This window comes from Sulfolobales archaeon (genome assembly GCA_038897115.1).
Taxonomy (GTDB): domain Archaea; phylum Thermoproteota; class Thermoprotei_A; order Sulfolobales; family AG1; genus AG1.
The window spans coordinates 1-52,924 of record JAWAXC010000006.1; the positions used below are offsets into that span (position 1 = coordinate 1).

Sequence of the window (52,924 nt, forward strand, 5' to 3'; positions counted from 1 at the left end):
AGCTTCGCAATACATATTGCTGAAGATAAAGAAAAGGTGTTTAAAGAGATGAGGAGGATCCTTAAGAACATGGGTAGCTTTAGAATAGCTGTTGCAACAACTAACAGTATTAGAGGTAAGATCTTCTCATATCTTTTAAGAGTGAAGCCTTTAGATGAAAATACCTATATAAATCTGATTAGATTTTTAGGCCTAGAGATACTTAAAGTTGAAAGATACGGTATATTCATATCAATATATGGGATAAAGCCTAGATAACATAGTTGACTCATTTCCGTGATTGGGGTTAGCCCTCGGTGTGGGATCACTAGCTTCACCCATGTTAAATGGATCCCTTAATGGTGAGTGGGCTTCGGACCCCTCAGCAACATGTGTGGGCTTGTGGGTCTCTTGAGAAGCACTGTGTTTTAGAGCATGGTCTAGCTTCTCCCCAAGCATCTCTTTATAGGCTTCCTCTATCTCTCTAAGTTCTTCTCTACCAAATCTACTAACCTAGCCCTTATGAACAACTGTTCTTCTCAGCGTCTTCGACTCTCTGTCAAGAGCTCTGAATAACTAGAAATAATTAAAGCATTTAAATATGTTATTAGGTCAGAAACAGCCTTTCCACTCTAACCTCCTCTTCCACTCTAGATGGTGAGGCTATTAATTGTAAAAAGTTATAAGGTGTTGAGAAATACTGGTAATAGTGATGAGGCCTGTGCACTCAGAGGGGTGAAGATTGTTCTCTCCATGCTGATCCCCCTATCTATCAATGTCTAGATATAGATTATGTGAAAATGTTTTTATTTTTTATCCTTGCATCTATGGGGTGTTTATGGAGACATTTTAAAAGTTTTTCTGCATTATTATTTAGGGGATATATTGGAGCATAGACCTGGTGAGCAGCTAGATCCTATGATCTCTCCTCGCTTTGCACAGATAGTAACATTTGCAAGGCTCCCATACAATAGATCCCTTGATGATGTATCTCCTCTCGGACTATTCCTAGGAATCCCATTTGATGGTGGAACAACTTTTTATAGTGGTGCTAGGCTTGCTCCTACATGTATAAGGCTTGAGTCCCGCTTACTAAGACCATATAATAGGGTGCTTGATGTATATCCATTCAGAGTTCTTAGGGCAATAGATTATGGTGATATCGATGTCATCCCAACTAATATAGAGAGAACCCTAGATGTGATTGAGGATTTGGTGAGGGAGATAAGCTCTAGGAATATAGTTCCATTTATAGCAGGTGGAGATCATAGTATAACGCTCGGCGTTCTCAGAGGGATTTCGAGACATAAACCTATATTGATTCATATGGATAGTCACTTAGATTATTGGCCCGCCTATTGGGGTGGGGAGAGATATACCCATGGAACATGGGTTAGAAGAGCTATTGAGGAGGGTTTGGTGAGCAGAGTGATACAGATAGGTATAAGGGGTCCACAGTTCAGTAAGGAGGATCTTGAATATCCAAAAGAATCTACTGTTCCTATAGACATAATATTTATGGAGGATATTGCATCTAATGGAATAGAGTGGTTATTAGGAAAGGTATTAAAGCTAGAGGGTAAAGTATATATATCACTCGATATAGACGTTGTCGACCCCGCATACGCCCCAGGAACAGGAACAAGGGAGGTTGGGGGCTTTACATCTAGGGAGATAATTGAGATCCTGAGATCTCTCTCGAAAAGCAACATAGATCTAATCGGTTTTGATGTAGTTGAGGTATGCCCACCATTAGATCACTCTGGGATCACATGTTTATTGGCGGCAAACCTCATATATGAAGCTATGTCTGTGAAGGCATACCATATTATTAGAGATAATATGAGGGTGAAGAGAGTAGCCGGTATGGTTGAGAAGGTATAGCTATGTAGTAGTTCAGAGTATGGAAAGTATGGAAGAAAATGATTATACCACTGGATATTCCTGCTGGGATCTTTTTCTCTTGAGGGTTCTAAGTCTGTCATAGTATTTATATATCTTTTTGGATATTATCTCAAGCGCTCTTCTCGCAGCTATTAGAGGATCCTTGTCTATCTCCTCCACAGAATATTGATCATCGTTTGTTTTGATATACACATTAACTATATATGCACCCCCCTCACCGGCTTTAGACAATCTTTTAACCACTACCTTCATATCAAGGATCTTTGTTAATCTCGAGATCTTAGCTGTATAGCTGCTTATTAGTCTATTAAGTGACTCCCTATACCTCTCATCCTCAAGATCAGAGATCCTTGCTTCAATCGGTATAGCCTCCCTTACCCTTACAACAGATTTAATTATATCAAAACTTGTGACGATCCCAACCAGGTTTTCGCCATCCATTACCGGGAAGCCAGAGTATCTCTTCTTGATAATAAGCTCTGCAACCTTTCTAATAGGATCCTCCCTATCAACTGTTATCACAGGTGTTGATGCTATATCCCTCACAGGAGCTGCTAGGATCTCCTCCTCTGTTTTATAGTAGCCTACCCTTCTAGGGCCTATTTGGAAGTGAACATAGTAGATCTTCTCAGCAAGATCCCTCATACTTATGATCCCATATAGCTTCCCACCATCTACCACTGGGAGCTTTGTTACACCATTTTTCAACATGATTATTCTTGCCCTAGCAACGGATTCATTGGAATCAACGGTTATAACGGGACTACTCATTATACTCTGTACCTTTCCACCAGGCAGCTGGTTATAGCTCATCATATATTTTATTATATCCTCTCTCATAACCAGCCCAGCTAGATATCCACCTCTATCAACTACAGGAACACCTCTGACCCTAAGCATATATATCTTCCCAATCGCCTCTCCAACATCGTCATCCACATACACGGAATATGGGGGATACATGATGCTAGATACCCTGGCTTTAGGCCCCACTCTTCTCTCAAGAAGCTCCCTATAGCTTAAAACCCCTATTAGCTTTCCCTCGCCACTAACAACAGGGAGAATCCATAGGCCCTCTGATGACATAATAGATATAGCCTTCCCAATTAGATCATCTTTCTTAAGCGTTGGAATATCCCTCCTCATGATCTCAGATATCTTCAACGATATTCCACTCCATTATATGGAGTTCTTAGAAGCTAAAATGTAGAATATTTAGTGAGAAGAGCTTATATTGCAAGATCTATGTCGGGTTGAAGCTAGAATTATAGGTGTCTAAGATGAATATGCATTGGTGAGCCCTCTTTAAGGTAGCTCTTTTCATAGATTTAGATAACACACTCGTAACAAATCCTCTAGGAAGATATGTGATGCCTAAGATCTATGGGCTTGTTGCAGATATTATGGGAATAAGATTTGAAGAAGTTGCTGAGATCTTTAAGAACAAGCATTTAGAAAGAATCAGAGTAGGGAGCCCTAGAGCTTATGATTGGGATGATATACTATATGAGGTTATAGGGAGTCGTAATAGGATTTCTACAAACTTCCTGGAAGAGCTTAGAAGGGTCTGCCATAAAGCTGTGATCCTGGATGAAGCCCCAGAGATCCTTAAGAGGTTAAGGGAAAAGGGGTTCTATCTAGTGCTATCTACAAATGGGCTATGGAAGTACCAGGAATGTGTTTTAAGGGAAACAGGGCTAATAGATCTTTTTGATGAAATTATAACGCCAGATAAAAAGGGTTGTATAAAAAGTTCAAGAGAATTCTATGATATAGCTATTGAGCCTTTAGAGAAGATATCTATAGGGGATAACATAGTATTCGATGTATATTATCCCAAGCTCTATAAGCTTAAAGCTATATATGTTAAGAGATCTGATTATGTGAACGAGGTCTATGGACAGGCTCTCGGCATAAGAATTGATCAAATAGTCCCTGACGCCATAATCTCTTCCCTATCACAACTGCCTAAGGCTCTTGAAGCAATCTTATCAAAGGGGAGTTAAACTCGGTGGATATGAGTTTTGGTAGGGATATAAAAGGTATGGTTAAAGATATTTTAGTTACATCTAGTCATAGGCCTTCTAGAAGGGTTAGATCCTTTATAAATGATCTCGTGAGAACTATAGCTAGGGCTAAGAAGATTAATAGGGGTAAAAAGAGCCTAGATGATCTTGCAGGGATCATGTTTCTGGAGGGCTATAGAACATTAATAGTGGTTAACACATGGAAGGCGAATCCAGGTAGAATGGATATTTATAAGAGAATAGATAAAAGCTTAGTTAGAATAGGCTATATCGTAATTAGATCTATAAAGTTAAGTAGAGAGCAAAGGCTATCCACATGCTCTATCAGATCCCCTAAGATAGTATCTGATAAATGTTCATCCACTATGTGTGAGACCGTTAAAGAGATCTTAAAGGAGGTGCTGGAGATAGGGGATAAGCTAGAAGGTGGGGAGACAGAGGATGGGATGATCCATATAGAAGGTGGGGATGGTATGATATATATATGGTTTTCTAAGAATGGAAAGAGGTGTGGGCCAAGAATTGGGATCCGATCAGCGGTTAGAACATATAAAGAGGGTTCATAAGGCTTTGATAGAGATAGCTGGGCAAGGGAAGATGTTGAGAGCAGTATGCGAGGCTATATCGCTTGAAATAAGATCTCCTCCTAATCCAGATAGAGTATATGCTAGGTCATCCTGTTCGGACAACTTACTTGTAATCGAGATATATGCTCAAGATATCTCGAGTCTGAGGGCCGCACTTAACTCTTATCTATATTTATTACACGCGTCAATGAGATCTTTGGAGTTGCTGTCCAACCGCTAATATCTCGGGATAAACACTATCCTCTAGGTTGGGACATGCTATAGATGCTGGTTTTCAAGATATTCTTGTAGATATATATTCAATCAGATCTGTGATCATCACATTAGCGGTTCTCCACGCCGGCCCGGCCGGTCCTATAAGCGTTATCCTATCTCCCTCAAGATCTATGGTTAAACCATTATAATTACCGGTAATATGTGCTAAAGGATCATCGGGTCCGAGGATCTCTGGGGAAACCCTCAGCTCCTTTCTATATATATCTGCATATGCCACATATTTCACAGCGCCTCCCTCCCTCCGAGCTTTTCTAACATCATCTTCCGAGATCTCGGTGAGAGATCTTCTTCTAACCTCGTTGAGATCTGTGTTTAGACCTGCCTCATTGGCTAATATAGCTAGCTTTGCTGCTGCATCTACACCTTCAACATCTATCCTGGGATCGGGTTCAGCAAGTTTCTCCTCTATCGCCCTTCCTATGGCCTCCCTATATCCCAGACCCTTTTCAACAAGGCTTAATATATAGTTGGTTGTAGCATTTAATACACCCCTTATAACCCTTATCTCCCTCCCCCTAACACCCCTTATAACATCTATTGCAGGGGTGCCAGCCATAACTGTAGCCCTATAGCCTATATATACGTTTTTCTTCTTTGCATTATTGATTAGCTCAGAGTATTTCAGTGCAAGACCTGTTTTATCAGCTGTTACAACATTTATCCCCCTTTCTATAAGCCCTTTATATATGGAGATGTTAGGCTCTCCACTATCATATGATGGGGGAATAGCTATTAGAACGATATCTGGCATCAACCCATCTATGATCCTCCAGAAATCACCTAGAGGCCTTAGAAAACCTCTATCTCTGGCCTCATATCTCATAGCATATTCCAGAACCCTCTCCCTCCAATCCCCTCCAAACTCTATATACCCCTTAGATGTAGCTATAAGAGCTAGGGTTATTTTATACCCAGTATATTTAGCGATATATTCAGCCCTTCTAGAGAGAGCCTTGGCAAGCTCTCTACCAACATTCCCGAAACCCAGTAGAGCTGTTCTAACCTCCTTCATAGCACATCGATTGATAATATCGAAAGAGAAAATATATAGAGATAACTGCTAGTGAGAAAGCTAGCCAGCACTATAGCTCTGAGAATCACTCTTTTATCGCTGGTTACCATCGTTATCTTGAGGCTTTTTTAAACCTCTAGAAGGAGCGAGCTTCTAGTTCTAAACTCCCCTCCGCTTAGAGGACGAGGCTTTCAGCTGTAAATCTTATAAAAAGTTAAAATACCCTATCTAAGATCTATTGCATCTCTATCATGATCAGGGGGATAGATTTTCACTAGAATAGCTATCGGATATGCTGGGGATGCTAGCACAGCTTCCCCTATATCTAGTGCTGGTAAGATCTCCTCTAATTCCCGCGGCATTACAGTAGACTCTCTAACGATCTTTCTATCTATATCTGATTTAATGCTATGAATAATTTTTGTATTTGTGTTTTTAAGAGAATCTTCTCCTAAACTGCTTGGGGACTGAGATATAATTGCTATCCCTAGGTTCCACTTTCTAGTCTCTGAGAGCATATTCCTTATCACAGATGCTCCCTCACTTCTCTTAAATATATGGTGGGCCTCATCTACTATTACAAGTTTTTTCTCACTCATGAAATCTCTATTCTCTTTTGAAAGAATCTCTAGTATCTTTAATACTGATAGGGATGTGAGGGCTTTTATCGTTTCTCTATCTATAGTCGAAAGATCCATTATGGTGAAGCTTGATGCAAAGATCTCATTTATATCTATTCTCCCCTCATTCTCAAATGATTCTTCGAGAAACGGCTGTATCTTCCTTAGAAGAGAGAACTTTGTTTCGGAGATCCATCTAGCATCTTCTCTATAGACTTCTATATAGCTAGCTATCTTCTCAAATATATTACCCTTAATATTTGTAGCATCCTTTATAGATCTTATTACTGTTGAGAGTAGATGACTCTGAGCTGGTGATAGTTCTAAAACGCTTTCAAGGATTTCGAGGAGAAGTGAGGATCTGGTAGCTAGTTTCTCGAGCATAGAGGCTACTAGGGAAGTATTAACAGCTATATATTTATACTCGCTATATCCTCCAATGAGATCTCTATACTCGCCATGCCAGTCAAGTATTATAACTCTAACACCCTTCCTTCTAGATCTAATGGCTAGGGATGCTGCAGTAGTCGATTTACCAGATCCTGTTGAGCCGAATATCGCTATATGTCTTACAATACTCTCAACCGGTATATATATCCTCTGCTTAACCCGAGACCTCGTGGTTTCCCCAATGGGGATGCCATCAGCTATGTGTTGAACCCTCGGTAGAGGGAGATCTTCTGTGTGGAGCGAAAATTCATCGGTGAAGAAGCTGTTTAGGGAGAGCAGCTCTCCACCATATTTTCTGTGGATCATGAGGGTGTTTATAAGCTCCTTTTGAGATAGCTCTCGGGTTCTAATGATTCTATTCGAGATAGCCTCCAGCATAGAGGATGCAAGCCTACATATCAATCCTGATTCCGGCTTTCTATCTAAGCATATAACTACTGTGCCTCCTAAGTACTTAGTAATCCTGGTTATAATATATATTTGTGATGATCTAGAGATCTTTTCCCTTATCATCTGAACCATATTCCTAATAGCCTTTTCAGCAGACTCCTGGAGATCCTCTTTAGCCTTCTTACCATCAAGCCTTACTAATACTTCGAAACCAGATACATATAGATCTTCCCCCTCTAAAGAGATTCTATAGACGCCTCTCTCAACTGCTGTGTCGGAGATCCTATTTTTAAAGATTCTATGAAGCATCTTCACCAGCTCTCCTTAGATACTCAGAGATCATATGATCTACGTTCGTAAGCTCCCTCGAGAGATCTTCTATAACAGATATCCTCGCTATCAAACTCCTGGCGCTCTCCACAGCACATTTGATCCTCCTAATATGAACTCTACTTAATCCAAAGAACTTCGAAACCTGACTATATATGATCGGATCGTTTAGCGCTACTTTTGCAGCGATATATGCAGCGGCAACCTTCCCCCTAGTTGTTCTAGAATATAGACTTGGATAGTCCCTCAGTATGTCGAGAACCTTTCTAAGGACAGGGCTTCTATCGAGTAGACTTTCTACAAGATTATCCTTAACATGTGTGAAAAGCCTGTAAAATCCAGATCTATTTGCAATGCCTATTATAACATCATCCCTTACAACCACACCTTTTCTAAGCCTTCTAGCCCCGATAACCCTTTTATAGGTTTTATATATATGTCCAATATTTATTGATGCCTTGGTTATCCTGGATCTTCTATCCTCTCCCTCAGCTATATCTCTAGCTTTTCTAAGCCTTTTAATAGCCTCGGTTTCACTCTCATATATAACCTCAAGTACAGATCCGCAGCTACTGCATACCATATAGCCTCGGTGTATATCATATACCACTTCTCTAGATCCGCAGTATATGCATGATGACACATAGATCCCTATAGATCCTAGTGTAGGTAATACTACATCTCCCTTTTCATCAGATCCTTATCCACCCCGGCTCTCCCAGGGGGATGGGTGAAAATATATGGACATCTGATCTAAAAGATCTTGATTTACTTGAGATAAAGATCTAGTAATCTAGGATTCAGCTCTACAGCGCATTGGAACTCATCTGGAATTACATATATAAATGGAATCACATCCTTTATCGAGCTAAGCCCAGAAAGCACCATTGAAAGCCTGTAAAGCCCTATACCAACACCCCCAGTTGGTGGGAGCCCATATTCAAGGCTTCTAACATAGTCTTTATCCATTGGGTGGGCCTCTAAATCTGCTCTACCAGATCTCTTTCTAAGCTCCTCTTCTTCCTTGAAGAAGTAATATTGAAGAACAGGGTTGTTGAGCTCTGAGTATCCATTGCCTATCTCTAAACCCTTAATAAATAGCTCGAATCTCTCGCTATATCTAGGATCGCCTCTATATGGTCTAGCTAGTGGGGAGATATCTCTTGGATATAGTGTGACGAAGGTTGGGTTCTCTATCTTAGGCTGTGCAACTTTTTCAAATATCTTCTCTAAGATCTTCCCCTTTCTAGGATCTGTTGTCTCGAGACCAAGGGATCTTGCGATCTCCAGTATCTCATCCTCACCCCTACCCTTAATATTTATCTTCCCATACTGCTCTATAGCGTCTTCAAGCGAGATCCTCCTCCAAGGCCTTCTAAAGTCGAGGATATATGTCTCTTTATCTCCCTTCACCTCAACCACATAGTCTCCATAAACACTTCTAACAGACTCCGATATGAGCTCCTCAACAAGTGCCATGATATCATTCCAATCAGCAAAAGCCTGGTAGATCTCTAGCTGTACAAACTCAGGATAGTGGGTTGCATCTATATCCTCATTTCTAAAACATACAGAGATCTCATAGACTCTGAAGAGCCCTGCAACAACCAACCTTTTTAGATATGTCTCAGGTGCTATGCTTAAATATGCCTCCCTTTTAAGAGCCTCTATTCTAGTTACGAAGGGTTTTGCGAGTGCTCCTCCATATATGGGTTGGAGCTTTGGTGTATGAACCTCTATAAAGCCCTTATCATTCAAGATCTTCCTCATATTATATTCTAGCCTATATAGATTAATTATACTCTGTCTAACCCTAGAGTTAAGCATTATATCTAAATACCTCTCCCTATACCTCTGCTCAGGATCTTTGATACCGAATTCGTGAAAGGGTATTGGTCTCCATGAGATAGAGAGTATCTCTATACTCTCGGCCAGCACAGAGACCTCTCCTGCCTTAGTTCTTATAACCCTGCCCTTTACACCGATTATATCGCCCTTATCTATGAGCTCTAATAACTCGAGATCTTCTTTCCTAATCACATCACTTCGAACAACCACTTGGATCTTGCCTGTATTGTCATAAAGATCTATGAATGTTATTTTACCATGCCTCCTTATATGCCAGATCCTGCCAGCAACAGAGACTATATCGCTACTCTCCTCACCAGGCTTTAACCAGCTATATTTAACAGCTATCTCAGAAGCAAAAGCAGATACCTCATATCTATATGACACGAGGTAGGGGTCTCTCCCCAGCTCCCTGAGCCTCTTTATCTTTTCCTCAACCTCCTCAGCCCACATTCGCAACATCCTAAGATATCCTAGCAATAGCGTTAAATAAATGACCTAGCCTTATCACCATATTATAGCTTGTCCAGCTGCTCATAGATCTGTCTTACTATTGCTTCACCAAAGCCTCTTAGGCTGAGAAGCCTCTTGGGATCTATTCTTCTAAGATCATCTATACTTCTTATACCATGATTATATAGTATCCTCGCCCTAACCCTCCCAATCCCTCTAAGCTTTATCAAGGGTATTAACTCCTCCTTAACCCCATTCTCTATCCTTATTGAGAGCTTCTCAAGTACCCTTGAGTGGTGCTTTACCTTGGGTATAACTGCTGATATTGCGGAGAGCGCATATGAGATCCATGTTGCGGTCTCAACAACCACTCTTAGATCTCCTGGCATTATACCTAGCTTCTCAACTATTTGGTCTTCGCTCTCCTCATCTATCCACGCCTTTAGAATCTTTGCGTATTTATAGGCTATTAACCACTCATCCTCGAAAAGATCTTCTTTATGGGGTGGAGGTATATAGCCTTGGTCTAATGCCTTTAATGCTTCCTCCTCATAGTCTCTATACCCTCCTCTTCTGCTTACGCTTCTAAGAAAATCAGGTGTGTATGAGATTATATGGAGATACCATAGATCATCTGCTATGTCTTCTCTAGTAGCTAGAAGATCTAGAGCTCTTTTAGCAGAGAGCGGATCTAGATATTGCTTCGCCACCATCAACCCTAGCTGTGTTGGGATCAAAATCTCCTCCTTGATCCTTATCATGCCCCAGCTATCAAGATCACCAAGGATCCTCTTAACAGTATTGTCTGCTAGCCTCCCCCCTCTATATCCATAGAATGTGAGGGAGAAGATATCCATCAGCTCTTCTCTATTCCTTGCATAGCCAGATGCTATTAAGGATAGTATATGTATCCTTAGGCTTCTCTCGCTAGAGAGGGAGGAATAGATCTCCTCTGGAGATCCATATATGTATCTCTCTGCCTCCCTCCTACTTCTATCAGCTATAATCACCTCCCCATATGGATCGTATTGCGGTCTCCCAGCCCTTCCAGCCATCTGCTTATACTCCATTATAGATATATCCTCATATTCTCCATCAGAGTATCTCCTCGTATATACAATAACTCTTCTCGCAGGGAGATTAACGCCGGCAGCGAGTGTTGGTGTTGCCACTACAACCTTTAGAATCTTCTCTCTAAAACCCCTCTCAACAACAGATCTAGATCCTAGCGAAAGCCCTGCATGGTGATAGGCAACTCCCTTCAATATTAAAGGAGCCAGCGATTCATATTCGATCTTAGCAGATGCTCTTTCCCTCAACTCCTCTACAAGCTTTAAAGCCTTGCTATTATCCTTAGCAATATATTGGCCTAATAAGCCGAGCCTCTCCGCAATACTTCTAGCCATAGCCTCAGCTTCTCTTCTAGAGTGTCTGAAGATCAGGAGCTGTTGATCCTCGAGATAGGCTTTAGAGACCATATAGCTTATTAGATCTCCCTTTACATTCTCAACCCTTTTATCCTCATAATATATGGTTCCAGTAGATCTATCGTAGAAGCCTTGGATCAGGGGTACAGGTCTCCAGCTGCAGTTAATTAGCTCACCTTTTATCCATCCAGAGAGATCTTCTGGGTTGCCTATGGTAGCGCTTAACCCTATTATCTGGATACCCAGCCTCATAGCCCTTGCAATGATCATCTCGATCACAGGCCCCCTTTCTGGATCCCCAATCTCGTGGATTTCATCTATAACTAAAACCCTAACCCTAGATAGCCATTTAGGCCTATGCCTTAGTATAGAATCGAGCCTCTCATAGGTGGTTATAATTATGTCATAGGATCCCAACTCATCACCGGATCTATCATAATCGCCAGTACTAATTCCAACCCTTAGACCTAAAACCTCCTCCCAATCCTTAAACTCTAGATATTTCTCATTTGCAAGAGCCTTTAGAGGACACGTATATATTCCGATCCCACCTAATAGGTATGAGTTTACAAGGGCTATCTCTGCTATTAGCGTTTTTCCACTTGCAGTTGGTGCAGAAACAACTAGGTTTTTCCCTTGGAGAAGCCCCCTTCTAATGGCTTCAGCCTGTGGGGGTGTTAAGCTTTTATACCCTCTTTTAATGAGTCTAGATTTGATCTTCTCTGGAAGATCTACAAGCTCGATCGGTACAGGATTATCTGGACAGCCTCTTATAATACTCACCTATCTAGAGATCTCCTCATAAGCTCCTTTAAAATATCCCTTCTAACCCTACACTCCTCCGATATAATCTTGAATAGCGTAGCTATGGGAAACCGATCTTCTGTATCCTCTAGCTTTCCAAGTATATCATGTGCTTCAAGTACTATCTTCTCCATCTCCTCTATACTTTCCACAGCTGTAAGTATCTCTCTTAGTTCGCTTGAATCTCTAACCTTCTTATATATTTCAGCCACATCTCCCAAGATCCTCATACTTTCACTAGTGATTTCCTTGAGCTCAGCTGGGCTTAGCATCTTCTCAATTAAACTTGCTTCATAATATGTTAGAGATACATACTCCGCATGTTTAGCACATAGATCTGCGATATATCTTAATAGCAACTTCCAATTTGGAGGTGATATATGTGATGCTCTATAATATAGATCTGCGAGTATTCTTTCAAGGCTTTGTAGCGCATCGAGCATGATGGCTATATTATGCTCAATCCCACCAAATCTAGCTATTTCCTCCATGCTCTACATCTAAATATGTATTAAGATATACGGGGGTTAAAAACTATCCACCTAAGAGTATAGTTTGAGGTATCTAATTAGCAGGGCTAAGATACTCGGTTTCTCATTTGGTGTTTAAAATATAAGCTTAGAAATAGAGTTGATATGGTTGGTGAGAATATGAAGAGGTATGAGCTCCCCCCACTCCCATACTCATATAATGCCCTCGAGCCATACATAATTGAAGAGATCATGAGGCTCCACCACACAAGGCATCACCAGTCATATGTTAACGGTGCAAATGCAGCTCTCGAGAAAATTGAGAAGCATATGAAGGGAGAGATCCAGGTAGATATAAGGGCGGTGCTGAGAGACTTCAGCTTTAACTATGGTGGGCATATAATGCACACAATATTCTGGCCAAACATGGCTCCCCCAGGGAAGGGTGGTGGGAAGCCTGGGGGTGTTACAGCAGATCTTATAAACAAGACATTTGGGAGCTTTGAGAAGTTCAAAGATCTATTCTCAGCAGCTGCTAAAAACGTCGAGGGTGTTGGGTGGGCTGTACTTGCGCTAGATCCTCTAACAGAGGAGCTCAGGATCTACCAGGTGGAGAAGCATAACCTACTAATCACATCTGGAGCCATACCAGTTCTAGTGCTAGATGTGTGGGAGCATGCATATTATCTTCAATATAAAAATGACAGGGGTTCCTATGTGGATAACTGGTGGAATGTAGTCAACTGGGATGATGTAGAGAGAAGAGTTAGATCAGCTCAGAATCATGGAAAAGCCTCACTGGGTCTATAGATTTTTTATAGCCAGCTGCTATCTCTGATCTCACAATCATTTCACCTTACAACTATAAGCCCTTCTCTAGGGTAGGGAGGAGATCAGATATAAGGGAGTATCCCGAGAAACGTCTTAGCAAGTGAGGATTATGAATATTATTAATCCATCAACCTCTGAAGTTGTTCTTCAGCTAATTCAAGATCTATATATTTTTCTAGTGATTAGTTTCTATGTGAGGGAAGGTAGTGGGTTTGGGATTAGATTGTATTAGATTGTATTGTATCGTTGTTAGGGTTAAAGGTAGAGGTTGCTATATTGCTGGAAATGTAGGTGTTGAATAATGTCTATAGATGGGGGGAAGGACATTGGATAGGCAGCATCACTCTATAAATATTTGTGAGGGCTATTATCTAGAACTTATAGATGGTAGTATATGGGCTGTGAAAGGTTGTTGTCATGATGGCGAGAGGATTGCTGCAGTTCCTAGGCTTGTTGGGGGGAAGAAATATAAAGGATATGGCGAGGCCATGGACATCGCTGCTAGGATATATAGATCCTATTTCGTAAGGCCTCCTTTTACAGCAAGGGAGATCCCCATGATCCCTCTGAGGGATGTTAAAAGGGTCATATCACCTTCTAAAATACCTATGTGTAGTAGTTATACAGATCTACATGGGATTGCTAGGGAGATTATCAGGATCCTCGATTCAGCAACTGGTAAGTCATGGTTAATAACTGGGAGCCTCCTATATTGTGCTCCAGATGATATGTCTGATATAGATGTTATCACATATGATGCAGATCAAAAAGATCTTCGAGTTATTTTTAAGCTAATAGAACAGGGGATCTTTAGGAAACCCTCATACTATGAAGCGCTTAAAGAAGCCTTAGAATCAATTGAAGGTGTTGATATCCAGCTAAGGATCTCTAAGATCCTTAATGGTATAAATACTCTATATTATAATGGTAAAAGGGTGACTATCCAGCTTGTCAGATGTGATCCTATTAAAATGTCTAAAATCTGCTCTGAGAAGATCTCTAGCACCAGCTATGCCGCTATATTAAGGGTAAAGGATCGTTATGATGGCTATAGCTCACCCTATCTCTATTCCCTAGAGGTTATGAAGGTCTTCAGAGGACCCCTTTCAATGGGTGAGGAGCTATATGCATACTCACATAGAGTAAGATATGCATCACTAGCTAGAGGTGATGAAATTGCGTGCAGCGGGGTCGTCGAGATCGGTGTTGATGGGACTAAATATATAAATTTAGATCTTGGCCTATGCTCTAAAGAATATCTAGATCTTATGTAAGATGTTTGTTATAATATGGGATATAATTAAAGAGTTTTGAAGAATTTACCGAGGATTTATATATATGCTTTATGGATAAGCTTATATAGAAGCCATACAACTATGATTTGGTGGCTATAGTGGCAGCCTATGGGATCCCGGTTCTCATATTAAAGGAGGGGACACAGAGAACAGTTGGTAGACAGGCTCTGAGGAGCAATATTCTAGCGGCTAGAGCACTTGGAGAGGTTCTGAAGACTAGCTTAGGGCCTAGGGGTCTTGATAAGATGCTTGTTGATAGCTTTGGAGATGTTACAGTAACCAACGATGGTGCGACCATTGTAAAGGAGATGGAGATACAGCATCCAGCAGCTAAGCTCCTGGTTGAAACTGCAAAGGCTGTTGATGCAGAGGTTGGAGATGGAACCACCTCTGTAGTTGTTCTTGCTAGTGCCCTTCTTGAGAAGGCTGAAAGGCTTCTAGATCAGAATATACATCCTACAATAATAATTGAGGGGTATAAGAAGGCTCTAGATCATGCGCTTAGGATTTTAGATGAAATAGCTATTAAGGTTCCTATAAGCGATATAGAGACTCCAGAGGGGTTTGCAAAGTCTAAGGAAGAGCTTAAGAAGGTTCTCAACTCTATTCTGGCTAGTAAATATATAGCTACACCAGATGTTATAGATAAGCTGATTGACATGACTGTAGAGGCAGCATTGATCGCTACTGAGAAGAGGGGCGAGAGATATGAGGTGGTTTTAGATAATGTTAAAATAGAGAAGAAGAAGGGAGGATCGCTCTTAGATTCAAGGCTCATAAGAGGTGTTGTGCTGGACAAAGAGGTTGTTCATCCCGGGATGCCTAAGAGGGTTACCAATGCTAGGATAGCCCTTCTAGATGCTCCTCTAGAGATAGAGAAGCCAGAGATCACAGCTAAGATCAGCATAACCTCTCCAGAGCAGATAAAGGCATTCCTAGATGAAGAGGCTAAGATGTTGAAGGATATGGTGGATAAGATAGCTGCTGTGGGAGCTAATGTTGTGATCTGTCAGAAGGGTATAGATGATGTTGCACAGCACTTCCTAGCTAAGAAGGGTATTCTAGCTGTTAGGAGGGTTAAGAGGAGTGATATGGAGAAGCTCGAGAGAGCAACTGGTGGGAGGATAGTGACTAGTATAAGGGATCTTACAGAGAAGGATCTAGGATATGCCGAGCTCGTAGAAGAGAGAAAGGTTGGTAACGACAAGATGGTATTTGTAGAGGGGGCTAAGAACCCGAAGGCTGTAACAATACTGCTTAGAGGAGCAAATGACATGATATTAGATGAGACAGAGAGAAGCCTGAACGATGGTCTACATGCTGTGAGAAATATCATTAGAGAGCCAAAGATCGTGGCTGGAGGCGGTGCGGTTGAGGTGGAGCTTGCCCTGAGACTTAGGAAAGTTGCTGAGAGTGTTAGTGGGAAAGAGCAGCTTGCATTCCAGGCATTTGCAGATGCTGTAGAAGAGATCGCGGCAATACTAGCAAGTACTGCGGGTATGGATGTGCTTGATACAATAATGAACCTCAGAAAAGCCCATGCAGAAGGAAAGATACTAGCAGGAATAGATGTGCTAAATGCAAAGATCCTAGATGATATGACAAAAATAAACGTAATAGACCCAGTGCTTGTTAAGAAGCAGGTGTTAAAAGCAGCTGTTGAGGCAGCAACATCCCTCCTAAAGATAGATGATGTGATAGGAGCTGCTCCAAAGAAGGAGGAGAAGAAGGGAGAGGAGAAGAAAGGTAAAGGAGAAGAAGAGACAAAGACCCCCGAGCTAGACTAAAATAGGTATTTATATCCCTACCAATGAGATTCGATCATTATTAGATCATTGGTTTTATTTTTAGCCTTTTTATATCCTAACCTCTCTGTTTTTAAAGCATGCCTTAGATCTATATCTCCGCCTCAGTAAGCGGTATAAGCTCTTCCTCACCATTGGGATATCTTCTTCGAATAACCATAGGTAGCACCTTTCTCCGTATCTCCTCCTTAGCTATCTCAATAGGATCTCTGATTCCGAGCTCCTCGATATCTATAAGGGGTGGGGCTCCTAATGAGAGTTGGAGAGCTCTAGCAGCTACTGCTCTAGCATATTCATATCTAGTGAGCTTTTTACCTCTAGCCCTATATACTGGGATCATTGTTATAAACTGCTCTGCAGAGCCCAATTAATCCATCCAGAGATTCACTATTTCTTAGAAGCCCTATAATTTTTAATAGCAGATCGAGATTTCAGGTTTATATGAGGAATTAATATTAAGCTTCTCTTCTAGATACTTTGCGAATTTCCTAGCATTATCACCACTTCTATATGCATCTACAATCACATATCTAGGTCTAGCTCTATCTATATATGTTATTAGATCCTCGAAATCTGAGTGTCCACTATATGAGAAGATATATGTATTCCTATCTATCATCCTATATAGCTCCCTCTCCCACCCGCTTAGATATACCACAGTATGTCTATACCCATTATTACTAAATATATTGTTGGGCTTCTTAGAGGACGTATGTGTGAAATATATATACCAGCCCTGCTTAACGATCTCCTCGGCTTCTTTAGTGCCCTCTAAAAATAGATCACCGATTTTAACACCATATTTCTCAGCCACCTTCGATATCCTATACACCTTATTCCCAGCTATATATGGAGCAGCGATCCCGTATCTCCTTAGTATCTCCATAACCTCTTGCTGCTTACCATAGTAAGCTTTTATAATGATCGGACCTCTAGATAGCAGCTCACTCACAAAGTCCGCTAATAGCTCATCAATGATATCCTTATAAGGCCTAACATACTCTGGAGAGCCATATGTTGCTTCTGTAACCACTATATCGCTCTCACGAATCTCGGTTCCCGATATAGGATCCTTAAAGTCACCGGTATATACAGCGGAGAAGCCTGTCTCGGAAACAAAATACGCCTGGATCGAGCCTATTATATGCTTACTCCTAAGGATTTCAAGTGTACCATCTTCCAAGCGGATCTCATCTCCATATTCAGCCTTATACATCTTGTTACTTGGTATATCTATACCTAGGATACTCATTATCTCTAAGGTTGCTGGGTGTGCGATGATCTTGGGACTGCTCTTTATCGACTCCCCAATATCGAGCATATGATCTGAATGAGCATGTGTCACAACCCTTATCCTATGCGCCTCATGCCCATCTATAGATAAGCTCTTACCCAGAAGCACAGCCCCCCTGCAGGTTATAGTTGCACCAACTATCTCCAAGATCTCTAACCCCAGGTTATATCAGCTCTACACATCCTCCCACATCGAATATGGGCTTGCACCCCCTTGTGAGTAAATATCTTACTTAAACATATCTTTAAAATATAATCATAGTGAGTATTCACCAAGGATCCTGACCCAGATAAGGTTGGATTTCGGAGGCTTAAAAGTTCAACCTCATCATAAGGGGTTTATGATCGCTTTAACGTATTACAACACTTACAAGCTTAATCCCATAGGGATAAAAGGATTAATGCTTATGATCATCTGAGCTAATGCTCTCCTAAGCCCTAGTTGCGGGTATCTTTCTCTCAATTGCTTTACATCTCTATCACGTATTTAAAGGAGGGTTTTCTCTCTTATTATTGGTTGGTTATGTGAAGCAGATTGGGAGAGAACTACTAAGAGGCGGATCACTACCCGATGTCCCCGAAGCTATATATAGGTGGGCTTGCCCTAACTGTGGATTATCATCACCCACCAATCGTCTAGCAGCAGGGATTCCATGTGAAAGATGTATTGATGCCTCATACATTAGAAGACTTCCTATAACAAGTTCTATTGAGGAGCTCCATAGATGGGTTTATAGTGTTTTAAAGGAGAAGGGTAGGCTCGAGAAAAGATCTGTGATAAGCTATGAATCACTCATTAAGGTTGAGGATAGCGTTGATAAGTTTTCAGAGCTATTTAGAAAATGCATCGGCAGGGATCCCTGGAGTCTTCAGAAGATGTGGGCTAAGAGAGTTATAACTGGTTCTAGCTTCGCCTTAATAGCCCCCACAGGTGTTGGAAAAACAACCTTTGGGATCATAATGGCGATCTTCTTAGCTCTAGAGAGAAACTGGAGATCAGTAATTATTGTTCCTACAATACCACTAGCAGATCAGCTATATAAGAGAGCCAATGAGTATCTGGATAAGGCTTCTCTAGGAAAGGCTGTTAGGGTTGAGGTTTACCATAGCAGGATCCCGCAGCAAGAGCGTAAGGAGGTTATTGAGAGACTCTCTAGAGGAGAATTCGATATATTGATCACAACATCGGCATTCTTTAGAAATGAGGATAACACATCCCTGATAAAGGGGAAGATAAACTTCTTCTTCGTAGATGATGTAGACTCCATACTTAGAGGCGGGAAGATATTGGATCATGTTCTATATACCATGGGTATAGAGAGGGATGTAGTTGAGAAGGCCCTAACTATAGTGGATCTCAAGGCTAAGGCTGCTTTTAAAGAGGATAGTGGGGAGATTCTAGCAAAGATCTCAGATCTTAAAAAGGATATAGAGAAATCCAGGAGAAAAGATCTAGTACTGGTTATAAGCAGCGCTACAGGTAGAGCACGGGGAAGGAGGATAAAGATCCTTAGAGAGATATTTGGCTTTGAGATAGGGGCTAGATATGATGTAATTAGAAACGTAGCAGATCTATACTATGTGGCCGGAGATAAGGAAGATCTCGTAGATATAGCGTCTAAACTAGTTAAAAAGCTAGGATCTGGTGGGATTATATATGTACCTAAGGATCTAGGTATAGAATATGCTGAGAAAATATCAGAGATACTCTCGAAAAGAACGGGTTTACGCGTTGCACCTCTAACGAGTAGGAATGTGAAGACAATAGATGGATTTGCAAATAGAGAGATCGATGTTGTGGTTGGTGTATCAACATATTACGGTGTTGCAGTAAGAGGAATCGATCTTCCTGACGTGATTAGATATGCTATATTCCTCGAAGCACCTAGACATAGAATAGCTCTTGATATAAAAGAGATAGAGATCCAGGATATACCGAGGATCCTAGAGTTAGCAATCGACATTATAGAGGATAGTAATAAGAAGGAAGAGCTCACAACAACGCTTAACAAAGTGTTAAAGATTCTGAGGAGAAGCTCTCCAACATATCTCAAGGAAGCATTTGAGAAGGCTAGAAGGGGAGAAACTTCAAGCTGGGCAGAGAGGGTTCTTAAAGAGGCTATAGATGCTGTGAACTCTGTGATCTCAGAGCCAGGATTTCTTTCTAAGCTAGAGAGAAATCCATATACAAAGGTTGAGAGGGTAGGAGATAGAATATATGTATATATCCCTGACTGGGCTACATATATACAGGCAAGTGGTAGAACCTCTAGACTATATGTAGGAGGTATTTCAAAGGGTTTATCGATAATTTTGGAGAAAGATCCTAGAATGCTTAGGGGGCTCGAGAGAAGGCTTAAAATTATCTCTGATGAAATCAGTCTTAAAAGGCTTGATGAGGTGAATATAGATGAGATCCTTAGGGAGATCGATCTTGACAGGGATAATATTAGAAAGGCTAGGCAGGGAATTCTACATATATCTCTAGGAGATCGCGTTAAGGAGCTGACAAGAACAGTACTTATCATAGTTGAATCACCTAATAAGGCTAGAACAATAGCTAGCTTCTTTGGCAGGCCAAGCGTTAAGGAGCTAGGAGAGATCAGGGTTTATGAGGCTTCATTAGGTAATCTAACCCTCCTCATCACTGCTAGCGGTGGGCATTTATATGATTTAGCGGTTGATGATCTAGATAACTATCTATATTCAAAACAGAGATCTCTGTATGGGGTTATAGTAGAGAGTGGTAAATATATCCCAATATATACTACGATTAAAAAGTGTAGAAGATGTGGTAATCAATTCACCAATGACTCTTTAGAGGGGGAGCTTAGATGCCCAATATGTGGTTCTAATGATATTAGGGATAGTAGAAGCACTATAGAGGCTCTTAGAAAGGCTGCTCTAGAGGTTGATGAGATCTATATAGCTACTGATCCCGATACTGAGGGTGAGAAGATAGCTTTTGATCTCTATATAGCTTTGAAGCCCTATAACAATAGAATAAAGAGGATAGAGTTCCATGAAGTAACTAGGAGAGCTTTTATCAATGCAATTAATAATCCAAGAGATATAGATCTGAATAGGGTTAGGGCTCAGCTGGTTAGGAGGATAGAGGATCGATGGATAGGATTTATATTATCACAGAAAGTAACAGATCATCTAAAGGAGGAGGAAGAGCTAGATCTCAAATATAGGCTCAGCGCTGGAAGAGTTCAGACACCTGTTCTCGGCTGGGTTGTAACATCTACTAGGGAGCATAAGAAGGGGAAGTACTTTATAGCGAGGCTACAGATAGGTGAGAGAGAGCCACAGTATCTATTGGAAATACCTCTCAGCATGTTTACCAGAAAACCAAATATAGGTGATAAGGTTACAATCCACATAGATGTTGTTGAGAGCCATGTTGAGGAGCTAAGTCCACCGCCTCCCTATACAACTGATACCATGCTTGTAGATATATCGCAGTATCTAAGAATCCCTGCTCCAAGGGTTATGGATATCGCTCAAGATCTATTCGAATTGGGTCTCATAACATATCATAGAACGGATTCCACAAGAGTATCTGATTATGGGATTGAAATAGCTAAATCATATATGACTGAGCTAGGGAAGCTAGATCTTTTAAGGCCTAGAAGATGGGGAGAAGGGGGTGCGCACGAGGCTATAAGACCTACAAGGCCTCTGGATCTTGATATGCTAGGTAGGATGTTGGCTGAGGGGTTGTTAGATATTAGACTTTCAAGGGATCATATGAAGGTATATGATCTAATCTTCAGAAGGTTCATCGCGAGCCAATCTATCCCAGCTAAGGTTAAAGTCTGTATTATAGGTTTCGAGGTAAGGGATAGCTCGGGCACGATAGCTCAGGTGACCTCTAAAGAGATATGCGATATAGTTGAGAAAGGGTTTATGGAGTTCTATAGCCATCAATACAGGCTATTCCCCAAAACCCTTATAGGCCGAGATGTTGAGGTTGTGGTTAGCTCTGAGAACTTTAGAGGTGAGAGGCTATATACACCTGGAGATCTTATTAGGATGATGAAGCATGAGGGAATTGGAAGGCCTAGCACATATGCTAAGATAGTTGACATAATCCTTAGAAGATATATCGTGAAGAGCTTCTTCAAGAAGACAGGGTATCTGGTCTCGAATAAATATGGTAGGAGGGTCTATGACTATCTATCTAAGGAATACAATGCTCTAGTAAATATAGATAGGACTAGGAAGCTGGAGGAGAAGATGGATCAGATCGAGAGGGGTTTAACAGACTATATAGAGGTGCTTAACGAACTATATAATGAGCTCAAAAGCTATAGACTAGTTGAGGGTGGGTAGAATGAGAGGAGTTGGAGAGGATAAGATGATAATAGCTGTCCCCCATATGAGGATAAGATATAAGATGAAGAGGAAAAATCTAGAACGAGTCTATGAGATCCTTACTGCGGCGAAAGAGAGAAGATCACGACTAGTAATACTCCCAACACTATTCCACCTGGGACCTGTGCTTGATAGCATTGGGGATGTAGATCCTAGGAAGCATTTTAAGAAAACATATGCGGAGAAGATCCCTGGAAGCACTACAGAGATTCTAAAACACTACTCAGAGAGAACAGGTATCCCTATATTAACAGGGCCTATAATAGAGAGGGCAGGTCCTAGACTATATAGCACATCGATCTTTATAACACCTAATAGAGGTGTTGTTGCAAAATATAGGAAAATAGCTCTTGGCCCGCTAGATCTTGGGTTGATATCGTCTGGAAGCGAGCTAGGGGTCATAGATGTGGGGATCACTATAGGTATTATGTGTGAAGAAGATCTCCTAGCACCTGAGATAGCACACGCACTAGCTATAGCGGGATCAGAGATAATAATAACTTTCATGAGGCTCAATGAGGAATTTAAGAACTATAGAAGCCTATTAATAGCAAGATCGATTGAAAACTCAGTCCCAGTAATCGGGGTTGGGGGTATCGTATCCTCTAATAGCCATGACTACTTTGAGGTTCCAACAATCATAGTAGATCCTAAGGAGGGTGTAAAGGAGGAGATGAAGGGATTTGAAGAGACAATGTTCTTCCTAGAGGTTGAGAGGCGTGGAACTCCCAAGAGAGATATTAGGAGGGATATAGCTACAGTTAAAAAAGTATATCTCTGGCTAAGGAGGAAAAAACTTTTGGGAATGGAGGTATAACTCTCTATTTCTATTACTATTTACATAGTGATTTGAGGTTTAAATAGAAAGGGTTGGTGAAGCTAACTATATATGAAGGATCTATATATTTAAAGTGATAACTTTATTATCTTCCCCTTCTTATCTCTGTAACCATAATCATCATTTTCGCTATTCTCGGATTTTCTCTCACCATGCATATCCCATAGCTCTCTTCTAAGTAGCTCTCTAATTGCAGCCCTTATAGCCTCACTTCTAGAGGTATATCTACCTGTATTAACAAGCTCTTCTAGACCTTCTAGATAGCTTTCCGGTATTTTAACTGTTATGATCCGCACTTCAACCACCAATTAATGTTTACAATAATTATTTGCTTATAAAAATCTCCCCCTAATATTGGGGTAGCGTTGGATAATAACCTTGTGAAATTTAAGACCTCTAGTATTACTGTTTGGAAGGGTCTAATCATCTATGGCAAGGAAGGTTCATTATCTAGATCTACTGGGCCTGGCTATAAATGGCCTCCTAAGATCTGTTAAGATGGAGAGCTGCAGCGATGCGGGATCAAAGATTCAAAAGTCAAAGATCATAGGGGTTACTCGAGATAATGAGCTTATCGAGACAGAGTGTATTGAGTATCATAGAATTGTTAGAACATGGATCATAATAAAGCACTATGATAGATGGGGTAAATACATGGTGACTGAAGACAAAGTAATAGCGCCAGATATCGATACACAAGAAGATCCTAAAGAACATTAGACTCCCTCTTAGCCTTGACTATGAAGAACTATCAAACACTCACGATCCCTTCTTATAAAACTATAGATAATACATCGGCTTAGGAATTTACCTCAAAACATTCTTATCTTCAATCGACCTATTCTCATTCTAGAGAAGACTTAAGCCTTGTTCGAAGAGAGTTTAATAGCGGTAGAAGTCTTCAAAAGCTTAAAATCCTTTGAGATGATTGAATCCGCTTTTGTAGAATCACCCTAGAGTGATGTTAGGAAGATCGGTGGAGTGGAAGAAATTATGATAAGCCCTAGCGTGGAAGGCTATCCTTAGGGGTTGGTCTTCATTGCAGTTCATCGTGTTTTATATCTCCGCTCGCCCTCATACCTCTTATGCTCTCTCCACACAGCCTACGGGAGTTAACCTCCCATCGGGGACGTGGAGAGCTTCCTCGGGCAGCTTCCTCTCCCCCGCATTGCTCATAGAGTTCATAGCGCCGCCCTCTAGCTAAACAGCCAGCTATAAAACTTATGCACTGGGTTATGTGGAGGGTGTTTAATAGGTATAGGTATATGGTATCTCCATATCTAATAGACTTAAGAAGACTGTGCAAAATTGATATCAATATTTTTATAAATTAACATGAAACCAAAAACAGCAGTTAAGAGCAAAAGGCGCCTTTTATGCCTCATATTTGTTAAATAAAAATCCCTGTGGATCTAGCTCGCTATATAAATATGTTCTAAGGGAAAGCATATCGCCTGGACTAATCTTTATTACTTTACCTTTATCTATATAGAGGATATAGAGTTCATCCACCTTGGCCTTCATGAGATCCTTTATATCTATTGGCGGGTTTTTATAATACTGATTAATAGTCTCCATCAGCTTTATTAATTCATCCACCTGCCTCATAGATGGCGGCTTTAATAGGGAAACCGGTATAGGGGGTATATAGTATATTGGAAATGCTAGGGCAAACACATCGCCTTTGGAACTATATCTAGCAATTTTACTGGCTATTCTGGCTTTTAGATATTCGATCGGATCTATTGAGTGATCTGCTGGCGTAAATCCTGTTTCAATCTCAACCACCAGCTTCTTACCCTCTCTAATAGCAACTACATCGGCTACTAAATCACCAACAGGGGCTTCAACATCGATATCCTCATAGCCGTTTTTAGCTAAATATGAGGCGACGAGGATCTCCATTATGCTATGATTAATAGATATAGATCTCTTACGATTAAGATCATATAACTTCCATGCAAGCCTCAATAGGAGATCTCTCGCCTCACGTGATATATCTCCTAGCTTATCTAAATATATAAAAAGAGAGAGGAAGAGCTCCTGCGATATTTTACAAACACCCATAAGGATCTTAGATGCAAAAATAATAAGAAATAGGTATATGAAGTAATAGAGCACTAACATCTGGATCATAGATCCTAGCTGTAGGAATTCAACAAGGTAATACCAAACAACCCCAATCGATTTTCAGATCTGGCTGGTATATTTTAAAGATTTTTCTTATAAAAGCTCTCCCACAGCTATAGATATAATCTCTACCTATGGAGAGATAGAGCATTGTTTAGGGCTTTATATAATTTTAATGGGTAGTTTAAGGTAGGTGTTGAAGCGCTCTGTTTAAGAGCTTATATAGTTGAGATTATTAGGTATTCTATGTCTTCCCTGTAGAGCTCTCTTCCTGAGCGATCATCAGTGCTTTTGCAATATCTCCACCAGCCCTTTCCAAAATCTCCTTTGCTTTCTCATATGTAATACCTGCCTGTTCGGCAACAAATCTTATATCGTCTTCAGATATACTGATCCCGGTTTCTTCCTTCCTCGCCTCCGCCTCTCTTATTTCCTTTACCTTGGTTCCAATTACTTGGAATATCTTTTGATCCTTTAGAGTCATGATTAGAACCTGGGGATCCTCTATCATTATCTCTCTATCATCGGTTTCTATCAATACAAGCTTCACACCGCGTAACTCCTCAACCTTCAAACCCATTTTTCTAAGCTGTCTCTCCAGATCCCTTGGTAATGGGAACATTCTTTAGAACCCTACCTAATATGGGTTAAAGAGAATATATTAGCTCCAATATACTTCTAAATATGAAGAAGATGAATCAGAAGATACATATTCTAGGTGCAGGAAAAGAAGTTGGTAGAGCTGCTATAGCCATAGAAAAGGCGGGTAGATATATACTTCTAGACTATGGGGTAACTTTTGATGAAAGAGATATACCTATGCTACCACTCACAATACCCCCATCTAGTGTTGATGGAGTGGTGATAACACATGCCCACCTAGATCATGTTGGAGCAGCTCCCCTACTATATATCTCAGCCAAGCCTAGATCCTATATGACGCCAATTACAAGGGATATATCAAGGCTTATGCTATATGACTTCCTGAAACTATCATCATATTACCTACCTTTCGAAGCCAATGAGGTTGAAAAGTTTATGGAGAGCGCTATATCGGTAAAATATAAAGATGAGATCGATGTAGGGGGTTTCAAAGCAGTCTTTAGAGATGCAGGCCATATACCGGGGTCAACGTCTGTTCTCCTAGACACAGGAAGCAAGAGGATCCTCTATACAGGTGATGTGAACACCATAGAAACAAGGCTAGTAGGCCCTGCAGATCTTGCTGGTCTTGATGCTGAGGTTTTGATAATAGAGGCAACATATGGGGATACAGATCATGCTGAGAGGAGTGTTGTAGAAGCTAGATTTATCGAATCCATTAAGGAGGTGGTTGAAGATGGAGGCACGGTTTTGGTCCCAGCATTTAGCCTCAGCAGATCCCAGGAGATTTTATCATTGCTAGCCGAGAAGCTTGATAGCGTTATGGTTAGCTATGATGGGATGATAAGGCCTATTACCGATATTATGTTGAGATATATAAACTATATAAGGAAGCCAGAATTGCTCAAAAAAGCCAACGATATATTTGTCCAGGTTGATGGGTGGAGTATGCGTAGAAAGATATGGAGAGAACCAGGAGTTATAGTAGCTAGTGCTGGCATGCTTAAGGGGGGCCCTGCCCTTTACTATCTAAAGAGGCTTGCAGGGGATAAGAAGTCAGCTATATTCTTAGTAAGCTATCAGGGTAAGAACACCCCTGGCAGAATGATCCTTGAAAAGGGGGTTTTCATGGAAAACGGCCCTAGGGTGGTAGCTAGGGTTGAGTGGTTCGACTTCTCAGCACATGCAGGGAGATCTGGCCTCCTATCTATTGTAAAGGGTATAAAAAGTCTTGAAAAGGTCATAGTGATCCACACGGATCCAGATGTTGGCTCTTCATTCGCTAATAGGGTAAAAGAGGAGCTCGGGGTGGAGGTTATCCTCCCAGGAATAGGAGATGTGATTGAAATATAGCTCTGCTAATATAGATCCCCTAGCTATCCCTTAAACTCGACTAGTATATCGGCAATTGCTCTGCCAACCTCTATAAACCTCTCCCTAAGCACATCTAGCGAGGAGAGCACAGATACACCTTTAACAAGGTTATCGCTAACCACCAAGACACAGGCAGACCTCATACCCCTTAGCCTGGATATGGTGAAAAGCGTTGCACATTCCATTTCAACTGAAAGCACGTTTCTAGAAGCCCATTTAGAGACAAACTCAGGATTCTCAGCATAGAATGCATCAGAGCTATATACTGCACCTATATATACGCGATAACCTCTACTATTTAATAATCTTTTATATATTAAATATGTTAGCTCTATATCGGGTGAAGCTGGGTAGAAACTATCATTACCTATATACATACCCATCGCACCTCCTATAGGATATGCAGCTCCATCGGCAACAACCACATCCCCTATATCTATATGTGACACCAACGCACCCGTGCTTCCCAATCTCACAATATATTTTGCTCCAAGCATATGTAGCTCTTCAAAGACTATTGCAGCCGAAGGACCTCCCACACCATGCGTTGCTATAGTGAGGGGCTCCCCCATATAGAGCCCTGTATATATTAAGAAACCTCTATACTCATTCACAAGCCTTGGCTTTTCAAGTATTGTTGATGATAATACCCTAGCCCTATTAGGATCACCAACAGCTATAACCCTAGGCGATATATCCTCTCTACTAGCTAGAATATGTAGGGGCTTCCTCTCACCCCCCATCGCTTCTCCCAACATCATGTTATATAGGCTCTAATAAGGTAGTGGTGCTTCACTAGACAATATCTTATGCTAATATATTGCCTCTAAGATCTAAAAATATTTAGAGGAAGGAGGGTAGAGTGGGATATCTCCTAGGAGGTTTTGGAAAGGAGATCTCTTCATCTCTATGTGTAAGATGTAAAGGCTATAAGATGCTCTGCGGACTACCAAGATGCCCCTTAATAGTGAGGTTAAGGGCACAGGCAAAGGTATATGTTAAGATTGTTGGAAGAGATGTTGAAGGTTCTACACCTCCAAGTGGTGTTGTTGGTGAGAAGGACTACCCGGTGGTACCTGTGTTAATAGGTATACCACCTGGTGTTATCGGTGATGAGGCCTCTATATATGATTCCCCTGAAAAATGGTGGGGTGTCAAGTCTCTGGAAGATATAATAGAGCTTAGATCAAGTGTTGTAGCAGCATTAATAAAAGCTGATGTTAGGAATTACCAGAGGTTAATAGATCTTGAGATACCCTTTGCAATGGTATCGTCAAAACCAGTTGATACAGAGGCTAGCCTTGCTAGAGCTCCCACCCCTGTAAAGACACTAGATCCTATAATAACACCCCACGGCCTCTTAGCAGTAGCTGATAGGGTTAGGGTAAACAGTAACCCCAGCATACCTAGAAGTGTTGAGAAGATCTATGGTGATGAGTTGAGAGCATCAGAAGCTATATGGGAGTTATATATGGGGGGTGTCTCAATATATACAATACAGAGAGCTCTATCCTTCGGCCTTCTAGGTCTTCCTAGGAATAGAAGGCTTGTCCCCACTAGATGGGCTATAACAGCTGTTGATAGTGTTATATCATCTAAGCTTCTGAGATCTATTAGGACATATAGCTCTGTAAACGATATAGAGCTATACCGAGGAGAATATCTAGGAAACAGGTTTTGGGTTATAATACAGCCAGGTCCATATAGCTTTGAGTGGATAGAGATCTGGCATCCTAACACGATATTTACAGAGGGGGGAAGAGAACCGATTGTTATAAGAAATAGAGAGGGTTTCAGTGGAGAGCCTCTCTTCATGGATGGAGGATACCACGCAGCTAGGTTAGCTGTTCTAGAACATCTTTATAGAAGAGGTAGGAGGGCATCGATAATTGTTGTAAGGGAGATCACACCAAGATACTATGCCAGCGTGGGTAACTGGCACATAAGGGAGACGGTTAGAAGGATTCTGGAAAAATCTCCGGAGAAGGTATCCACAATATCAGAGGCTATATCTACTGTAGAGAGTGAACTGCTAGCAAATATGATCAGGCTGGGAGATAAGGCTCGTGGAAGGCAGCAGACCCTTGATAGATACCTCGGGCCGAAATGATCCTAGTCCATTCTAACTTACTTGTGACAATAGATGTATTCCTAGTAATTCCTTTCCTTTGCTCCAGCTATTTCTCTACTCCTCAGGCTGCTCTGGCTCTTCCTCCTTCTCCACTAGATCTAGGAAGATCTCATAGTATTCTTCCTTCTCCTGCTCCAGCTCTTCAATGCTTCTAGATATACCTCTAGCCTCGCTAATCTTAGATGTTGTTTTAACCCTTAAGCTTCTATCTGTCTCCCTAGATATTGTGTATCCCCTTAAAGCGTCTCCCGACGCCTTTTTCTCATATCCACATTTGCTGCATTTGAGATACACACTCTCCCCTTTCTTAGTTGGCATCATAACTCCTCCGCATTTGGGGCAAAATTCCATCTCGAGATATCACCTCCAAGCTAGAAAAATATAGCGCTAAGGGGCAATATATATTTAACTAGCTTTGGCCTTGCCAGGCTTTATCTTCCTATTAGTTGGCTTATTATAGCCTTCTCAGCTTTTTCTTTCGCTCTATCTATTGATAACACGATCTCGTTATATGTCTCTATCTCCTCCTCTATCTTTGAAGCCTTCCACCTAGCGTATTCTATAAATGCTTTTAGAAGGAGCCTGACTAAGGTGTATTTAGGCCCTTTTATATAGAACTTGGATATTATATCCTCGCCCCAGTATATCGAGTGCCAGAGAGCTTTTCTCATCGCCTCTATATGGGCTCTGGTTAGCTTAAGTCCTTTGATCCCTGACTTTTTATCTACTTTAAGAGCCCCCATAGGCACAAAGATCATTGGCACAACGATGCTCCTATACTTCCTAATTCTATCTAGAAGCTCGACGGTTTTCCACACATCATCCTCCTCCTCGCCTGGAAGTCCAAGTATGAATGTTGCTGCTGGTATAATTCTATGTTCATGCATTATGGCGAAGGCCTCCTCAGCGATCTCTGGGTATTCCTCGACTTTGAAGGGCGCTGCCTTAGCAGGCATTATTATCTTAGCGAGCCTAGGGGATCCTGTTTCAAGGCCCACCTCAACCCCTATATAATCCTGCTCACCTTTGGAAAACACTATATCCATTAGCTTGCTTATTAGCTTATATCTCCTCTGAGCAACAACGATAGCTGCTAGGGAGGCGTGGCTCCAAGCTATTGTCTTATAGTGTTTAAGCGCTAGCTCGTGGAGCTTGATCAAGGGCTCTGGCTCTGGTATCACTCCTTGTGATCCATAGAGGAGAACATCGTCGCTGTGAAGTATTCCATGAACTATTCCATGCCTCACATTAACGAGGATCTCCCTCTCTATCTTCTCTAATGGGTAATGCCTAAGGGTTTTAAGAGTAACTGAACAGAAACTACAGCCTCTAGGACATCCCCTCATTATCTCGACGAGCCCGTTAACACTAGGATTCTTTATCTCTGGGATTTCCTCAACATCTGGAGCCATATTAGCTCCAACGAATATATAGTTAGGAACCTCCCTACCCTCCAATAGATCTTTTACGAGGGGGACTATAACCTTCTCAGCCTCCCCATCTAGGACAACATCAACCCCAAACCCCTTCCATAGATCGGGCTCCCAGAACCACTGCCACGCCGCTGGCCCACCAGCAACTATTTTAAGACCCTTCTTCTTAGCCCTCTTTATAGAGGGCCTGCTCATCAGCTTTATAAAGCTTCTCCTGTTAACAGGTTCCTTACCTGTTATAAGCCACCACTCAGAGCTAGGTGGGCCGAATGCGAAGTAATCGTGATGCCCCACCATTAGGATCTTTGCGCTCTCTACATAGCGATCTATATAGTCGGGGTCTATCACAGCAGCGTTAAAACCGCTCTCAAGAAGCTTGGCCTCAACCTTTCTAAGGCCATAGGGAGCTACGAGGGGCCTCCCATATCTATCAACTCTAGGTTTAGGGCAGCAGAGATACATCCATAGAAACTCGGGAAGCCCTACACTTGGGCTTGTAGCCATGAATCCTATGAACTCCTTACCATGGTGATCTGTCATCATAGTCCTATCTGTAGTTATTATTATATCAAAACGATTGCTTCCCATACCGCTCATTAAATCACCTTCTTTCCTAAATATTCCGCAATATCCCTTATAAAGATTTAAATTCGTGATAACGGGGTTATCACAGAGGTGTTATTAATTAGGTATTAGAACTTAACGATCTTCATTAGCATTGAGAGAAGCTTCAGCTATAAAGGAGAAATATTTGTGGTAGGGAACTCATAGGGGGAGATTTTTGAAGGCAGCAATACTAGCTGGGGGATATGGTAAGAGGTTAAGACCTCTTACAGATGATAAGCCTAAACCCCTTATCGAGGTGGGTGGAAAGCCCATCATAGTTTGGCAGATCGAGTGGCTTAAAAGACATGGTATCAAGGATCTAGTGATTCTAGTTGGGTATAAGAAGAACATGATTATAGATGAGCTGGGATCAGGAAGCAGATATGGGGTTAGAATTTCATATGTAGTTGAAGAGGATCCCCTAGGAACCGGTGGGGCTCTAAAGAATGCTGAGCATATATTGAGTAGGGAGGAGATGTTTCTACTGATAAATGGAGATATAATAACCACATTGAATCCTCTCGAGTTAGTTGAAATACTGAGGAAAAATCCCGTAGCTGTTGCATCAATAGCGGTGGTTCCCTTAAGAAGCCCCTATGGAGTTGTTAGGGTCAACGATAGTGGGAATGTGACTAGCTTTATAGAGAAGCCGATAATCCCAGATTATATGATCAATGCTGGTGTATATGCTATGAAGCCCACTATATTTGACTACCTACCAGAGAGGGGCGATATAGAGAGAACATGCTTCCCTAGACTAGCATCTGAAGGGAAGCTCCTGGCAAAGATATATGGGGAAGATGTTTATTGGAGATCGATAGATACTGTAAAGGATATAGAGGAGGTGGGGAACGACATATCGGGAGGTAAGCTAGTCCTCTAGGTGGCTCTAGCTATGTATAGTGTAATCCCGCTAAGTGGGGATCCAGGTATTGGGGAGAGGGTAGCATCACTTCTAGGTGGAGAGGTTGTAAAAGCATTTACAAAGGAACATCCTGATGGCGAGCTATATCTAAGGCTAGAGGGGAGGGTGGGGGGTAAGAGGGTTCTAATAACCCAGTCTATGTACCCCATGCAGGATAGAAAATTCATCGAGCTACTATTAGCGATAGATGCTGCAATCAGAGGTGGAGCCTCCGAGGTGGATCTCTTAATAAGCTATCTAGCATATGCTAGACAGGATAAGGTCTTCTTAGAAGGAGAGCCTGTATCGATAAATGTGATTCTGAGGAGCATAAAAGATCTAGGTGTGAACAGGGTTTTTGTCGTAGAGCCCCACTCAGATATACCAAAGAGAATCTATGGGGAAGGATTCATCGAGATAGATGGTATCACACCCCTTGCCTCGCAGTTTAAAGATGAAGAGGAGCTCGTAGTATTTTCACCAGATATAGGTGGTGTTGAAAGAGCTAAGAGATTAGCATCGAAACTATCAAATGTATATGGTGTATACTATATTGAGAAGCAGAGAGATCGATATACAGGTGAGGTTAGATCCTTTATTAAGGAGGAAATAAACCTTAGAGGAAAAAAAGCATTAATAGTAGACGATATAATAAGCACTGGAGGAACCATAGCTAATGCTGCTAAATTAATACTCGAGAGGGGAGCTTCTAAGGTATATGTTGCATGTGTCCACCCAATATTCGTTAAAGGTTCCGTTGAAAGGATAAGGGATGCTGGTGTTAGCAGAATCGTCTGTGGAAAAACTGTTAAACACTATGTTGAAGGAGTAGAATATATAGACCTATATATGCATATATATACAAAAATCACAGAGATCCTATCTCTAAACATAGGGTATCACACAGACTCTAAGGGTTCCAGTGTCGTTTGATCTTCTGTTAGTATCTCTAACCTCAGCCTTAAAAGGGCAAGGCTTTCAGATGTAAAACGCCTCTCTAAGGATCCCCACAGACTTTTAATAATAGCTAGCTCTATTTTCTTAGAAGCTAATAGCTGGATATTCAAATGAGGCTTAGATAGATCGTATTATGTGGAGGGCATAGCTATGAGTAAGGAGAGCTGTATTTTGAGGGAAATCATGGGGGCTTCCCTCTCTTCATTAGAGTATATACCGCTAACCCTTTACAGGCCTTATGGATTATCACTCATACTATGGATATGGTCCGGCGATCTAGGGGTGGAGGGATGTAGAGGATGTCCCTGGCCGGAGGCATATGAAGCTAAAGAGTCTCTTGATTTAATCGAGATCCAAGCTAGTTCTATTATAGAAAGGGGGAGGAGACTTGATATAGATCTGATCTTTCTTCATGGAGGCGAACCTATGTACAAGCCATGGTTCCTATGCCTATCTGAAACACTTGCTAAAGAAGGCATTAGCCTAGGCGTTAAGGCTAGGTTTGATATTCTATTAAAATATGGATTTAAAGAAATATTAGAGGCTAGAGGGCTAAACGCTATATTGATTGAGGTTCCTCAGAATATTCCTGGATCTAGAATAGAATCGGTGTTAACAGAGATCATGAAAAAGGCTCTTAATAGAAATATATATATAGAGATTTTAGTAACAGATCTGATCTCTCCTCTAGATAGTGATATGAGAGATCGTATAAAGAATATATTAGAGCAGTATAGGATCGCCATCGATAATCTAACTCCATCAAGGCCAATTCCTATAGGTATTTATGCAGCACACCTAGAAGAACATGATGTACTATCTATAAGAAAAATCATTAGGGAGATATGTGTTGGAAAAGCCACATGCTATATAATTGAATCTAATAAAAAGATATATCCAGACTATATCAAGTGTCCTACATGTGGAGTAGAGGTGGCTAGGAGGAGCGATATACTTGTTATACCTTTAATTACAGATGTAAAGTGTATGTCGTGTGGAAGTCGAATCTTCATGCATAGTCCTCATAGAATTAAGAGGAGATTTCCTGTAAATACGCCAATATATCTTTTACCCACTCTTCACTGAGATGTGAAGAAGGTTTATAGCTGAAAGCCCTACTCTTTAGAGGAATTAGCTAGACATCCAGTTAACATTTTTATATGGTATATTAAGATGTCTAGCCACCTGCTCAACTAATTTACCATATTTCGAGGATCCTTTGCTCAGCCTTAGCTTGAGCTTCTCATATTTAGCTCTTATCAATATATTACCATTAGCATCATATATAGATATATAGCCTTTAACATGTTTTCTTGGGTTCATTGTGAGATCGATTTGAACATATAGCTCATCTCCTTTGGAACCCTCTATTAAAATCTCATAGGCCTCTCCAACAGCGTATAAGGGCTTCACAGGGTTTTTAGATCCTGATGCTGGATATATACCTCCAGCTCTTACTATCAACGCTATCCTCCTTCTCTTATGAAGACCCCTTCTACTCTCAGACTTCTCCTCGCAGAGAATGAATATATTGCCTTTCCTCCCTGGTGTACACATAAGCTCTATCTACCACTAAGCTCACCGCTTCAAGAGTAATATTTAGCTCATCTAGAAAGTGTCTCCCTTTTTGCATTGTTTTCAATAGCTTTTTGATGGCTTTGTTTATGGGCTAGGGCTAGCCCTTGGTATGTGATTGTTTCAGCGGCTTCGGAAAAGGATCTGTTCTATGTAGCTTCATATTTGGTTTTAAGCATTGAGACGTATTTATTTTTAGTAAGGTAGAACGTGAGGAGATATGACGGTAAGGCTCCAAGTGGTTAGGGATCCATATAAGGAGATAAATGATAAGCTTAGAGCTCAGAAGTATCATTTAATAGGCTCCCATTCAGCTGTTAAGAAGTGTTTATGGACACATAAGGCTGTTTATGAGGGTAAATTCTGCTATAAGGGTAAATTTTATGGTATTGAGAGTCATAGATGTATTCAATCCTCTGTATCTACTCAGTGGTGTTGGAACGCATGTATGCACTGCTGGAGATTAAGGCCAACAGATATTGTTGATGAGTGGGATGAGAAGGGTCTCATAAGTATTGATGATCCTAGGTTTATTGTTGAGATGTCTATAATAGAGCATAGAAGAACGATCTCAGGCTATAAGGCTCTCGGCGTTCCTGAGGAGGTCATAAGAGAGGCTATGGATCCAAAGCATGTTGCGATAAGCCTAACAGGTGAGAACACACTCTATCCAAGGCTCGGCGAGTTAATAAAGGAATATCATAGAAGGGGTATAACAACATTTCTAGTTACAAGAGCTGTAAGGCCAGATATACTTGCTAACCTTGATGAGGAGCCTTCCCAGCTCTATATATCCCTTGAGACCTATGATGAAGAGGGCTACGAATTCTTCACAGCCCCCCTTGTGGCGAATGCGTGGAGGCTGACAATGGAGACTATAGAGATGCTCCCCAGCTTCACATGTCCCACAGTATATAGGATAACAGCTGTTAGGGGGTGGAATATGGATGAAAAGGCTGTCAAGGGATTTGCAAGGCTTGTTGAGATAGGGATGCCAACATTCATAGAGGTGAAAGCATATATGCATATCGGCACATCGGTGACAAGGCTTACAAGGGATAACATGCCTACACATGAAGAGATACTAAGATTCGCGGAGGAGCTAGCAAAGGAGACTGGGTATAGGCTTGTATCCCATAGCAGGCCATCCAGAGTAGCTCTTCTATCGAAGCTAGATAAACCCCTTATAAGGCATGGCAATGCTAAGATCTCCTGGTGGGATCCTGACTATGAGGGAGAAGACGAGTATGAATACCAAAGTGTATATGGTGTTATAGCAACTAAATAACCCAATGTCTTAATATATTGCTATGTGTCAAGCTATATTGGTTCAAACCAGTATGTTATATAGCCTTCAGGATCTCTTCTACCAACTTTTAACCTCATCTTCATACCTGGAGCGAGCTTTTCATGGCTATCTACATTTATCCATGCCAATATATTAAAGCCTTGAGGCATTCTCACTATACCAACAATATAGTCTTTTAAATGTGAGAAGCTGAGAGGCTTAACATTTATTACTGTCCATGTTAACAGTTCTCCCTCACCATCTATATCGATCCACTCCATATTCCTTACCCTACACTTAGGGCAGTCGGGCTGGGGTGGGAAGTATATTGTTCCACATTCTTTACATTTAGTTGTTCTAACCACTCCATTCCTCAAACCTTTGAAGAACTCCTCGATATTTTTAACAGGTATTACATATCTTAGCCTTAGCTCTCTCACATCAAGCCACATGGGAGCCCCTGTCTTCGGATCTTGATATATTGGTAGGCCGGTCTCTCTAACAATATTATCTATTAATGATAGAGCCTCCTCAGAAAGCCTGTCTATATGTTCTGGGAGCTTCTTTATAATAGTCTTATCATCGCTCATGGCTTATCCACCGATAGTGCTGCTGTGAATACGTAATGCCCTGTACCACCTACATTATGTGCCAAAGCCCATCCCCTCTTTATAGGAGCCTGCCTCCCCCTCTCCACCCTCTGTTGAAGCTGTCTAGTAAGCTCTACAAGCATACCAACTCCCGTGGCTCCTATTGGATGGCCCTTAGCCTTTAGCCCTCCATCTAGGTTAACCGGTATTAATCCCCCTATATATGTTTGCTTCTCTCTCACCACTATATGCTCCTCACCCTTCTTAACAAATCCCATATCGCTTAAGGCCATTAGCTCTGCTATTGTAAATGCATCGTGGAGATTAGCTACATCGAAGTACTTCGCGGGATTCTTAGGATCTACACCTATTTTCTTGTAGAGCATCTCAGCAGCTACCCTGGTCGCCTCTAAACCTATATAATCGCTTCTCTTACTTAGATTAGAGGTTCCATTCGCATATCCCCACCCTCTTATCCATATAGGCGAATCTGTTATTTTCATAGCTATGTCCTCGCTTGCAAGGATAAGGGCTGCGGCTCCATCTGTTATCGGGGATGAGTCGTAGAGCTTTAGCGGCCATGCAACGTATCTAGAGGACATGCATTGCTCAACAGTGATTCTGTTTTGGAAGTGTGCCTTAGGATTCATCGATCCGTAGTAATGGTTCTTCACAGCAACCTCACATAGATCTTCCTCTCTCACCCCAAACCTCTTCATATATGAGGTGGCATACATAGCATAGTAGCCTGGAAACGTCATCCCAAAGTTCTGGAATTCCCAGAAATAGTTTCCAGCCCTTCCAATCAGCTCGACAACCTGTGGGGTTGTAGATTCATTCATCTTCTCAACACCTATAACAAGGACTATGCTAGCCTCACCACTTGCTATCATGTTATAAGCAGTTCTAGTCGCAGCTAATCCGGTGGCGCATGCAGCCTCAACCCTAATACCGTTTTTCGGTACCAGACCAGCATATTCCCCGATGAGGACAGCTGGTAATGGCTCGCTTGACCAGCTACCGACGTTGCCAACTACAAAGCTATCTATATCCTCAGGGCCTATTCTAGCCTCATCCAGGGCTTCTTTTATAGCTTCATATGCTATCTCTGCTAGTGTTGCATCTGTTCTATAGCCATATCTAGCTATTCCTGTCCCTACTATTGCGACTCTCTTCATAGAACCAACCTCGCAACCTCCTCGGGGATAAGGTTTTTCTCCCTGAGAATCCTTATCAGCTGCCTATATGCTACAAGTCTCTGTATCTCATTTGTCCCCTCATAGATCTGTATGATCTTTACGTCTCTGAGAAACCTCTCAATCCCAGTTTCCCTTATAACACCAACGCCCCCATGAAGATTTATTGCTCTACTAGCTATCTCCTCCGCAGCCTCTGAGGCAAAGAATTTAGCTAGTGAGGCTACAAATGTGAATTCCCTCTTACCCTCATCAGCTAGTTTAGCTGCTAAATAGGCCATATATCTAGATGCAAGGATCTTTGCCAAGATCTCTACGAGATCGAATTGGACTGCTTGGAAGAAAGCTAGTGGATAGCCAAAGGCATACCTCTGATGCACATATTTAAAGGTTTTCTCGAAAAGGGCCTGCGCTATTCCAACAGCCTGTGCAGCTATCCCTATCCTTGTTCTATCAAAGGTCTCCATAGCTATGAGGAACCCCAGATCCTCTGCGCCAACTCTATTATCATCAGGCACAACAACATCCTCCAATGTTAACTCATATATATGGCTTCCCCTAAGCCCCATCTTATCGTACCTCTGATCCAATCTGAACCCGGGGGTTCCCTTTTCAACTATGAAGAACGTTAACCCCATGTGGCGTGATCTCTTATCGGGTGGGGGCGAGGTCCTCGCGAGCACTAAGATATAATCTGCTAGATCTGCATTACTTATAAAGGCTTTCCTCCCATTTATAACCCATTTATCCCCCCTCTTCTCCGCCCTAGTCTGGATCCCCGCTACATCGGAACCGCAGCATGGCTCTGTTACTGCGAAGGCGCCAAATTTCTCTCCTCTCGCTATCTCTGGTAAGTATCTCTTCCTCTGCTCCTCAGATCCAAATAGTATTATGGGTATTGCGAATAGCTCATTAGTTCCTATTACAACGCTAACTGCCGGTGAAACCCTAGAGATCTCCTCAACCAGTATAACCATGCTTATATGATCCTCTCCCTGACCTCCATAGGCTTCTGGAATTCCTATGCCGAAAAATCCCTGTTTAGCCATATCTTCTAAAAGATCCCTTGGTATCTCATCTCTCTCATCGATCTCCATAGCTATAGGCTCGATCTTCTTCTCAACGAACTCACGCACACTTCTTCTGAAGAGCTCATGCTCGCTTGAAAGCTTTATACTAAGATCTTCTAGTGTTTCAAATGGAAAAACCATTACATCACCAAATATCTCTCTGCTAAGGGCTAAAAATGTATTATGCATATAAGAAAGGCTAAGATTAGTAGGAGTGAAATTAACACATAGATTATTATTATTAAACCTAATTATATACAAAGTACATAAACGTTATGCCTTTATATATTTAGCTAAGATAATATTTAGGGGTTGGATATGCAGCCTCCACTATTGTCTTCGGAGGAGGTTTTCAATAAATATATCAAGCCTAGGATATGGGTCAAGAGCTATGATGAGGGGGTTCCCCCAGATGTTGAGATAAAATATTTTCCGCTATATGAGATCCTTGATGAAGCTGTTAGGAGATATCCTAATAGAGATGCGCAAATCTTTATGGGTAGGAGGATTAGCTATAAAACACTAGGGGATCATAGTGATAGGCTTGCACATGCTTTTAAAGAGATGGGGGTTGGAAAGGGAGATGTAATTGCTCTTCACATGCCAAATAGCCCCTCATATACTATAGCGTTTTTCGCAGCCCTCAAGGTAGGGGCTATAGTTTCTCCAATGAATCCTCTCTATACACCTAGAGAGATAGCCTTCCAAATCAAATCCTCAGGATCGAGGATCCTGGTGACCACCAACATCCTCTATAAAAATGCTGAGCAAGCCTTGAAGGAGGTAAAGGTTGAGAGGGTTATAGTAGCTGGTATTGAAGACTATATGCCACCTCTTCTAAAGCCCCTGGCTAGGCTTAGGCTTAAACCGCCTAAGATAAGCTATAGTGATAAGATAGTAAGGCTATCTGATCTCATTAGGAGCTATAGCCCTTCTACATATAGGGAAAAGATCGATCCTCTTGAGGATATAGCAGCTCTTATGTATACAGGTGGAACTACAGGTGTGCCAAAGGGTGCTAAGATTCTACATGGAAATATAGTGGCTAATCTACAACAGATAAAGCCCTTATATGATGTGATTAGAAAGAAGAGATCTGTTGAAGGTCCTATGAGGTTCATCGGGATCCTACCCTGGTACCATATATATGGCTTGGTAGTTGTCATGCTATACTCGATATACGATGGTGGAACTGTTATAGTGTTTCCAAGACCCGATATAGAGGGTCTGATGAAGAGTGTGGAAAAGTATAGAGCCCACGTTCTCCATGGAGTGCCGACCCTCTATAATGCGATAATTAATCATCCAAAGGTAGATAGGTATAGGTTGAACACGCTTCTATTCTGTATATCAGGAGCAGCACCTCTACCAATAGAGGTTGCTAAGAGGTTTGAGGCGCGAACAGGTGCTGTTCTGAGAGAGGGCTATGGCTTAACGGAGACAGCTGTTGTAACCCACGTTAACCCCCTATATGGGAAGAATAAGTTGGGTAGCATAGGTATTCCAATACCCAGTACATATGCTGCCATAGCAGATCTAGAGAAACCCATCTTGCTCCCTCCGGGAGCTGTTGGTGAGATCGTGATCTCCGGGCCGCAGGTTATGAAGGGCTATACAGCTGAGGATGAGAATAGAGATGCATTCTTCACAGCACATGGTCTTAGATGGTTCAGAACAGGGGATATAGGTTATATGGATGAAGAGGGCTATTTCTATGTGCTGGATAGAAAGAAAGAGATGATCAAGTATAAGGGCTATTCTGTATATCCAAGGGAGATAGAGGAGGTTCTAATGATGCATGAATGTGTTAAAGAAGCAGCTGTAGTGGGAATCCCAGCACCAGATGTTGGAGAGATCCCTAAGGCTTTTATAGTACTTAAAAGTGAGTGTAAGGATAAAGTTAGAGAGACTGATATATTGAAATGGGTAGAGGATAAGTTAGCACCATATAAGAGGCCAAAGGTTGTAGAGTTTAGAGAGGAGCTCCCTAAAAGCCCTGTTGGAAAGATACTCAGAAGAGTTCTAAGGGATGAGGAGTTGAAGAAGCTCTCCCTAGGAGGAAAGTAATTTCGCTCCTTCAACTGAAAGGTTTCAATAATTATTTTATTCTAGATGGTTCTCACTTTTGATGGTAAATATGCAGTTAAGGATCCTTATTAAATCCTTATAGTGAAGCTGGCCAGGAGCTGTTGGCTCACTTACATAGCCATATATAAGTTTGGATCCGAGAATACCGAATGCCAGCCTCTCCATAGGATCAGCTGCGATTGGCATGAGGGAGAGGTTCTCATATCCTATATCGAGTAGAGATGATAGAAGAGCCCTGTAACCTTTAAACGCTTTAACAGCTATCTTCACACTATAGGCTTTATCAACATATCTAGTTATAGCTTCCATAACCTCTTCCGTTGTAGGTAATCTATTTATATAATGTATAGATACGATTCTACCCTCATATGGAACATCATATCTCTTAAGGTATGATGCCTCAACATCATACATAATCCCTAGCTCATATAGCCTTTTGAGATATCTAGATTTCCACACCGCATCAACGGCCCTCACACCTCCTTCTGAGGTCTCCCTTATCGTTACTATAATTTTAGATCTATACTTAGCCAGCCTCTCAGGATCTAGTAGGGTTGGGTTCTCCATATAGTCGAGTCTGAGTTCTATAAAGTCAGCCTCTTCTATACCGTCTATTAGATCTAGATCAGCGGTTGTCCTTATAGGAAGCGATGCTACTACCAGAGGCTTTTTAACCATCAATCCTCAGGACACCACCTATCAATCTAAGATCATTCCAGAAGCTAGGATTACTCTTATTAACACACTCCGCATTCTCTATTACACCACCTATCTTTAGAGCGAGCGCTGAGGCCATCATAGCTATCCTATGGTCACCTCCACAATCTATTATAGCTTCTCTTAAATCCATACTACGCTGACCCTCAATTTCTAGAAAACCCTCTCTATAAGATGCCCTAATATTAAAGCTCCTTAGAGTATTTATTATAGTTTCGATCCTATTGCTCTCCTTAATCCTAAGCCTCTCCACACCCCCGATCCTAGTTGTTCCATTTGCCATAGCTGCCACAGGTGCTATAGATGGCCCGAGATCAGGGGCGTCCTCTATATCAACACTTATAGCATTATATTCATCACTAGCTTCAGCATGCCAAGAGCCATCTATATATCTGCTATAAGCCCCCATAGACCTGTAGATCTCCACTATCGAATGATCTCCAAAATAATCCCGCGGCTGTGGTAGATCATAAATCTCTATCGAACCCCCTGTTATGAGTGCCGAGGCCACATAGAATGAGGATAAAGCGTAGTCACCTTCTACTTTTCTCTTAACGATGCTGGGCTTTTCAACCCTCTCTACGGATATTTTATCTATATCTATTATTGTGTTACATCCAAAATCTCTTAGTACATCTCGTGTTAAATATATATAGCTTTTAGACACTATTGGGGGATCAATATAGATATTGCCATACTCCTTGAGGCAAAATGCTATCATATACCCAGATATATATTGACTGCTCTCCGAACCCCTTATTCTGATCCAGTTATCATCTAGTCTTCCCTCAACAACTATTGGAAGCCTTGTTGACGAGATATTCACACCCCTATCTCTTGTGGCTTCTACTATTGCGTCTAAAGGTCTTCTTCTTAGTGTATAGTCACCATCTATATAGACTCTCCCTCCAATCACGGTTATTATTGGTATTAGGATCCTAAGAGTGGTTGCGGAGCCCCCTACATAGATCCTCTCATTAACGATCCTCGGCATATCTTTAGTCTCAAACCTAGCTCCACTAATTCTAACCCCTAGCGCCTCTACAGCCCTTATAGCTGCTCTCACATCATCCGAAAGTGGAAGATCCTCTATTTCCACAGGGGATAACAATGATGAGAAAATAAGCCTTATAGCATGGCTCTTAGATCTTGGTGCTTTAAGCCTCCCACTTATCTTGGATCTTTCTAAATACACCTTCATAGCTATAACCTCGTAATACTGACAGGCTCTACCACTATAGTTCTACCCTCTCTTAGAAATAGATCTACAAGTGGGCCTTCATCACCTTTTCTAGCTAAAGCAAAGATCGACGGGCCATTACCAGAAACACCCGAAGCTAGGGCTCCAAGCTCTAAGGCCTTCTTTATAAGTTTTGTATCATATCCAAGGATCTCTGCCACAGCTATTCCGTTAAGCCTCATCGCGGTTATTATATCTCCCTTCAAAGCTATTTTAAAGATCTCTGTGAAGAGTGTTTCAAACCTCTTGAGAGACCCTAGATCTACTTTTGGCCTACCACCTCTAACAAGGATAACAGCTACAACGTCGTCAGGGGGGTTTCTAAGATCTATGATCCTCATCTCCCTATTATTTGTTAATGATATACCACCGTGATATGCTGCTGTTGCATCATCATAAGCCCCGGTTACTGAGACACCAGCTTTTATTGAGAGCTCAGCTGCTAGCTTTGGCGTATCTATATCTTTCAAGCTATATTTAGCTTTTATAGCCTCTATAAGCGCTACAGCTACAGCACTACTTGTTTTTAACCCGCTTTCAGGAGGTAGCGGGGATCTCACTATAATCCTCAGCTCTGGCAAACCGATCTTCTCTTTAAAATAGTTTACAATGGTTCTCGTTAAGTTAGTATGTGCTCCACTACCTTCTTCAACATCAACCTCAATTTTAATGTTGATAGCCATCGTAGATCCCAGCCAGCTGGGGATTGCATTAACTATCGAGATCCCTGCGAAGGCCCACATGCCTCTCTATACCTCCTCCAACCTTCCTCGATCTTATCTGCATCGCCTGGGGATATTCTAACGGGATTTATAACCCCAGATCTTATCGCATGATCCGCGATCACCAGGGCCACCATCGATTCTACCACCGAGACCCCTCTAATAGCTACAGCAGGGTCGTGTCTACCTGTTACCGATATAAATGTTTCTTGCATTGTTCTAAGATCTATTGTTTTCTGGGGCTTCCTAATAGAGCTTGTTGGTTTGAAGGCACATCTAATCACTATATCCTCGCCCGTGGTTATGCCTCCCAGAATGCCACCACTATAGTTATACCTCCATCTAGGTCTACCATCCCTTAGCACGATCTCATCGCTAGCCTCACTCCCCCTCATCTTAGAGGCTTTAAAACCAAGTCCATATTCGAACCCAACAACAGCTGGTATTGACATAACAGCCTTTGCCAGATCAGCCTTGATCTTGTCGAAAACAGGCTCGCCGAGACCTGCTGGGGGGTTCTTCACAACAATCTCTGCAACACCTCCATAGCTATCACCCTCCTTCATAGCCTGCATTATCATCTCCTCATAGATCTTCTCTATATCCTTTCTACAGGCTCTAACAGGGCTATTACGGGAACATAGGATCTCTTCGAAGCTAGGTGTTATATCGATTTCAAAGGGTCCTAGGCTTCGTAGATGCCCAGCGATCCATGTGTCTGTAAGCATTAACAGCTTCTTCGCTATTGCACCTCCAATCACCCTTGCAACGGTCTCTCTCGCGCTAGCCCTCCCACCCCCTCTATAGTCCCAGTTCTCATATCCATATCTCATTATATATGGAAGATCAGCATGTCCAGGTCTAGGTTTATACCTTATCTCCTCATACGGCTTGGAGATAACATCTACATTCCTAACTATAACCGCTATAGGAGCTCCTGTGGTTCTTCCATTGAAGACCCCAGAGAGGATCTCTGGCTTATCCTCCTCCCTCCTACTAGATACATAGAGCCTCCCAGGTCTTCTAAAAGATAGCTCAAATGCTATATCATCTTCACTTAATGGAAGCCCAGCAGGCACACCATCTATAACCACCCCTACGGCTACTCCATGGCTCTCGCCGAAGGTGGTTATTCTCAGCATTCCACCGAAGGTATTTCCCGGCATAGGTATTTCATAACCTCCTCCTCTAAATATAGAAGATCTCTACCATGCCATATACTCTGTGCTAGGAGAGCCTGCCTCACTAGAATTTCAAGCCCATTGATAAAGGGTATTCCTCTCTCGATTGCAGCTATTATAAGCTGTGTCTTCACAGGCCTATAAACAAGATCTATTATGAGGGTGCTTCTAAGGCATCTAGATGGGATATATGATGGGTCTGGCGTTGCGTTTAGAACCACATCATAGCCTTCGCTACAGTTCTCCATGATATATGCTTCATATCCAGAGTCTCTAAGTCTAGCCACCAGCTCCTCTGCTCTAGCTCTAGTCCTATTCATTATATATATGCTACACCCTAGATCCCCTAGCGCGTATGAAGAAGCCTTTGCAGCCCCGCCTGCCCCGGCCACCAGGCATTTCATACCATCTAAGCCTCCAAATCTCTCTTGAACAAGCTGTTTAATCGCTAGATAATCTGTATTATACCCTCTTTTCATATAAACCGTGTTTACAGCGCCGATCTTTTCCACAATAGGTTCTAACTCTTCTAAATATTTAGTGGCCCTCTCTTTATATGGTATTGTTATGTTTAGCCCTCTAGATATCTCTAGAAGCCCTCTAAAAGCTATATCGAAGCTCTCCTCTGCTATATCAAATGCTAAATATACAGAGTTATCGCCTATGAGTTCGAATATATGGTTATGTATAGCTGGTGATAATGAATAGCTTATCCCCATACCAACTAAGCAGTAGAGATTTGTTGTTGCATCTATTCTAGGCATGATTTTAAACACACCTCAAGATCCTCTACCTTTACCTCTACACCCCGCCACATACCTACTCCTGTTAGAAGGGGTAGCCTTATAGATCCTCTTCTCCTCTTTTTATCCCTTCTAAGCGCTTCAACAGCCCTTTCCATATCTATATCAACACCGAGCTCCCTAGCTGATGTGGGTAATCTATAGATCCTCAGTATATTAATTAGAAACTCTATAACCTTTCCCCCAATCATACCCATTTTCTCTGCGAGCAGGGCTTCACATACCATCCCAACCGATATAGCCTTTCCATGGGGTACTCTGAAACCACTACCGGCTTCAATCGCATGCCCTATTGTGTGTCCATAGTTAAGCACTATTCTAATACCCATGTTATCTCTCTCATCTATCTCAACTATTTTCATCTTATTCACAGCAGATCTATATATGATCTCCTCGATCATATTTTCATCCAGGCTCAGGATCTCTTTACTCCTGCTCTCTAGTAGGAAGCATAGCTCTCGATCAAGGGTTATGCAGTACTTTACAACCTCTGCCAAGCCATTTAATATCTCCTCCAATGGGAGTGTAGCTAAGAAAGATGTTTCCGATATAACCAGGTTAGGCTGGTAGAACGTCCCTAGAACATTTTTAACACCATCGAAATTAACACCGTTCTTCCCCCCCATAGCTGCGTCAACCATTCCGAGGAGAGTTGTTGGGATGTTGATCAGCTTAACCCCTCTCCTATATATAGATGCAGCAAAGCCTGCCACATCTAAAACAGTTCCACCCCCTACTGCCACTATCCACTCCAGATCTGGCGAGGCAGTTCTATGGATCAGCCTTATGATTTCCAAGACATTCTCTATATCCTTAGCCCTTTCCCCATCTTCAACCCCTATAACTCTTGCTACATTGTCTAGCTTCTCAGCCACATTTCTGGGATCTATCTTTCTGCTATGTATTATTACAGCTTCACCTTCCACATCCTTCAGAATATCTAGAGAACCTTTACCAATAGCTATTTTTGTCTCTCTATTACATAGCTTTGAGATATAGATCCTCATAGATCCCTACCCACAGCTTTTGCCACAGATCTCAGCTTATCGATTAGCCTGCTAAACTCCTCTATAGTAAGCTGTTGCTCAGAATCGCTTAGAGCTTTTTCGGGATTTGGATGAACCTCTATTAAAAGCATGTCAACACCAGCTGCTACTGAGGCTAGGGCTAGAGGAGCTACCAGATCTCTTTTTCCAGCAGGGTGGCTAGGATCAACGCATATTGGTAGATGTGTGAGTTTCTTTGCAAGAACAGCCCCACCTATATCTAGTGTAAATCTGGTTCCATGCTCAAAACTCCTTATCCCCCTCTCGCAGAGGACTAAGGATCCGTTTCCCTCGAGTAATATGTATTCCGCGCTTTGAAGCCACTCATCAACAGTATTTCCAAAACCTCTCTTAAGCAGCACAGGTTTCCCACTCCTACCAACCTCTCTTAATAAGGGGAAGTTCTGCGAGTTTCTAGCACCTATCTGGAGCATATGGACATACTCCTTGAAGAGGCTAATATCCCTGGGATCCATTATCTCAGATACTATAGGCATGCCGGTCTCCTCCGAAACCCTTTTAAGGATCTTAAGCCCCTCTTCTCCAAGACCTTGGAAGGAGTATGGGCTTGTCCTAGGCTTGAAAGCCCCTCCCCTCAATATTGAGACGCCAAGACGCTTTAGCGCCTTAGCAACCTCGATCATCTGCTCAACACTCTCCACAGAGCATGGGCCAGCTGCGATCACAACTTTGCTACCCCCTATCTCGATGCCTTCAACATCTACAATGGTATCTCTATCCCTCCACTCCCTACTAGCAAGGGGATATGGCTTCTTAACTCTAAAGAGACTCTCTATCGAGGGATCTGCTATGCCTTCGACCAGGCTATCAGGCCATGCAATTACTATGGATTTGCCATATAGCCTAGTTACTCTATAAGAGGCGGATCTATCTCTTAGCTTCTCTAGAACACTTGATAGATCACCGTTTTCCTTTATCGTAATAATGATCATGGATAATCACCTCCGAATATTCTGGCTACCTTTATCAATGCTTCAACACCTACCCTCCTAGCTTCGGAGGCATATTTATTATACCTTTGGATCTCCTTGATCACTTCAGCATTATTTTTAATCCTTTCAACAACCTCATCAATCTTTCTCATATTATATGTTCTAAACATTCTATATTCAACACCATATCTCCTAGAAAGATCTTCAATAGCTTCAGATAGTGCTAGCATGTAGAGATGGGGTATAACCTGGACTATCGCCATAGCCCTCTCATGCTCATCATATCCTGCGATAACTGGTACAAGTCCTATTGAAGACCAAAAGATCATTGCCTCCTCAAGCACCTCAGCCCCAGTATCGCTTGGGATCAGGACTATGGTTTCACCATAGGGGAGAATCGATGGGCCGAAGAGCGGGTGTGTCGATATATAGCTAAAGCCTAGCTCCTTCGAGGCAGAGGCCATCTTCTCGTAGATCCCTGTTTTAGCTGATAATATATCCATAACGATCTTCCCCTTCATATAGGTGGCAAGGCTATCCACATATCCATTGGTAAAGGCTTCTCTAGAGAGTGCTATCACAACATAATCGCTTCTCAAGATAATATCCCTGGGATCTCCATATTCACATCCTATCGCCCCAGCGAGATCCCTAGCCTTCTCAGGATCTCTTCCACCTATCATCACCCTATGTCCTGCGAGCACCATCATCTCGCCTAAGGTTCTAGCCATGCCCCCATATCCTAGCACTGCAACCCTCTTGCTATTAGTGGTTAGGGTTGTCTGAACAGCTATAGAGTAGCGTATGAGTATCTTAGCTATTTCTCTTGCCAGGCTCTCTGGAATACCTTTCTCCCTGGACAGCCGGATCCATCTCTCCTCCACCTCCGCCTCTCTGGTAAGATCTCTTATGGGCGCACCCTTCGCCTTTTTAAGTAGCCCTATCTTCATAGCTATATCTAGCCTCCTTCTTATTAGCTCTATAAGCTCTCCATCTATCCTATCTATCTCTCTCCTAAGCATTTCGATCTCTTCTAACACCTCTGATCACCTCTAGCACGGCCTTAACAACACTGTTTCTGCCGAGGCCAAAGTATTCTATCAGCTCTTCATGTGTTTTAGCTGTTCTACCAAAGGTCTTAGCACCGAGCATCCTCATAGGAACTGGGTATCTGCTAACAACAACCTCAGCAACGGCTGAGCCTAAGCCTCCATATATGCTGTGCTCCTCAATAGTTACTATAGCCCCAGTTTTTCTAGCATACCTCTCTATGATCTCCTCATCTATCGGCTTAATAGTTGACATGTTTATCACCGCAGCACTTATACCCATTCTCTCCAGCTCCTTAGAAGCTTCGAGGGCGCTCCAGAGAACAACGCCTGCCCCTATTATCGCTACATCTTCTCCATCTCTAAGTATTGAGGCTCTGCCGATTTTGAACCCCTCTTCAAGATCTTTGGTTATTGGGGGTGAGTAGTCTCTCCCAACTCTATAGTATATCGGCCCCCTCCCATTTAGCACAACCTCTGGCAGGCTTCTCTCAACCTCATATGCATCTGCAGGTACTATTACAGTCATATTTGGTATAACCCTCATTAATGCTATATCCTCCAACGCCTGGTGGCTTGATCCATCGATGCTATCGCTATACCCAGCATGTGTGGCTATGAACTTAACATTTAGATTCATCCTAGCAGTTGTATTCCTTATCTGCTCCCAGGCCCTCATAAGAAACATTGCGAAGCCTACTACAACAGGCTTCATCCCGCTTGCTGCGAGTCCTGCGGCGAAGTTCACCATATGTTGCTCCGCTATACCAACGTTGAAATATCTCTCGGGAAAACGATCTCTGAAGTATGAGGCTCTAGTGGAATCACCTACATCAGCTGTGATCACAACCAAGTCTCTATCAACCTCCCCAAGACGCACTAGGGTTCTCCCAAGCGCTTCACGCATTGAGGATAGCTCTTTTAACACTATCGACACCCGGCTTCTGGATCTTTGTGTTCTCTATCTCAACAACACCCTTCCCTCTAACAGTTTTAGCAAATATAGCTGTTGGCATGTTAGAGGATAGAGCCTCGCTTATAGCTCTATCCAGGCTAGCAATGCTATGTCCATCACACATTATAACTTTCCACCCAACGATCCTCCATACATATGGTAGATAGTGCTTTGGCTTTATATCCTCTGTTGAGCCATCCAGCTGAAAGCCATTGTTGTCGACGATCACCACTAGGTTATCCAGCTTTTTAGCAGCAGCATGTGTCATAGCCTCCCAAACCTCTCCCTCATCCTGCTCACCATCCCCCATAACAACGTATACCCTTCCCCTACCACCTCGGATCTTGATCCCCATTGCAACTCCTACACCAAAGCTAAGGCCCTGCCCAAGACTCCCAGTAGACATATCAACTCCTGGTATGCTTATCTCTGGATGTCCTTGGAGAATGCTAGATATATCATGGATCTTCTCAAGCTCTTTTATAGATATAATCCCACTTTCTGCTAGGGCCGCATAGAGGGTTGGGGCTGCGTGTCCCTTGCTTAGTATAAGCCAATCCCTATTTATAGGATCACTAGATCTTCTTAAATATTTAAACATTAGTATAGCTAGTATTTCTACAGAGCTTAACGAAGATCCTAGATGTAGGGATTGATCGTGGAGATACATATTCAGAACATGACTTCTTATCCTAGAAGCTAGGAGCTCTATATCCCCTAAGCTTCTAGGATTCCCCATTGGTATTGGAACTCCATCTCCCCACCAACCTCGGAATGAGTAAAGAGTTAACCGGTATATAAGCTTTTCTCTTCTAAATTATGATAAATAATTCCTCAACTATATGATTGATCTAGGATTTATGCGAGCTATATGGAAAAAGGTGAAGAGAGATCCTCGATATAGAGCTTAACAAGGATATATGTGATATTAATGCTATAAAACCGTGAAGCCCTATGTTAGGGGTAGGTTTAGCTTTAGCGCCTTTACAATCTCCTTATATCTATTTCTAACCGTAACCTCGGTCACCCCAGCTACCATAGCTATTTCTTTCTGAGTCTTTTTCTCGTTATTTAGGAGGCATGCTATGTATACCGCCGCAGCAGCTATCCCAGCAGGGTCTTTCCCAGCACCTATACCTGTATCCCTTATCTTCTTCAGGATATCCTTTGCAGTTGCCTCTATACTCCCACTTAGACCTAGTGTGCTTATTATCTTTGGTACATAGTGGAATGGATCTGGTTTCGGCATCTCAAGCCCCAGCTCCTTCCAGTCTAGCTCTTTATAGAGGAGTCTGAAGCATCTGGCCAGCTCCTTCCTCCCGCTTCTTGTGTATTGTGCTATCTCATCTAGGCTCCTCGGAACATTCATGATCCTGCATGCTGCGTAGAGGGCTGCGGCTACAACACTCTCTATAGCCCTCCCCCTCACAAGGCCTGCCTCAACAGCCTTTCTATATATTATCGCGGCCTGCTCCTGCACCTCCTTCGGCAATCCAAGGGAGTTTGCTAGCCTCTGAAGCTCTGAGCTAGCCTGTGTTAGGTTTCTATCTATAGCGTTCTGAACCTTTGTTCTGATCTGCCACTTTCTTATCCTAGCATACTCCATTTTCTTCTTAAGATCCAGCTTCTTACCAGTAGCATCTCTATCCTTATAATCTATAATAGTCACAAGACCTATATCCTCCATCGCGGGGGCGAGGGGAGAGCCAGACCTAGTTCTCCTCTCCCTCTCCTCCGGCGTGAATGCTCTCCACTCAGGCCCTTGATCCACAATCCTCTCCTCTAGAACCTCCCCTGTCTCCTCGCATATATAGGCTCCCCTAGCTATATCTATCACTATTTTATCAGGCGGGCATCTAACCTCTTGGTTAGAGTCTTCCCTAACCTTTACAGCCACCTCGTTAACTCCGGAAGCCATATTCAAAAAACACCCCCATTACCAACTAGGCACAGCATAATATATATTCGTTAGAAAGCTTATAAATATAACGCCTCGTGGTTCTATATACTCAAGGCTGATCTATAAAATATCTAGCCACGATCTTTGCCAACTCCTCAGGCTCCCACCTAGATCCCGATGCTATTTTTCGTCCATTAACAGCTATCACAGGTAGCTTTCCACTCCTATAGAGGAGCATTTTCATCAAACCCCTGAGGGTTAGAGCCTCTATTATATATACTCTCGCATATATCCTCTTAGTCACCTCATTAATAAACCTAGTTATCTTTGTAGAGAGCTCTAGAACCTCTTTAGGATACTCCTTAAGCTGCTCGGGCTTATAATCAGCTCCGAAGCCCATCATCAAGATCTCGCAGTGCTCGCAGTGGCCAAGCATTATGGGGCTGATCGTTATGATCTCTATGGTGATATATCTCCCACCAGTTTTGATCCTAAACATGGCACTGGCTACCCCCAATACTTCTCAATACACCATCTACCCAGTCGCCTCCACCTATGAATTCCACTAACATAGTTCTATCTGTAACGCTGCAATATAGATGAATACCCAACACTCTATGGATTTTAAAGCCGTATCTCTTTCTATAAATATATGCCTTAGCACTATGCCCCGAGATAGTCACCTCATATACCCTCTCAGCATTTCTGAGATCCTTCATAGATCTGTGATCCCTATAGCCAGGCCATATCTTTAGTCTAAGCATGATCTCCCCTAAAGGCGTTGCTATTCCATGCTCAACCTCACCCTCTCTAACCCACTTCACACTACCCTGCCTCGTGCTAGCGAATACATCTGAGTTCATAGGTATAACCACTACCCTCCAGTCAAGGGGTAGTGAGAGAACTATATAGTTATAAACACCAGTTATTATATTGCCAACAGCTATTGTGACAAGCCTGTTCTCAGTGTATGTCATGCTCACTGATCACCTCAAGAATATCTTTGTCTCTAAGGCTTCTCTTCTTAAAATCCTCTATCTCGCCTACTAGATATGGTAGGAGCCTTAGTGTATAGTAGTTTGAGATAAACGGTATTCCTAGGAATTCGCCGAGTAATAAGAGATATAGTGAGTCCTTGTAGCTCCTAGCTATGTGGAGGGTCTCTCTATATAGATCAAATGTGCTCATCCCAAATATAAAATCCATTATTATATCCCTAGCTCTCTTTAGATCTATTTGTATCCTATTCAGGATCCTCATGAAGACGCCTCAAGATCTTTGAGAAGTCTTCTAAGCCTTTCTAACCCCACCACATCCTCTGGGTATAACGGTATATAGCCTATCACCTGATCTCCAAAGAGCTTTCTTATATACTCTAGATTCCTCTCTTGCT

The 52,924-nt window shown here is 42.0% G+C and carries 50 protein-coding genes; 17 read left to right on the plus strand and 33 right to left on the minus strand.

The genetic code is table 11. The features are described from left to right. On the plus strand, positions 1-258 hold a 258-nt coding region (locus QXE01_01705; protein ID MEM4969948.1), incomplete at its 5' end, for a hypothetical protein. 639 nt (positions 259-897) lie between these two features. Then, entirely contained in the window at positions 898-1,863 is a 966-nt protein-coding gene (gene speB / locus QXE01_01710) for an agmatinase (protein ID MEM4969949.1), read from the plus strand. Between the two features lie 42 nt (positions 1,864-1,905). Here speB and QXE01_01715 read toward each other — a convergent pair whose 3' ends face one another. After that, positions 1,906-3,048: a CBS domain-containing protein gene (locus QXE01_01715; protein ID MEM4969950.1), complete on the minus strand. Its 1,143-nt coding sequence runs from the start codon at positions 3,046-3,048 to the stop codon at positions 1,906-1,908. 206 nt (positions 3,049-3,254) lie between these two features. On the opposite strand from QXE01_01715, the gene QXE01_01720 reads away from it, so the two are divergent. Beyond that, on the plus strand, positions 3,255-3,890 hold the full coding sequence (locus tag QXE01_01720; protein ID MEM4969951.1) for an HAD family hydrolase: 636 nt from the start codon (positions 3,255-3,257) through the stop codon (positions 3,888-3,890). An 11-nt stretch (positions 3,891-3,901) separates the two neighbouring features. Then, a complete protein-coding gene (locus QXE01_01725; protein MEM4969952.1) occupies positions 3,902-4,477 on the plus strand; it encodes a hypothetical protein in 576 nt (191 codons plus the stop codon). A 295-nt stretch (positions 4,478-4,772) separates the two neighbouring features. On the opposite strand, the gene QXE01_01730 is transcribed toward QXE01_01725, so the two are convergent. The 6 genes from QXE01_01730 to QXE01_01755 form a co-directional block, all read right to left on the minus strand. Beyond that, complete coding sequence (locus tag QXE01_01730) at positions 4,773-5,786, minus strand: homoserine dehydrogenase (protein ID MEM4969953.1); 1,014 nt, start codon at positions 5,784-5,786, stop codon at positions 4,773-4,775. 224 nt (positions 5,787-6,010) lie between these two features. Continuing rightward, positions 6,011-7,555 (minus strand): ATP-binding protein, encoded by a 1,545-nt coding sequence (locus QXE01_01735; GenBank protein ID MEM4969954.1) that lies wholly within the window; start codon positions 7,553-7,555, stop codon positions 6,011-6,013. After that, positions 7,545-8,219, minus strand: a complete 675-nt coding sequence (locus QXE01_01740; protein ID MEM4969955.1) for a TFIIB-type zinc ribbon-containing protein — start codon at positions 8,217-8,219, stop codon at positions 7,545-7,547. The genes QXE01_01735 and QXE01_01740 overlap by 11 nt, the downstream gene beginning before the upstream one ends. Before the next feature lie 125 nt (positions 8,220-8,344). Further along, complete coding sequence (gene lysS, locus QXE01_01745; protein ID MEM4969956.1) at positions 8,345-9,877, minus strand: lysine--tRNA ligase; 1,533 nt, start codon at positions 9,875-9,877, stop codon at positions 8,345-8,347. A 62-nt stretch (positions 9,878-9,939) separates the two neighbouring features. Next, positions 9,940-12,087 (minus strand): DEAD/DEAH box helicase, encoded by a 2,148-nt coding sequence (locus tag QXE01_01750; GenBank protein ID MEM4969957.1) that lies wholly within the window; start codon positions 12,085-12,087, stop codon positions 9,940-9,942. Next, positions 12,084-12,599, minus strand: a complete 516-nt coding sequence (locus QXE01_01755; GenBank protein ID MEM4969958.1) for a hypothetical protein — start codon at positions 12,597-12,599, stop codon at positions 12,084-12,086. Before QXE01_01755 ends, QXE01_01750 begins: the two co-directional genes overlap by 4 nt. A gap of 159 nt (positions 12,600-12,758) precedes the next feature. Between QXE01_01755 and QXE01_01760 the strand changes: the two genes are divergently transcribed. The 3 genes from QXE01_01760 (at position 12,759) to thsA (ending at position 16,491) form a co-directional block, all read left to right on the plus strand. Continuing rightward, positions 12,759-13,388, plus strand: coding sequence for a superoxide dismutase (locus QXE01_01760; GenBank protein ID MEM4969959.1), 630 nt, complete (start codon positions 12,759-12,761; stop codon positions 13,386-13,388). A gap of 347 nt (positions 13,389-13,735) precedes the next feature. Further along, positions 13,736-14,683 carry a hypothetical protein gene (locus QXE01_01765; protein MEM4969960.1) on the plus strand — a complete coding sequence of 316 codons (948 nt, stop codon included), beginning with the start codon at positions 13,736-13,738 and terminating at the stop codon, positions 14,681-14,683. A 119-nt stretch (positions 14,684-14,802) separates the two neighbouring features. Then, positions 14,803-16,491: a thermosome subunit alpha gene (gene thsA / locus QXE01_01770; protein MEM4969961.1), complete on the plus strand. Its 1,689-nt coding sequence runs from the start codon at positions 14,803-14,805 to the stop codon at positions 16,489-16,491. Positions 16,492-16,600: 109 nt separating this feature from the next. On the opposite strand, the gene QXE01_01775 is transcribed toward thsA, so the two are convergent. Together QXE01_01775 and QXE01_01780 are read right to left on the minus strand one after the other, a co-directional pair. After that, the gene (locus QXE01_01775; GenBank protein MEM4969962.1) at positions 16,601-16,849 is read right to left on the minus strand and encodes a DNA-directed RNA polymerase subunit K; all 249 of its coding nucleotides are present in this window, start codon (positions 16,847-16,849) and stop codon (positions 16,601-16,603) included. Positions 16,850-16,921: 72 nt separating this feature from the next. Beyond that, positions 16,922-17,950 carry an MBL fold metallo-hydrolase gene (locus tag QXE01_01780; GenBank protein ID MEM4969963.1) on the minus strand — a complete coding sequence of 343 codons (1,029 nt, stop codon included), beginning with the start codon at positions 17,948-17,950 and terminating at the stop codon, positions 16,922-16,924. A 377-nt stretch (positions 17,951-18,327) separates the two neighbouring features. Between QXE01_01780 and rgy the strand changes: the two genes are divergently transcribed. Both rgy and QXE01_01790 read left to right on the plus strand, forming a co-directional pair. Further along, the gene (gene rgy, locus QXE01_01785; protein MEM4969964.1) at positions 18,328-22,140 is read left to right on the plus strand and encodes a reverse gyrase; all 3,813 of its coding nucleotides are present in this window, start codon (positions 18,328-18,330) and stop codon (positions 22,138-22,140) included. Position 22,141: 1 nt separating this feature from the next. Next, complete coding sequence (locus QXE01_01790) at positions 22,142-22,999, plus strand: carbon-nitrogen hydrolase family protein (GenBank protein MEM4969965.1); 858 nt, start codon at positions 22,142-22,144, stop codon at positions 22,997-22,999. Positions 23,000-23,088: 89 nt separating this feature from the next. On the opposite strand, the gene QXE01_01795 is transcribed toward QXE01_01790, so the two are convergent. Beyond that, positions 23,089-23,316, minus strand: a complete 228-nt coding sequence (locus QXE01_01795) for a ribbon-helix-helix domain-containing protein (GenBank protein MEM4969966.1) — start codon at positions 23,314-23,316, stop codon at positions 23,089-23,091. A 133-nt stretch (positions 23,317-23,449) separates the two neighbouring features. On the opposite strand from QXE01_01795, the gene QXE01_01800 reads away from it, so the two are divergent. Further along, positions 23,450-23,740, plus strand: coding sequence for a hypothetical protein (locus QXE01_01800; protein MEM4969967.1), 291 nt, complete (start codon positions 23,450-23,452; stop codon positions 23,738-23,740). Positions 23,741-24,394: 654 nt separating this feature from the next. On the opposite strand, the gene QXE01_01805 is transcribed toward QXE01_01800, so the two are convergent. Together QXE01_01805 and QXE01_01810 are read right to left on the minus strand one after the other, a co-directional pair. After that, complete coding sequence (locus QXE01_01805) at positions 24,395-25,156, minus strand: hypothetical protein (protein MEM4969968.1); 762 nt, start codon at positions 25,154-25,156, stop codon at positions 24,395-24,397. A gap of 238 nt (positions 25,157-25,394) precedes the next feature. Next, on the minus strand, positions 25,395-25,772 hold the full coding sequence (locus tag QXE01_01810) for a nascent polypeptide-associated complex protein (GenBank protein ID MEM4969969.1): 378 nt from the start codon (positions 25,770-25,772) through the stop codon (positions 25,395-25,397). 71 nt (positions 25,773-25,843) lie between these two features. Between QXE01_01810 and QXE01_01815 the strand changes: the two genes are divergently transcribed. After that, the gene (locus QXE01_01815) at positions 25,844-27,106 is read left to right on the plus strand and encodes an MBL fold metallo-hydrolase (GenBank protein MEM4969970.1); all 1,263 of its coding nucleotides are present in this window, start codon (positions 25,844-25,846) and stop codon (positions 27,104-27,106) included. Positions 27,107-27,129: 23 nt separating this feature from the next. Here the strand turns inward: QXE01_01815 and QXE01_01820 are convergent, their stop codons facing one another. After that, positions 27,130-27,870, minus strand: coding sequence for a purine-nucleoside phosphorylase (locus QXE01_01820; protein MEM4969971.1), 741 nt, complete (start codon positions 27,868-27,870; stop codon positions 27,130-27,132). Between the two features lie 119 nt (positions 27,871-27,989). On the opposite strand from QXE01_01820, the gene QXE01_01825 reads away from it, so the two are divergent. Beyond that, positions 27,990-29,237, plus strand: a complete 1,248-nt coding sequence (locus QXE01_01825; protein ID MEM4969972.1) for an Nre family DNA repair protein — start codon at positions 27,990-27,992, stop codon at positions 29,235-29,237. A gap of 75 nt (positions 29,238-29,312) precedes the next feature. On the opposite strand, the gene QXE01_01830 is transcribed toward QXE01_01825, so the two are convergent. Together QXE01_01830 and QXE01_01835 are read right to left on the minus strand one after the other, a co-directional pair. Further along, positions 29,313-29,609, minus strand: a complete 297-nt coding sequence (locus QXE01_01830; protein MEM4969973.1) for a DNA-directed RNA polymerase subunit M — start codon at positions 29,607-29,609, stop codon at positions 29,313-29,315. Between the two features lie 80 nt (positions 29,610-29,689). Continuing rightward, a complete protein-coding gene (locus tag QXE01_01835; protein ID MEM4969974.1) occupies positions 29,690-31,288 on the minus strand; it encodes a radical SAM protein in 1,599 nt (532 codons plus the stop codon). A 184-nt stretch (positions 31,289-31,472) separates the two neighbouring features. Here QXE01_01835 and QXE01_01840 point away from each other — a divergent pair, with 184 nt between their 5' ends. The 3 genes from QXE01_01840 (at position 31,473) to QXE01_01850 (ending at position 34,244) form a co-directional block, all read left to right on the plus strand. Beyond that, the gene (locus QXE01_01840; protein MEM4969975.1) at positions 31,473-32,180 is read left to right on the plus strand and encodes a nucleotidyltransferase family protein; all 708 of its coding nucleotides are present in this window, start codon (positions 31,473-31,475) and stop codon (positions 32,178-32,180) included. A 12-nt stretch (positions 32,181-32,192) separates the two neighbouring features. Next, complete coding sequence (gene prs, locus QXE01_01845; protein MEM4969976.1) at positions 32,193-33,134, plus strand: ribose-phosphate diphosphokinase; 942 nt, start codon at positions 32,193-32,195, stop codon at positions 33,132-33,134. A gap of 174 nt (positions 33,135-33,308) precedes the next feature. Further along, positions 33,309-34,244, plus strand: coding sequence for a hypothetical protein (locus QXE01_01850; protein MEM4969977.1), 936 nt, complete (start codon positions 33,309-33,311; stop codon positions 34,242-34,244). 45 nt (positions 34,245-34,289) lie between these two features. On the opposite strand, the gene QXE01_01855 is transcribed toward QXE01_01850, so the two are convergent. Beyond that, on the minus strand, positions 34,290-34,715 hold the full coding sequence (locus QXE01_01855; GenBank protein ID MEM4969978.1) for a hypothetical protein: 426 nt from the start codon (positions 34,713-34,715) through the stop codon (positions 34,290-34,292). Between the two features lie 238 nt (positions 34,716-34,953). Here QXE01_01855 and twy1 point away from each other — a divergent pair, with 238 nt between their 5' ends. Continuing rightward, positions 34,954-36,021, plus strand: coding sequence for a 4-demethylwyosine synthase TYW1 (gene twy1, locus QXE01_01860; protein MEM4969979.1), 1,068 nt, complete (start codon positions 34,954-34,956; stop codon positions 36,019-36,021). Positions 36,022-36,053: 32 nt separating this feature from the next. Here twy1 and QXE01_01865 read toward each other — a convergent pair whose 3' ends face one another. The 3 genes from QXE01_01865 to QXE01_01875 are packed head-to-tail and all read right to left on the minus strand — an operon-like array spanning position 36,054 to position 39,018. After that, positions 36,054-36,611 carry a Zn-ribbon domain-containing OB-fold protein gene (locus QXE01_01865; GenBank protein MEM4969980.1) on the minus strand — a complete coding sequence of 186 codons (558 nt, stop codon included), beginning with the start codon at positions 36,609-36,611 and terminating at the stop codon, positions 36,054-36,056. Continuing rightward, positions 36,608-37,789: a thiolase domain-containing protein gene (locus tag QXE01_01870; GenBank protein ID MEM4969981.1), complete on the minus strand. Its 1,182-nt coding sequence runs from the start codon at positions 37,787-37,789 to the stop codon at positions 36,608-36,610. Before QXE01_01870 ends, QXE01_01865 begins: the two co-directional genes overlap by 4 nt. After that, positions 37,786-39,018 carry an acyl-CoA dehydrogenase family protein gene (locus tag QXE01_01875; protein ID MEM4969982.1) on the minus strand — a complete coding sequence of 411 codons (1,233 nt, stop codon included), beginning with the start codon at positions 39,016-39,018 and terminating at the stop codon, positions 37,786-37,788. The genes QXE01_01870 and QXE01_01875 overlap by 4 nt, the downstream gene beginning before the upstream one ends. A 177-nt stretch (positions 39,019-39,195) precedes the next feature. On the opposite strand from QXE01_01875, the gene QXE01_01880 reads away from it, so the two are divergent. Continuing rightward, positions 39,196-40,944: a long-chain fatty acid--CoA ligase gene (locus tag QXE01_01880; protein MEM4969983.1), complete on the plus strand. Its 1,749-nt coding sequence runs from the start codon at positions 39,196-39,198 to the stop codon at positions 40,942-40,944. A 36-nt stretch (positions 40,945-40,980) separates the two neighbouring features. On the opposite strand, the gene QXE01_01885 is transcribed toward QXE01_01880, so the two are convergent. The 14 genes from QXE01_01885 to QXE01_01950 all read right to left on the minus strand — a co-directional run bounded on the left by QXE01_01885 (position 40,981) and on the right by QXE01_01950 (position 52,791). After that, entirely contained in the window at positions 40,981-41,643 is a 663-nt protein-coding gene (locus tag QXE01_01885) for a type I 3-dehydroquinate dehydratase (GenBank protein ID MEM4969984.1), read from the minus strand. After that, positions 41,636-42,883, minus strand: coding sequence for a 3-phosphoshikimate 1-carboxyvinyltransferase (aroA, locus tag QXE01_01890; GenBank protein ID MEM4969985.1), 1,248 nt, complete (start codon positions 42,881-42,883; stop codon positions 41,636-41,638). The genes QXE01_01885 and aroA overlap by 8 nt, the downstream gene beginning before the upstream one ends. Positions 42,884-42,885: 2 nt before the next feature. Continuing rightward, positions 42,886-43,665 (minus strand): shikimate kinase, encoded by a 780-nt coding sequence (locus tag QXE01_01895; protein ID MEM4969986.1) that lies wholly within the window; start codon positions 43,663-43,665, stop codon positions 42,886-42,888. Further along, positions 43,638-44,810, minus strand: a complete 1,173-nt coding sequence (gene aroC, locus QXE01_01900; protein MEM4969987.1) for a chorismate synthase — start codon at positions 44,808-44,810, stop codon at positions 43,638-43,640. Before aroC ends, QXE01_01895 begins: the two co-directional genes overlap by 28 nt. Next, entirely contained in the window at positions 44,780-45,592 is an 813-nt protein-coding gene (locus QXE01_01905; protein MEM4969988.1) for a shikimate dehydrogenase, read from the minus strand. The genes aroC and QXE01_01905 overlap by 31 nt, the downstream gene beginning before the upstream one ends. Further along, positions 45,577-46,635: a 3-dehydroquinate synthase gene (aroB, locus tag QXE01_01910; GenBank protein ID MEM4969989.1), complete on the minus strand. Its 1,059-nt coding sequence runs from the start codon at positions 46,633-46,635 to the stop codon at positions 45,577-45,579. Before aroB ends, QXE01_01905 begins: the two co-directional genes overlap by 16 nt. Next, positions 46,632-47,627 (minus strand): 3-deoxy-7-phosphoheptulonate synthase, encoded by a 996-nt coding sequence (aroF, locus tag QXE01_01915; GenBank protein MEM4969990.1) that lies wholly within the window; start codon positions 47,625-47,627, stop codon positions 46,632-46,634. The genes aroB and aroF overlap by 4 nt, the downstream gene beginning before the upstream one ends. Continuing rightward, complete coding sequence (locus QXE01_01920; GenBank protein ID MEM4969991.1) at positions 47,624-48,667, minus strand: chorismate mutase; 1,044 nt, start codon at positions 48,665-48,667, stop codon at positions 47,624-47,626. Before QXE01_01920 ends, aroF begins: the two co-directional genes overlap by 4 nt. Further along, complete coding sequence (locus QXE01_01925) at positions 48,642-49,607, minus strand: transketolase family protein (GenBank protein ID MEM4969992.1); 966 nt, start codon at positions 49,605-49,607, stop codon at positions 48,642-48,644. The genes QXE01_01920 and QXE01_01925 overlap by 26 nt, the downstream gene beginning before the upstream one ends. Then, complete coding sequence (locus QXE01_01930) at positions 49,576-50,370, minus strand: 1-deoxy-D-xylulose-5-phosphate synthase N-terminal domain-containing protein (GenBank protein MEM4969993.1); 795 nt, start codon at positions 50,368-50,370, stop codon at positions 49,576-49,578. The genes QXE01_01925 and QXE01_01930 overlap by 32 nt, the downstream gene beginning before the upstream one ends. Before the next feature lie 213 nt (positions 50,371-50,583). Beyond that, positions 50,584-51,549, minus strand: coding sequence for a transcription initiation factor IIB (locus QXE01_01935; protein ID MEM4969994.1), 966 nt, complete (start codon positions 51,547-51,549; stop codon positions 50,584-50,586). A 91-nt stretch (positions 51,550-51,640) separates the two neighbouring features. After that, entirely contained in the window at positions 51,641-52,030 is a 390-nt protein-coding gene (locus QXE01_01940) for a hypothetical protein (protein ID MEM4969995.1), read from the minus strand. After that, positions 52,023-52,508, minus strand: coding sequence for a hypothetical protein (locus QXE01_01945; GenBank protein MEM4969996.1), 486 nt, complete (start codon positions 52,506-52,508; stop codon positions 52,023-52,025). Before QXE01_01945 ends, QXE01_01940 begins: the two co-directional genes overlap by 8 nt. Continuing rightward, positions 52,495-52,791, minus strand: a complete 297-nt coding sequence (locus QXE01_01950; GenBank protein ID MEM4969997.1) for a hypothetical protein — start codon at positions 52,789-52,791, stop codon at positions 52,495-52,497. Before QXE01_01950 ends, QXE01_01945 begins: the two co-directional genes overlap by 14 nt. Positions 52,792-52,924 lie beyond the last annotated feature (133 nt).

What these genes read in the sequence shown, in the direction of transcription:
- QXE01_01875 (MEM4969982.1), bottom strand. Translation starts at nt 39,018, where the DNA reads ATGGTTTTTCCATTTGAAACACTAGAAGATCTTAGTATAAAGCTTTCA.
- QXE01_01755 (MEM4969958.1), bottom strand. Translation starts at nt 12,599, where the DNA reads ATGGAGGAAATAGCTAGATTTGGTGGGATTGAGCATAATATAGCCATC.
- QXE01_01895 (MEM4969986.1), bottom strand. Translation starts at nt 43,665, where the DNA reads ATGTGGGCCTTCGCAGGGATCTCGATAGTTAATGCAATCCCCAGCTGG.
- QXE01_01865 (MEM4969980.1), bottom strand. Translation starts at nt 36,611, where the DNA reads ATGAGCGATGATAAGACTATTATAAAGAAGCTCCCAGAACATATAGAC.
- aroB (MEM4969989.1), bottom strand. Translation starts at nt 46,635, where the DNA reads ATGAGGATCTATATCTCAAAGCTATGTAATAGAGAGACAAAAATAGCT.
- QXE01_01880 (MEM4969983.1), top strand. Translation starts at nt 39,196, where the DNA reads ATGCAGCCTCCACTATTGTCTTCGGAGGAGGTTTTCAATAAATATATC.
- QXE01_01790 (MEM4969965.1), top strand. Translation starts at nt 22,142, where the DNA reads ATGAGAGGAGTTGGAGAGGATAAGATGATAATAGCTGTCCCCCATATG.
- QXE01_01835 (MEM4969974.1), bottom strand. Translation starts at nt 31,288, where the DNA reads ATGAGCGGTATGGGAAGCAATCGTTTTGATATAATAATAACTACAGAT.
- QXE01_01935 (MEM4969994.1), bottom strand. Translation starts at nt 51,549, where the DNA reads ATGGCTTCCGGAGTTAACGAGGTGGCTGTAAAGGTTAGGGAAGACTCT.
- aroA (MEM4969985.1), bottom strand. Translation starts at nt 42,883, where the DNA reads ATGAAGGTGTATTTAGAAAGATCCAAGATAAGTGGGAGGCTTAAAGCA.
- prs (MEM4969976.1), top strand. Translation starts at nt 32,193, where the DNA reads ATGTATAGTGTAATCCCGCTAAGTGGGGATCCAGGTATTGGGGAGAGG.
- QXE01_01805 (MEM4969968.1), bottom strand. Translation starts at nt 25,156, where the DNA reads ATGATCCAGATGTTAGTGCTCTATTACTTCATATACCTATTTCTTATT.
- QXE01_01820 (MEM4969971.1), bottom strand. Translation starts at nt 27,870, where the DNA reads ATGGGGGGTGAGAGGAAGCCCCTACATATTCTAGCTAGTAGAGAGGAT.
- QXE01_01725 (MEM4969952.1), top strand. Translation starts at nt 3,902, where the DNA reads ATGAGTTTTGGTAGGGATATAAAAGGTATGGTTAAAGATATTTTAGTT.
- QXE01_01730 (MEM4969953.1), bottom strand. Translation starts at nt 5,786, where the DNA reads ATGAAGGAGGTTAGAACAGCTCTACTGGGTTTCGGGAATGTTGGTAGA.
- QXE01_01760 (MEM4969959.1), top strand. Translation starts at nt 12,759, where the DNA reads ATGAAGAGGTATGAGCTCCCCCCACTCCCATACTCATATAATGCCCTC.
- aroC (MEM4969987.1), bottom strand. Translation starts at nt 44,810, where the DNA reads ATGCCGGGAAATACCTTCGGTGGAATGCTGAGAATAACCACCTTCGGC.
- QXE01_01855 (MEM4969978.1), bottom strand. Translation starts at nt 34,715, where the DNA reads ATGTGTACACCAGGGAGGAAAGGCAATATATTCATTCTCTGCGAGGAG.
- QXE01_01850 (MEM4969977.1), top strand. Translation starts at nt 33,309, where the DNA reads ATGAGTAAGGAGAGCTGTATTTTGAGGGAAATCATGGGGGCTTCCCTC.
- QXE01_01830 (MEM4969973.1), bottom strand. Translation starts at nt 29,609, where the DNA reads ATGGAATTTTGCCCCAAATGCGGAGGAGTTATGATGCCAACTAAGAAA.
- QXE01_01815 (MEM4969970.1), top strand. Translation starts at nt 25,844, where the DNA reads ATGAATCAGAAGATACATATTCTAGGTGCAGGAAAAGAAGTTGGTAGA.
- QXE01_01720 (MEM4969951.1), top strand. Translation starts at nt 3,255, where the DNA reads ATGCCTAAGATCTATGGGCTTGTTGCAGATATTATGGGAATAAGATTT.
- QXE01_01735 (MEM4969954.1), bottom strand. Translation starts at nt 7,555, where the DNA reads ATGCTTCATAGAATCTTTAAAAATAGGATCTCCGACACAGCAGTTGAG.
- speB (MEM4969949.1), top strand. Translation starts at nt 898, where the DNA reads ATGATCTCTCCTCGCTTTGCACAGATAGTAACATTTGCAAGGCTCCCA.
- QXE01_01885 (MEM4969984.1), bottom strand. Translation starts at nt 41,643, where the DNA reads ATGGTTAAAAAGCCTCTGGTAGTAGCATCGCTTCCTATAAGGACAACC.
- QXE01_01775 (MEM4969962.1), bottom strand. Translation starts at nt 16,849, where the DNA reads ATGATCCCAGTATATAGGGCTAGAGGTAAAAAGCTCACTAGATATGAA.
- lysS (MEM4969956.1), bottom strand. Translation starts at nt 9,877, where the DNA reads ATGTGGGCTGAGGAGGTTGAGGAAAAGATAAAGAGGCTCAGGGAGCTG.
- twy1 (MEM4969979.1), top strand. Translation starts at nt 34,954, where the DNA reads ATGACGGTAAGGCTCCAAGTGGTTAGGGATCCATATAAGGAGATAAAT.
- QXE01_01940 (MEM4969995.1), bottom strand. Translation starts at nt 52,030, where the DNA reads ATGTTTAGGATCAAAACTGGTGGGAGATATATCACCATAGAGATCATA.
- QXE01_01810 (MEM4969969.1), bottom strand. Translation starts at nt 25,772, where the DNA reads ATGTTCCCATTACCAAGGGATCTGGAGAGACAGCTTAGAAAAATGGGT.
- QXE01_01945 (MEM4969996.1), bottom strand. Translation starts at nt 52,508, where the DNA reads ATGACATACACTGAGAACAGGCTTGTCACAATAGCTGTTGGCAATATA.
- QXE01_01930 (MEM4969993.1), bottom strand. Translation starts at nt 50,370, where the DNA reads ATGGGGAATCCTAGAAGCTTAGGGGATATAGAGCTCCTAGCTTCTAGG.
- aroF (MEM4969990.1), bottom strand. Translation starts at nt 47,627, where the DNA reads ATGATCATTATTACGATAAAGGAAAACGGTGATCTATCAAGTGTTCTA.
- QXE01_01950 (MEM4969997.1), bottom strand. Translation starts at nt 52,791, where the DNA reads ATGAGGATCCTGAATAGGATACAAATAGATCTAAAGAGAGCTAGGGAT.
- QXE01_01800 (MEM4969967.1), top strand. Translation starts at nt 23,450, where the DNA reads ATGGCAAGGAAGGTTCATTATCTAGATCTACTGGGCCTGGCTATAAAT.
- QXE01_01870 (MEM4969981.1), bottom strand. Translation starts at nt 37,789, where the DNA reads ATGAAGAGAGTCGCAATAGTAGGGACAGGAATAGCTAGATATGGCTAT.